This is a genomic window from Aliiroseovarius sp. PrR006 (assembly GCF_010500215.1).
Classification (GTDB): Bacteria; Pseudomonadota; Alphaproteobacteria; order Rhodobacterales; family Rhodobacteraceae; genus Aliiroseovarius.
This window is the reverse complement of record NZ_JAAGOY010000011.1, coordinates 1-42,925: the sequence shown is the minus strand read 5'-3', so window position 1 is coordinate 42,925 and position 42,925 is coordinate 1. Positions and strand designations below refer to the sequence as shown.

The 42,925-nt window shown below is 56.8% G+C and carries 53 protein-coding genes and 1 tRNA gene; 6 read left to right on the top strand and 48 right to left on the bottom strand.

Annotated features, from left to right (window positions below; all coding sequences use genetic code 11):
- Positions 1–568: 568 nt before the first annotated feature.
- From G0Q00_RS15540 to G0Q00_RS15475, 14 genes are all read right to left on the bottom strand, one after another.
- The gene (locus tag G0Q00_RS15540; protein WP_163040986.1) at positions 569–715 is read right to left on the bottom strand and encodes a hypothetical protein; all 147 of its coding nucleotides are present in this window, start codon (positions 713–715) and stop codon (positions 569–571) included.
- Between the two features lie 116 nt (positions 716–831).
- Positions 832–1,143, bottom strand: a complete 312-nt coding sequence (locus tag G0Q00_RS15535) for a hypothetical protein (RefSeq protein WP_163040984.1) — start codon at positions 1,141–1,143, stop codon at positions 832–834.
- 126 nt (positions 1,144–1,269) lie between these two features.
- The gene (gene rpmD / locus G0Q00_RS15530) at positions 1,270–1,458 is read right to left on the bottom strand and encodes a 50S ribosomal protein L30 (RefSeq protein ID WP_108857538.1); all 189 of its coding nucleotides are present in this window, start codon (positions 1,456–1,458) and stop codon (positions 1,270–1,272) included.
- 13 nt (positions 1,459–1,471) lie between these two features.
- Positions 1,472–2,035 carry a 30S ribosomal protein S5 gene (gene rpsE / locus G0Q00_RS15525; protein WP_133484939.1) on the bottom strand — a complete coding sequence of 188 codons (564 nt, stop codon included), beginning with the start codon at positions 2,033–2,035 and terminating at the stop codon, positions 1,472–1,474.
- A gap of 129 nt (positions 2,036–2,164) precedes the next feature.
- Complete coding sequence (rplR, locus tag G0Q00_RS15520; protein ID WP_163040982.1) at positions 2,165–2,524, bottom strand: 50S ribosomal protein L18; 360 nt, start codon at positions 2,522–2,524, stop codon at positions 2,165–2,167.
- Positions 2,525–2,536: 12 nt separating this feature from the next.
- Positions 2,537–3,070: a 50S ribosomal protein L6 gene (gene rplF, locus G0Q00_RS15515; RefSeq protein WP_163040980.1), complete on the bottom strand. Its 534-nt coding sequence runs from the start codon at positions 3,068–3,070 to the stop codon at positions 2,537–2,539.
- Between the two features lie 10 nt (positions 3,071–3,080).
- Entirely contained in the window at positions 3,081–3,473 is a 393-nt protein-coding gene (rpsH, locus tag G0Q00_RS15510; RefSeq protein ID WP_163040978.1) for a 30S ribosomal protein S8, read from the bottom strand.
- A 12-nt stretch (positions 3,474–3,485) separates the two neighbouring features.
- Positions 3,486–3,791 carry a 30S ribosomal protein S14 gene (rpsN, locus tag G0Q00_RS15505; protein ID WP_142854829.1) on the bottom strand — a complete coding sequence of 102 codons (306 nt, stop codon included), beginning with the start codon at positions 3,789–3,791 and terminating at the stop codon, positions 3,486–3,488.
- A gap of 19 nt (positions 3,792–3,810) precedes the next feature.
- Positions 3,811–4,374 carry a 50S ribosomal protein L5 gene (rplE, locus tag G0Q00_RS15500; RefSeq protein ID WP_163040976.1) on the bottom strand — a complete coding sequence of 188 codons (564 nt, stop codon included), beginning with the start codon at positions 4,372–4,374 and terminating at the stop codon, positions 3,811–3,813.
- A complete protein-coding gene (gene rplX / locus G0Q00_RS15495; RefSeq protein WP_163040974.1) occupies positions 4,374–4,679 on the bottom strand; it encodes a 50S ribosomal protein L24 in 306 nt (101 codons plus the stop codon). Before rplX ends, rplE begins: the two co-directional genes overlap by 1 nt.
- A gap of 1 nt (position 4,680) precedes the next feature.
- Positions 4,681–5,049, bottom strand: a complete 369-nt coding sequence (rplN, locus tag G0Q00_RS15490) for a 50S ribosomal protein L14 (protein ID WP_007118848.1) — start codon at positions 5,047–5,049, stop codon at positions 4,681–4,683.
- Positions 5,050–5,137: 88 nt separating this feature from the next.
- A complete protein-coding gene (gene rpsQ, locus G0Q00_RS15485) occupies positions 5,138–5,368 on the bottom strand; it encodes a 30S ribosomal protein S17 (RefSeq protein ID WP_108857546.1) in 231 nt (76 codons plus the stop codon).
- Between the two features lie 14 nt (positions 5,369–5,382).
- Entirely contained in the window at positions 5,383–5,583 is a 201-nt protein-coding gene (gene rpmC / locus G0Q00_RS15480; protein WP_108857547.1) for a 50S ribosomal protein L29, read from the bottom strand.
- 182 nt (positions 5,584–5,765) lie between these two features.
- Positions 5,766–6,650, bottom strand: a complete 885-nt coding sequence (locus tag G0Q00_RS15475; RefSeq protein WP_163040972.1) for a cyclopropane-fatty-acyl-phospholipid synthase family protein — start codon at positions 6,648–6,650, stop codon at positions 5,766–5,768.
- 120 nt (positions 6,651–6,770) lie between these two features.
- Between G0Q00_RS15475 and G0Q00_RS15470 the strand changes: the two genes are divergently transcribed.
- The 3 genes from G0Q00_RS15470 to G0Q00_RS15460 all read left to right on the top strand — a co-directional run bounded on the left by G0Q00_RS15470 (position 6,771) and on the right by G0Q00_RS15460 (position 8,557).
- Positions 6,771–7,394 carry a TIGR02466 family protein gene (locus G0Q00_RS15470; protein ID WP_163040970.1) on the top strand — a complete coding sequence of 208 codons (624 nt, stop codon included), beginning with the start codon at positions 6,771–6,773 and terminating at the stop codon, positions 7,392–7,394.
- 176 nt (positions 7,395–7,570) lie between these two features.
- The gene (locus G0Q00_RS15465; protein ID WP_239058497.1) at positions 7,571–7,909 is read left to right on the top strand and encodes an excinuclease ABC subunit A; all 339 of its coding nucleotides are present in this window, start codon (positions 7,571–7,573) and stop codon (positions 7,907–7,909) included.
- A gap of 66 nt (positions 7,910–7,975) precedes the next feature.
- Entirely contained in the window at positions 7,976–8,557 is a 582-nt protein-coding gene (locus tag G0Q00_RS15460; RefSeq protein WP_163040968.1) for a hemerythrin domain-containing protein, read from the top strand.
- 103 nt (positions 8,558–8,660) lie between these two features.
- Here the strand turns inward: G0Q00_RS15460 and G0Q00_RS15455 are convergent, their stop codons facing one another.
- The 7 genes from G0Q00_RS15455 to rplB form a co-directional block, all read right to left on the bottom strand.
- A complete protein-coding gene (locus G0Q00_RS15455) occupies positions 8,661–9,005 on the bottom strand; it encodes a RidA family protein (protein WP_163040966.1) in 345 nt (114 codons plus the stop codon).
- Positions 9,006–9,173: 168 nt separating this feature from the next.
- Positions 9,174–9,602 carry a hypothetical protein gene (locus G0Q00_RS15450; RefSeq protein WP_163040964.1) on the bottom strand — a complete coding sequence of 143 codons (429 nt, stop codon included), beginning with the start codon at positions 9,600–9,602 and terminating at the stop codon, positions 9,174–9,176.
- 167 nt (positions 9,603–9,769) lie between these two features.
- Positions 9,770–10,183 (bottom strand): 50S ribosomal protein L16, encoded by a 414-nt coding sequence (rplP, locus tag G0Q00_RS15445; protein ID WP_133484951.1) that lies wholly within the window; start codon positions 10,181–10,183, stop codon positions 9,770–9,772.
- Between the two features lie 13 nt (positions 10,184–10,196).
- Entirely contained in the window at positions 10,197–10,904 is a 708-nt protein-coding gene (gene rpsC / locus G0Q00_RS15440) for a 30S ribosomal protein S3 (protein WP_142854817.1), read from the bottom strand.
- Positions 10,904–11,284 carry a 50S ribosomal protein L22 gene (rplV, locus tag G0Q00_RS15435; protein WP_108857555.1) on the bottom strand — a complete coding sequence of 127 codons (381 nt, stop codon included), beginning with the start codon at positions 11,282–11,284 and terminating at the stop codon, positions 10,904–10,906. The genes rpsC and rplV overlap by 1 nt, the downstream gene beginning before the upstream one ends.
- A gap of 3 nt (positions 11,285–11,287) precedes the next feature.
- Positions 11,288–11,566 carry a 30S ribosomal protein S19 gene (gene rpsS / locus G0Q00_RS15430; protein ID WP_108857556.1) on the bottom strand — a complete coding sequence of 93 codons (279 nt, stop codon included), beginning with the start codon at positions 11,564–11,566 and terminating at the stop codon, positions 11,288–11,290.
- A 3-nt stretch (positions 11,567–11,569) separates the two neighbouring features.
- Complete coding sequence (gene rplB, locus G0Q00_RS15425; RefSeq protein ID WP_163040962.1) at positions 11,570–12,412, bottom strand: 50S ribosomal protein L2; 843 nt, start codon at positions 12,410–12,412, stop codon at positions 11,570–11,572.
- Positions 12,413–12,760: 348 nt separating this feature from the next.
- Here rplB and G0Q00_RS15420 point away from each other — a divergent pair, with 348 nt between their 5' ends.
- Together G0Q00_RS15420 and G0Q00_RS15415 are read left to right on the top strand one after the other, a co-directional pair.
- On the top strand, positions 12,761–13,576 hold the full coding sequence (locus G0Q00_RS15420) for a DUF2189 domain-containing protein (protein WP_163040960.1): 816 nt from the start codon (positions 12,761–12,763) through the stop codon (positions 13,574–13,576).
- 100 nt (positions 13,577–13,676) lie between these two features.
- Entirely contained in the window at positions 13,677–13,955 is a 279-nt protein-coding gene (locus G0Q00_RS15415) for a hypothetical protein (RefSeq protein ID WP_163040958.1), read from the top strand.
- Positions 13,956–14,020: 65 nt separating this feature from the next.
- Here the strand turns inward: G0Q00_RS15415 and G0Q00_RS15410 are convergent, their stop codons facing one another.
- The 24 genes from G0Q00_RS15410 to G0Q00_RS15295 form a co-directional block, all read right to left on the bottom strand.
- Positions 14,021–14,731, bottom strand: coding sequence for a L,D-transpeptidase (locus tag G0Q00_RS15410; RefSeq protein ID WP_163040956.1), 711 nt, complete (start codon positions 14,729–14,731; stop codon positions 14,021–14,023).
- A gap of 315 nt (positions 14,732–15,046) precedes the next feature.
- Complete coding sequence (locus G0Q00_RS15405) at positions 15,047–15,703, bottom strand: glycosyltransferase family 2 protein (protein ID WP_163040954.1); 657 nt, start codon at positions 15,701–15,703, stop codon at positions 15,047–15,049.
- Positions 15,704–16,056: 353 nt separating this feature from the next.
- Positions 16,057–16,353 carry a 50S ribosomal protein L23 gene (locus G0Q00_RS15400; RefSeq protein ID WP_163040952.1) on the bottom strand — a complete coding sequence of 99 codons (297 nt, stop codon included), beginning with the start codon at positions 16,351–16,353 and terminating at the stop codon, positions 16,057–16,059.
- On the bottom strand, positions 16,350–16,967 hold the full coding sequence (rplD, locus tag G0Q00_RS15395; protein ID WP_163040950.1) for a 50S ribosomal protein L4: 618 nt from the start codon (positions 16,965–16,967) through the stop codon (positions 16,350–16,352). The genes G0Q00_RS15400 and rplD overlap by 4 nt, the downstream gene beginning before the upstream one ends.
- Entirely contained in the window at positions 16,964–17,689 is a 726-nt protein-coding gene (gene rplC / locus G0Q00_RS15390; protein WP_163040948.1) for a 50S ribosomal protein L3, read from the bottom strand. Before rplC ends, rplD begins: the two co-directional genes overlap by 4 nt.
- A gap of 14 nt (positions 17,690–17,703) precedes the next feature.
- The gene (gene rpsJ, locus G0Q00_RS15385) at positions 17,704–18,012 is read right to left on the bottom strand and encodes a 30S ribosomal protein S10 (protein WP_163040947.1); all 309 of its coding nucleotides are present in this window, start codon (positions 18,010–18,012) and stop codon (positions 17,704–17,706) included.
- A gap of 240 nt (positions 18,013–18,252) precedes the next feature.
- Entirely contained in the window at positions 18,253–18,459 is a 207-nt protein-coding gene (locus G0Q00_RS15380; protein WP_163040945.1) for a cold-shock protein, read from the bottom strand.
- A gap of 295 nt (positions 18,460–18,754) precedes the next feature.
- Positions 18,755–19,360: a hypothetical protein gene (locus G0Q00_RS15375; RefSeq protein ID WP_239058495.1), complete on the bottom strand. Its 606-nt coding sequence runs from the start codon at positions 19,358–19,360 to the stop codon at positions 18,755–18,757.
- A 183-nt stretch (positions 19,361–19,543) separates the two neighbouring features.
- A complete protein-coding gene (gene tuf / locus G0Q00_RS15370) occupies positions 19,544–20,719 on the bottom strand; it encodes an elongation factor Tu (RefSeq protein ID WP_163040919.1) in 1,176 nt (391 codons plus the stop codon).
- 60 nt (positions 20,720–20,779) lie between these two features.
- Entirely contained in the window at positions 20,780–22,897 is a 2,118-nt protein-coding gene (gene fusA / locus G0Q00_RS15365) for an elongation factor G (protein ID WP_163040943.1), read from the bottom strand.
- A gap of 21 nt (positions 22,898–22,918) precedes the next feature.
- The gene (gene rpsG, locus G0Q00_RS15360; protein ID WP_163040941.1) at positions 22,919–23,389 is read right to left on the bottom strand and encodes a 30S ribosomal protein S7; all 471 of its coding nucleotides are present in this window, start codon (positions 23,387–23,389) and stop codon (positions 22,919–22,921) included.
- 12 nt (positions 23,390–23,401) lie between these two features.
- Positions 23,402–23,773, bottom strand: coding sequence for a 30S ribosomal protein S12 (gene rpsL / locus G0Q00_RS15355; RefSeq protein ID WP_008182915.1), 372 nt, complete (start codon positions 23,771–23,773; stop codon positions 23,402–23,404).
- Between the two features lie 306 nt (positions 23,774–24,079).
- Positions 24,080–24,946 (bottom strand): DMT family transporter, encoded by an 867-nt coding sequence (locus G0Q00_RS15350; protein ID WP_163040939.1) that lies wholly within the window; start codon positions 24,944–24,946, stop codon positions 24,080–24,082.
- 118 nt (positions 24,947–25,064) lie between these two features.
- Positions 25,065–29,321 carry a DNA-directed RNA polymerase subunit beta' gene (gene rpoC, locus G0Q00_RS15345; protein WP_163040937.1) on the bottom strand — a complete coding sequence of 1,419 codons (4,257 nt, stop codon included), beginning with the start codon at positions 29,319–29,321 and terminating at the stop codon, positions 25,065–25,067.
- A gap of 50 nt (positions 29,322–29,371) precedes the next feature.
- A complete protein-coding gene (gene rpoB / locus G0Q00_RS15340) occupies positions 29,372–33,508 on the bottom strand; it encodes a DNA-directed RNA polymerase subunit beta (RefSeq protein WP_163040935.1) in 4,137 nt (1,378 codons plus the stop codon).
- A 244-nt stretch (positions 33,509–33,752) separates the two neighbouring features.
- The gene (rplL, locus tag G0Q00_RS15335) at positions 33,753–34,127 is read right to left on the bottom strand and encodes a 50S ribosomal protein L7/L12 (RefSeq protein ID WP_163040933.1); all 375 of its coding nucleotides are present in this window, start codon (positions 34,125–34,127) and stop codon (positions 33,753–33,755) included.
- Between the two features lie 69 nt (positions 34,128–34,196).
- The gene (gene rplJ / locus G0Q00_RS15330; RefSeq protein ID WP_108857578.1) at positions 34,197–34,709 is read right to left on the bottom strand and encodes a 50S ribosomal protein L10; all 513 of its coding nucleotides are present in this window, start codon (positions 34,707–34,709) and stop codon (positions 34,197–34,199) included.
- A 453-nt stretch (positions 34,710–35,162) separates the two neighbouring features.
- Positions 35,163–35,861, bottom strand: a complete 699-nt coding sequence (gene rplA, locus G0Q00_RS15325; protein ID WP_163040931.1) for a 50S ribosomal protein L1 — start codon at positions 35,859–35,861, stop codon at positions 35,163–35,165.
- A 1-nt stretch (position 35,862) separates the two neighbouring features.
- Positions 35,863–36,288 carry a 50S ribosomal protein L11 gene (gene rplK / locus G0Q00_RS15320; protein ID WP_108857580.1) on the bottom strand — a complete coding sequence of 142 codons (426 nt, stop codon included), beginning with the start codon at positions 36,286–36,288 and terminating at the stop codon, positions 35,863–35,865.
- Positions 36,289–36,393: 105 nt separating this feature from the next.
- Positions 36,394–36,927 carry a transcription termination/antitermination protein NusG gene (gene nusG, locus G0Q00_RS15315; RefSeq protein ID WP_133489712.1) on the bottom strand — a complete coding sequence of 178 codons (534 nt, stop codon included), beginning with the start codon at positions 36,925–36,927 and terminating at the stop codon, positions 36,394–36,396.
- A gap of 155 nt (positions 36,928–37,082) precedes the next feature.
- Complete coding sequence (secE, locus tag G0Q00_RS15310) at positions 37,083–37,274, bottom strand: preprotein translocase subunit SecE (protein ID WP_108857582.1); 192 nt, start codon at positions 37,272–37,274, stop codon at positions 37,083–37,085.
- Positions 37,275–37,343: 69 nt separating this feature from the next.
- Positions 37,344–38,258, bottom strand: coding sequence for a nickel/cobalt transporter (locus tag G0Q00_RS15305; protein ID WP_163040929.1), 915 nt, complete (start codon positions 38,256–38,258; stop codon positions 37,344–37,346).
- The gene (locus tag G0Q00_RS15300; RefSeq protein WP_163040927.1) at positions 38,246–38,905 is read right to left on the bottom strand and encodes a DUF1007 family protein; all 660 of its coding nucleotides are present in this window, start codon (positions 38,903–38,905) and stop codon (positions 38,246–38,248) included. Before G0Q00_RS15300 ends, G0Q00_RS15305 begins: the two co-directional genes overlap by 13 nt.
- Before the next feature lie 92 nt (positions 38,906–38,997).
- Positions 38,998–39,073: transfer RNA gene (locus G0Q00_RS15295), tRNA-Trp, on the bottom strand.
- Positions 39,074–39,175: 102 nt separating this feature from the next.
- Between G0Q00_RS15295 and G0Q00_RS15290 the strand changes: the two genes are divergently transcribed.
- Positions 39,176–40,015, top strand: a complete 840-nt coding sequence (locus tag G0Q00_RS15290) for a hypothetical protein (protein WP_163040925.1) — start codon at positions 39,176–39,178, stop codon at positions 40,013–40,015.
- A 14-nt stretch (positions 40,016–40,029) separates the two neighbouring features.
- Here G0Q00_RS15290 and G0Q00_RS15285 read toward each other — a convergent pair whose 3' ends face one another.
- The 3 genes from G0Q00_RS15285 to tuf (G0Q00_RS15275) form a co-directional block, all read right to left on the bottom strand.
- Complete coding sequence (locus G0Q00_RS15285) at positions 40,030–40,668, bottom strand: hypothetical protein (protein ID WP_163040923.1); 639 nt, start codon at positions 40,666–40,668, stop codon at positions 40,030–40,032.
- Positions 40,669–40,885: 217 nt separating this feature from the next.
- Positions 40,886–41,470: an outer membrane beta-barrel protein gene (locus tag G0Q00_RS15280; RefSeq protein WP_163040921.1), complete on the bottom strand. Its 585-nt coding sequence runs from the start codon at positions 41,468–41,470 to the stop codon at positions 40,886–40,888.
- Between the two features lie 277 nt (positions 41,471–41,747).
- On the bottom strand, positions 41,748–42,923 hold the full coding sequence (tuf, locus tag G0Q00_RS15275; protein WP_163040919.1) for an elongation factor Tu: 1,176 nt from the start codon (positions 42,921–42,923) through the stop codon (positions 41,748–41,750).
- Positions 42,924–42,925 lie beyond the last annotated feature (2 nt).

Sequence of the window (42,925 nt, the reverse complement as noted above, 5' to 3'; positions counted from 1 at the left end):
GTCCCGTTGTGCGCCTCAGCGCCGCCGGTGAAGTGGGTTCTAAGGTTACTGGACCGGACCCGCAAGCGCTTTTTTCAGAAAAATGTCATATTGAGCGATTTTTCTCGTATGACCCTTATAAATAAGGGGTTTACGAAGCTAACTTTCTTTTACTCATCTTCGATCTTGAGGGCTAAACCCGCGCTCAGAGCCGGAATCACAGGAGCAAACAGGGGCGAAGCAGGGTGTGGAACCGATTTTTGGCGAGACTCGGCCTGCAATTCCTCTGAATCGGGACGGAATCGCGCGACTCGTCTGGCGACTCGCCGAGTCGCCCGCCAAATGTAACCTGCCGCTCCCCTGCCGCGAGCCTGTTCTCAATCCACTCGGGCGCTACGATGAGGGCTGGCTTCACATCAGAAGAGTCGAAGTCGCGTGTCGAATTCTGCCACCTGCAGATCAGCAAGGATCAGGAGCCTCGCCAGTCACAAGCGAATGACGCGCATTATCGACCAGCTCCAATCCCAAAAAGAAAAACCCCCGGGGGCAGATGCCACCGAGGGTTTGTCCGGGAGAATGTCTAAAGCGCTTAGCTTTTGTTGCAGTCCTTCATGAACTCGGTCCAAGTCGGGGTGCAATCCGAGTTCATGAAACGACGAACAGCGGTCTGCACAGCAACGAAAAGGTCAGCAATGGCGGAAGCCAGCGGGGTCACGGGATTGATCAGAGCGTTCATCTTGGCGGTCCTTAACAGGGTAATGTAGAGTTGCCGCCGTGATAGAAGGGGGCAGGCCAAACAACCACCGCTGAATCGGAAAGCCTGAGTTGCAGGGGATGCATGGGTGGTGATGTTTAGGGCTGAATTGTCTCCAACCAACCAGCCCACCCATCTGGAATGGCAGTTGCCATGAGGTACGCTTGCCTATCTTCTTTAGGCAATGAGAGAAACCATTCCCGGAAATAGTCCAGATACGATTCACCTGCCCCCATGCGCCATCCCATACTCACGCGCGAATAGTTGGGAAACTCCTGCCATGGAGGTGCGAGCGGTCGTGGTAAAGCATCAAGCGCCTTTTGCATGGCCTGCGACTTCTCCTTGAGCATCGCCAACAGTTCCGGTGGAAGAGTTTCGCCCTCAATCTTCCAGTTTTTCTCACCACTCATAGCGCATCCCAAACATCTGATAGCCCAAAGGTAGCCCCATGGACGCCGGAACAGAAGATACAAAAACACCCCGGCCATTTCTGATCGGGGTGCTCGAATTCTTCAGAAGAAAGTCTAAGCCGAGGCTCAGCCTTTTTCCTCGATGATCTCAACCATGTGCGAGATCTTGGAGATCATGCCGCGCACTGCGGGGGTATCTTCAAGCTCACGGGTTTTGTGCATCTTGTTCAGGCCCAGACCGATCAGCGTAGCGCGCTGGTCTTGGGGGCGACGGATCGGCGAACCGACCTGCTTTACAACGATGGTTTTAGCCATTGGTCAGATCTCCTTACGCGTCTGCGGCTTCAGCCGGAGCGTCCGACTTAGCACCCAGAATGTCAGCAACCTTTTTGCCACGACGCTGAGCGACCTGGCGGGGGCTGGCTTCTTTTTTCAGACCGTCGATGGTGGCGCGGATCATGTTATAGGGGTTCTGCGAGCCGATCGACTTCGACACAACGTCCTTGATGCCCAGCATCTCGAATACGGCACGCATCGGACCACCGGCGATGATTCCGGTACCTTCAGGTGCAGTACGCATGATCACTTTACCAGCGCCGTGACGACCTTCGGCGTCGTGGTGCAGGGTGCGGCCCTCTTTCAGAGGTACGCGGATCATCTGGCGCTTGGCTTGTTCGGTGGCTTTGCGAATGGCCTCGGGCACTTCTTTCGCTTTACCTTTACCAAAGCCGACGCGGCCTTTTTGGTCGCCAACAACGACCAGAGCTGCGAAGCCGAAGTTTTTACCACCCTTGGTGGTTTTCGACACGCGGTTGATCGCTACCAGGCGATCTGCAAATTCCGGAGCTTCGTCGCGTTCGCGGCGGTTCCGGCGGTTTTCACGTTCTGCCATGAGAACATCCTTTCATAGGCGGCGTCTTGCGCCGTGTAACTCAATCCCAGTGAACGCGCCCCGAATATTCAACGCGTGTCCCCGGATCATCGGAAGGGCAGCGGATCACCACTGCCCCTCTCAAAGTTCTTAGAACTTCAGGCCACCTTCACGAGCAGCGTCGGCCAGAGCCTTCACTTTGCCGTGGAACAGGAAGCCGCCGCGGTCGAAGTAGCATTCTTCGACGCCAGCTTTTTTCGCACGTTCGGCAATCGCGGCGCCCACTTTGGAAGCGGCCTCCACGTTGTTCTTGCCAACAACACCAAGTGCTTTTTCCAGCGACGAAGCCGAAGCAAGGGTAGTCCCCTGAACGTCGTCGATGATCTGAACACTGATGTTTTTCGACGAGCGGTGCACCGAAAGGCGCAGCTTGCCGACATTGTGCTTGCGAAGTTTGTTCCGGACGCGCAGGCGGCGCTTGAGGAACAGGGTCCGTTTGCTGTTTGCCATCTGTCTGGTCCTTTACTTCTTCTTACCTTCCTTGCGGAAGATATACTCGTCTTTGTATTTGATACCTTTGCCCTTGTAGGGCTCGGGCTTACGCCATTCGCGGATGTTGGCCGCGGTCTGGCCGACGAGTTGTTGGTCGATGCCTTCTACGATGATGATCGTCGGCTTCGGAGCGGTGACAGTGACACCTTCCGGAGCAACGAAATCAACATCGTGCGAGTAGCCAAGGTTCAGCTTCAGGGTGTTGCCCTGCATCTGAGCACGATAACCAACACCGTTGATTTCCAGCTCTTTCTTGAAGCCTTCGCTTACGCCGGTCACCAAGTTGGCAACCATCGTGCGGCTCATGCCCCACTGCTGACGTGCACGCTTCGACTTGCCGCGCGGTTCAACCGACACGCTGTTGTCTTCAATCGCGATGGTCACATCATCTGTGGCGGTGAAAGTGAGGGTTCCCTTGGGGCCCTTCACTTCTACGGTCTGGCCCGACAAGCTGGCAGTTACGCCAGAGGGCAGCTCGACCGGTTTTTTACCAATACGAGACATAGAGACCTCCTTAGAAGACGGTGCAAAGCACTTCGCCACCAACATTCTGGTTGCGAGCGTTTGCATCGGACATGACGCCTTTCGGGGTCGAAACGATCGACACACCCAGACCCTGACGGACCTGCGGGATGTCTTTCGAACCCATATAGACGCGACGACCAGGCTTCGATACTCGCTTCAATTCGCGAATAACGGGCGTGCCGTCGTAGTATTTGAGGCTGATTTCAAGAGTGGGAAGCCCACGCTCGTCAGTGCCATTTTCGTAGCCGCGGATGTAGCCTTCGTCAGCCAGTACATCCAGAACCCAGCCGCGCAGTTTCGACGCTGGGGTCGAAACGGTGGACTTGCCACGCATGTGAGCGTTGCGGATACGGGTGAGCATATCGCCGATAGGATCGTTCATATCTTCTCTCCCTTACCAGCTCGATTTCACCATGCCGGGGATCTGGCCAGCAGAGCCAAGTTCCCGCAGCGCGATACGCGAAACTTTCAACTTACGATAGTAAGCGTGAGGACGACCGGTCAGCTGGCAGCGGTTGTGCAAGCGGGTGGCCGACGAGTTACGCGGCAGTTTTGCAAGTTTCAGGCGGGCGGTGAAACGCTCTTCCATCGACTTGCTTTCGTCGTTTGCGATCTCTTTCAGCGCAGCACGCTTAGCAGCATATTTTGCCACCAGCTTTTCGCGCTTCTTCTCGCGTTCGATCATTGCTTTTTTAGCCATGTCTTTTCCTTCCCGCGGATCAGCTGTTGAAGGGCATGTTGAAGTGCTTCAACAGGCTCTTTGCTTCCGCGTCGGTTGCAGCGGTGGTGGCAATCACGATGTCCATGCCCCAGGTCTCATCAACTTTATCAAAGTCGATTTCTGGGAACACGATGTGCTCTTTCAGGCCGGTGGCATAGTTGCCACGACCGTCAAACGAGGTTCCCGATACGCCGCGGAAGTCGCGGATACGGGGCATCGCGATGGTGATCAGGCGGTCCAGGAATTCATACATCCGTTCGCCGCGCAGGGTCACCTTTGCACCGATGATCATACCTTCACGCAGACGGAACGGAGCGTGCGACTTGCGCGCTTTCGTACCAACGGCCTGCTGGCCGGCGATTTTGGTCAGATCTTCGATTGCTGACTTGGCTTTTTTCGAGTCCTTAACGGCCTCAGCGCCACAACCAATATTCAGAACGATTTTGTCCAGACGCGGGATCTGCATGTCGTTCTTGTAGCCGAATTCCTCTTTCAGGGCGGCACGGATGCTGTCCTGATAAACGGTCTTCAGGCGGGGGGTGTAGTTTGCGGTATCCAGCATCAGACAGTCTCCCCAGTGGTTTTGGCGAAACGCACTTTCTTGCCGTCTTCCTCGCGGAAGCCAACGCGCGTTGCTTTGCCGTTCTTGTCCAGAAGGGCCAGGTTCGACAGCTGGATCGGCATCGCTTGCGGGATGCGGCCACCTTGTGCGTTCTGGCTCTGACGGGTGTGGCGGATTGCGATGTTCACACCATCAACGATGGCTTTGCCAGCTTTCGGGTCAACCGACGAAATCTCGCCCTGTTTACCTTTGTCTTTGCCGGCCAGAACGACAACCTTGTCGCCTTTTCTCAACTTAGCAGCCATCTTACAGCACCTCCGGAGCCAGCGAGATGATCTTCATGAAGTTCTTCGCGCGCAGTTCGCGAACAACCGGTCCGAAGATACGGGTGCCCACGGGCTCGTTGTTGTTGTTCAGGATGACAGCAGCGTTGCGGTCAAAACGGATTGCGGTACCGTCGTCACGACGGACCTCTTTGGCGGTGCGAACGACGACGGCCTTACGGACGTCACCTTTCTTTACGCGACCGCGCGGGATGGCTTCCTTAACCGAGACAACAATGATGTCGCCAACGGATGCGTATTTACGCTTGGAACCACCCAGAACCTTGATGCACTGAACACGGCGAGCGCCGCTGTTGTCAGCTACATCCAGATTGGTTTGCATCTGGATCATGTGGTTTCTCCCGACCTTTGGGGCGCCGATGCATGGCGGAACCCCCAGGGTTTCGACTTGTTAAGTCGTCCGGGAAGGTAAGTTAAACTTAGCCTTCCAGAACTTCCCAACGCTTGGTTTTCGACTTCGGTGCACATTCGATGATGCGAACCTTATCGCCTGCCTTATAGGCATTCTGTTCGTCGTGAGCGCGATATTTCTTCGACTTACGAACGGTTTTCTGAAGCAGCGGGTGCTTGAAGCGGCGTTCAACCGAAACAGTCACGGTTTGCTCGTTTGCGGCGCTGGTTACAACACCATTCAGGATACGTTTGGGCATACTCTCAGCTCCTCTTACTCAGCCGCAGCTTTGGCTTGTTCGCTCAGGATGGTTTTCACGCGCGCAGCGTCGCGGCGTACTTTACGCATCTGAGAAGTGTTTTCGAGGGCGCCGGTGGCCTGCTGAAAACGCAGGTTGAAGCTTTCCTTTTTCAGCTCTGCCAGCTTTTCGCGCAGCTGGTCAGGAGACTGATCACGCAGTTCCTTGGCGTTCATTCGCCTTTTCCTTTCCTTGCACCAGAGAGCTCTTCCCGTCTTAGCGGAAGGTCACCCTATGTCTGGTGGGTTATATGCAATACACACGAATCCCGTTACCGGGAATCCGCGCGATGTGCGTCTATAGGGTGGTTAGGCCTTGGGGGCAAGGGAAAGTTTGCATTTCCCGCAAGATGAAATTCCTACCTGATCCTTCGCCCCGGATGCAAAGAGATGGGCATTCCAGGCGCCACATCCAACTCCAGCTTGAACCCGTATTCCAAGAGAAGTTCACCAATCTCTTCTTCGTCCCAAACCCGGCCACCGGATATGCAGGTCTGGAGACCGTTAAGCGCGCGCATCAAAGGGTCATCGGAAAGACGATAATTGCCGACGATAAGGAACCCACCTGGGCGAAGGGCGCGACACAGGCGAGGCATTGCTGCACGCAGGGCGCTCTCGGGAATGAACATCATCGGGACAAATATGACGTCATAACGCTCCTCTTCATCAAGCTCAGTGACATTCTTGTCGAGAAACCTGACCCGGTCGGAGACCTCGCTATTGGCCAGATTGATCTGAGCGCGCTCCAGAGCAGGAGGTAAGATCTCGAGGCCATCGACATGAATATGCGGCCAACTTTCAGCCAGCGTGATTGAAATCCAGCCAACCCCGCTGCCGACGTCCAAAATCCTGGCTCCACCTTCAAGTAGGGCCCGGAATTCAGTATCTTCCTGTGCGTGAGCATTGAGGAAGCGCGTTACGGCTCTGGATGACTTTCCTTGGGCCTCAAGAACCGTCGGATCGGAATAGTCCCAATTGCCAGGCTTGTCCGGGTGCGCAACAAGGTCAAAAACCCGACTGAGATTGCCGTAAGCCGTCGCCCAAAGGAACGACAACTCTTCCGCTGAAAGGTCATCGAAAAAAGCAGGATCAACAGCATCGACGACTTGTTCCAAAGCGGTATGCGTATTGGGATCAGCGACAATCGCTCCGGACTTGATCTTGGCCAATGCTCCAAGTGCGGCCAGTGTTTCCGTCGATCGGATCAATGCCTGAATTTCTTTCAGCGCGTCAGCGTATGCCATCGGCTCCCCCCTACCTTATTTATACCAAGGTTGCGCGAGCAGATTGGCTGCGTCAATATCGCTGCCCCTTTCACCAAACTCAAGCTCGCGCTTCAGTCCCGAATCCGCTATCCCTGCCTCATGGCCAATATCTCTTCCCTCTTCGTGACCCGCCTTTACCATGCTCAACTGTCCGAGTTTGACCCCAAGGTCAGCCAAGACGAGCTTTATGACAGCTGCTATTCCATCGCCGAGGATGACGAGGCGGGGCAGGAATGGTGCGAGGCCGAGGGTTATCCCGGTTACACCTCTTACGCCTCCCTGACCGACCTGCCCTGGCGCTTCCCGATCTTCAAGGATCTGGTCGACAGCCTGGACAAGCACGTCGCCGCCTTTGCCGAGGATCTGGAATTCAATCTGGATGGGCGTGAATTGGTGCTCGAGGATATCTGGATCAACATCCTGCCGCCCGGCGGCTATCACTCGGCGCATATCCATCCGCATTCGGTCATTTCCGGCACCACTTATCTGGCCCTGCCCGAAGGTGCCGGTGCCCTGCGGTACGAAGACCCGCGCCACGCCCGCATGATGGCCGCCCCGCCCCGCCACAAAAACGCGCGCGAAGAGCTGCAGAGCTTCATCACCAAGCGTCCGTCCGAGGGTGACGTGCTGCTGTGGGAAAGCTGGCTGCGCCACGAGGTGATGCAGAACACCGGCGAGGAAGAGCGCCTGTCGGTGAGCTTTAATTACAAGTGGGGCGAGTAACGGCCCGCGCCTCTCCCATCGAACGACACCAAACCGCGCCCACCCGGCGCGGTTTTGCTTTTGACCTGCCAAGATCGGCAAATCCCCGCGCCAGATCCCACTGATATTGGATAACACTGGCGGTGCGGATAGCATCATGCTCAACACGCGACACACTCTGCAACACGGGAATGACCATGAAAACACCCCTTAAAGCCGCCCTGATCCTCGCCCTATTGCCCATGATGGCGGGCGCCTCTTTCGCAGGGAATGGAAAAGGCAACGGCGTCGGAAACGGTGGCTGCCCTCCGGGGCTCGCCAAGAAGAACCCGCCCTGCGTCCCGCCCGGATTGGCGAAACCGAAAGAGGGGGATTACGTTCATGATTATGACTATCGTCCCATCACGGATTATGACCGCTACCGCCTTGATCCCGAGTACAGCTACTATCGCGTGGGCGAGATGATCTATCGCGCGGATCCCACCACGTTCCAAATTCTCGAGATCATCGGCCTGATGGACGAGCTGCTGCGCTAACCCGCGAAGTTGCAATCCTCGGCGCGGCACCTATCTGCTCTGCATTGCGCCGCGACCGAGGACATCATGAGCACACTCAGCACCACACCCCTTGCCGACCTGACGGTCGACTACGGCACCCGCCCGACCATGCCCGCCCTGCCCGACGCGACGGACACGGATCGGCACATGGGGCGGCGGTTGGCGGCCATCCATAGGATGCATCTGAATGATGTAGGCCGGATCGGCATCGTGCTGGATCGGATCGAGGCGGGTGAGGCCTCGGGGCGCGACCTATCAGACGCGGTGACATCGGCCGAGTTCGCACAAAACGTCCGGCAGTTCGGCTCGCTCTGTGGGCGGGAATGCAAAGTGCTGAACTTTCACCACGACGCCGAGGAATACAGCCTGTTCCCGCAACTGGCCGGGCAAGGCAACGATGCCCTACGTGCGGTCGTCGACCGGCTGAAGGAAGAGCACAAGGTCGTGCATGAACTTCTGGTCCGACTGGAACGCGCCGCCATGGCGCTGATGTTCGAGGTGGACACCGAGAAGTTCGACGAAGCCCGCGCGGTGTTTCGGCAATTGGAAACCGTGGTGCACTCGCATTTCGGTTATGAAGAGACCCAGCTGGAAGAGGCCATTGGGGTGTTCAGGGTCGGCGTTTAGCCTACCCACTCGGCGCAATTTCATCAGGGCGTAGACGGCTTCGAAAGAAAAGGGCAAACGGCGGATACCGGCTGCCCTTCTTTAAGATCGCGCAGACACGAGATTACTCTTCGTACGCCGCGTCTACGATGATTTCGACCTTCAACTCGGGCCGGGCCAACTTGGCTTCACCGCAGGCGCGCGCAGGCGCGTGCCCCTCGGGAACCCACGCGTTCCAGACCTCGTTCAGTCCTGCAAAGTCGCTCATATCTGCCAGCCAAATGGTGGCGCGCAGCATGTGTTCGCGCGACGATCCGGCTTTTTCCAGCAGGGCATCCAGACGACGCAAGCATTCTGCGGTCTGCTCTTGAATGGTTTCGCCCTCGCCCACCTGACCGGTGATATAGGCGATGCCCTTGTACTTCACGATTTTCGAGGAGCGCACCCCGGTTTCAATACGTTCAATCATGCCCTGTCCTTCCATTCGCATGCATGTCCTTCCCCCCTGAGATCAGTGGTTTTGGGGCAAAGTGCAATCAGGAAATAGGAGGCAGGCAGAAAGCCCCGATGTGGCGGGTAGTAGGGCAGGCGTTCTCAAAGAAAGGGTCCGGCACGACAGCGCCGGGCCAAAGAACTATCACTTCTCTTTCCCAAACACCTCATGACAACGGCTTAGATCCCAATCACCGATCGTATCTTTGTGTGCGATAATCTCTTTAATCACCCCACGACGGTCGGCGATAACTTTCAGCTGACACTGCACATTGATTGATCCACCTCCGTAGAAATTGGTGGTCGCATAAGAAGTCGTCCCATAGGTGTTTATAGAAGTGCTGGCAGTTGGTGGAATATAGTAGTTCTTCGCCTCTTCTGCCCAGATATAGATGCTTTCTCCGGACTTGGTTCTGAACGAGCGAACCGGTGGGCCGTATTGCAGAAAGAATGCGTCTACCTGCGTTCCCTGATATTTTTGTTCCAGAACAGCGTTCGCCTGCTCAGTCGTATTACATCCAGATAGCGCTACGGACATGCACGCGACTGCTAGGAAAAGAATACTGTGCTTCATGAGGAACCCATCCACTTCAAATGCTTGCCACCTCAAGTATCCTCGCGATGAAAAATTTACAACTCTGAATTGCTGGACTGGAAATCGCACTACCAAAACAAAAACCCCCGCCGATTTCTCGACGGGGGTTTTTATTCTTAACACTAGCAATTTCGCGTTAGCGAAACTTACCAGTCCTCACGAACCACGACGCGCGATTTGATCGGCAGTTTCATGGCAGCAAGGCGCAGAGCTTCGCGAGCAACGTCGTCATTGACGCCGTCGATCTCGAACATAACGCGGCCCGGCTTAACTTTGCAGGTCCAACGGTCCACGGAACCTTTACCTTTACCCATACGAACTTCGATGGGCTTGGCGGTTACCGGGGTGTCCGGGAAGATGCGGATCCATACACGACCCTGACGCTTCATGTGACGCGTCATGGCACGACGGGCAGCTTCGATCTGACGTGCGGTTACACGCTCAGGCTCGAGAGCTTTCAGACCATACGAACCGAAGTTCAGATCCGAACCACCCTTGGCCAGACCTTTGATCCGACCTTTGTGCATCTTGCGGAATTTTGTACGCTTAGGCTGAAGCATTGATCATATCTCCTTAGCGACGGCCGCCGGCGCCACGGGGCGCGGGACCTTCCTGGAGTTCAGCTTGACGACGATCACGAGCAGCAGGATCGTGCTCCATGATTTCGCCTTTGAAGATCCAGGTTTTGATACCGATGATGCCGTAAGGCGTCATAGCTTCTGCATGTGCATAGTCGATGTCAGCGCGCAGGGTGTGCAGCGGCACACGACCTTCGCGGTACCATTCGGTACGCGCGATTTCAGCACCGCCAAGACGGCCAGCAACGTTGATACGGATGCCCAGGGCGCCCATACGCATTGCGTTCTGCACACCGCGCTTCATGGCACGACGGAAGGACACACGACGTTCCAGCTGCTGAGCGATCGATTCTGCAACCAGGGCAGCGTCCAGTTCGGGCTTACGAACTTCGACGATGTTCAGGTGCAGTTCCGAGTCGGTGATGTTGGCGATTTTCTTGCGCAGACCTTCAATGTCCGCACCTTTCTTGCCAATGATCACACCGGGACGAGCAGTGTGGATCGTAACGCGGCACTTCTTGTGCGGGCGTTCGATGATCACACGGCTGATACCAGCCTGCTTGCATTCGGTCTTGATGAAGTCACGAATTTTCAGGTCTTCCAGAAGAAGATCACCGTAGTCTTTCGTGTCTGCGTACCAGCGGCTATCCCAGGTGCGGTTGACCTGAAGACGCATGCCGATCGGATTTACCTTATGACCCATTAGGCTTGCTCCTCAATTTGACGCACCTTGATGGTGAGCTCCGAGAACGGCTTCATGATCTTGCCGAAACGACCACGGGCGCGCGGACGACCGCGTTTCATGGTCAGGTTTTTGCCCACATAGGCCTCGGCAACGATCAGTTCGTCGATGTCCAGGTTGTGGTTGTTCTCGGCGTTCGCAATCGCGGACTGAAGGCATTTCTTCACGTCCTGAGCGATCCGCTTGTTCGAGAAAGTCAGATCGGTCAGAGCACGATCAACTTTCTTGCCACGGATCATTTGCGCGACCAGGTTCAGTTTCTGCGGGGACGTACGAAGCATGCGGGTTTTCGCCATTGCTTCGTTCTCGGCCACGCGGCGGGGATTCTTATCCTTACCCATGGCTTATTTCCTCTTCGCTTTTTTGTCGGCGGCGTGACCGTAGTAGGTACGGGTCGGCGAATATTCACCGAACTTCTGGCCGATCATGTCTTCGGTCACCAGCACGGGAACGTGCTTTTGGCCGTTATAGACGCCAAAGGTCAAACCCACGAACTGGGGCAAGATGGTCGAACGACGCGACCAGATCTTGATGACCTCGTTTTTGCCCGACTCGCGGGTCTTTTCGGCTTTTTTGAGGACGTAAGCGTCGACAAAAGGGCCTTTCCAGACAGAACGTGCCATATCTTAGCGGCCCTTCTTCTTGGCGTGACGCGAGCGGATGATCAGCTTCGACGACGCCTTGTTCTTGTTGCGGGTACGTGCACCTTTGGTCGGCTTACCCCAAGGAGTAACCGGGTGACGACCACCAGAGGTACGACCCTCACCACCACCGTGCGGGTGATCGACCGGGTTCATAACAACACCACGGACCGACGGACGGATGCCTTTGTGGCGCATACGACCGGCTTTACCGTAGTTCTGGTTCGAGTTGTCAGGGTTCGACACGGCACCAACGGTGGCCATGCATTCCTGACGTACCATGCGCAGTTCGCCCGACGACAGGCGGATCTGAGCGTAGCCACCGTCACGACCAACGAACTGAGCATAGGTACCAGCTGCACGAGCGATCTGGCCGCCCTTGCCCGGTTTCAGTTCGATGTTGTGGATGATGGTACCGATCGGCATGCCCGAGAACGGCATAGCGTTACCCGGCTTTACGTCGGCTTTAGCCGAAGCAACGATGGTGTCACCAACAGCCAGACGCTGCGGTGCCAGGATGTACGCCTGCTCGCCGTCTTCGTATTTCACGAGGGCGATGAAGGCGGTACGGTTGGGGTCATATTCGATCCGTTCAACCGTAGCTGCGACGTCAAGTTTGTTACGTTTGAAGTCAACGATACGATAGAGACGCTTCGCACCACCACCTCGGCGGCGCGACGTGATCCGTCCGGTGTTGTTCCGGCCGCCCGATTTTGTCAAACCCTCAGTCAAGGCTTTGACAGGACGTCCTTTCCACAGCTCCGAACGGTCGATCAGAACCAGCCCACGCTGGCCCGGCGTCGTCGGTTTGTACGACTTAAGTGCCATGTTTACTGTCTTCCGTTTGCATGTGCGGGCAAATGGTTTGCCCGGATGTTATAGGGCCCCGAAGGTCCCCAAGTTCAAAATGTCACGGGCCCCGGAACGAATCCGAGGCCACACGACTTGCGCGATCTATCAGGGTTGGGGGGACGTGGCAAGGGCCAACGCGGATTCATTTCGAACCGTTCGCCCTTTATCGTAAGGCTCTGCGCCGTGCCCTTTGCGCGACCTTCACCCTCTCTTGCCCCGAAACCGCGGGCTATGCAAACATGTATACAAACGAGGGGGTTCCGTTTCGCAGCCGGACCTACCAACAGGCGGTCAGCGCGGAACCCTTAAAGGGAGAACTTCGCTTTGACATCCAAGACCACAGACACCACACCGCCAAGCCCGCATCCACAAACCGAGATCGAGGTCAACATTGTGACCGCTGCGGATATCTCGGCGTCGCTTAGGGCTGGCTTCTCGGACTTTCTGGCCCGCCCGATCATGAGCGGCTTTTTCGGTCTGTTCTACGCGGTCTTCGGCATTCTGTTCGTCTGGTGCCTGGTCTGGCTGGGTTATATCTGGATGATCATCCCGGCCATGGTCGGCTTCCCTCTGGTCGCCCCCTTCGCCGCCGCCGGGCTTTATGAAATGTCGCGCCGGCGTCAGAAAGGCGAAAGCTTCGGCTGGTCCGAGATCCTGACCGTCATGGCCCGTCAAAGCAAACGCGAGATGGGCTGGATGGCCTTCGTCACCCTCTTCGTCTTCTGGGTGTGGATGTACCAAATCCGCCTCTGGCTAGCGATCATCCTGCAGGACGCCTCGTTTTCCAGCATGGATGGGTTCCTGACCGCCGTGTTCTTCACACCCGAGGGCTGGACCTTCCTTGCCATCGGCACAGGTGCGGGCGCGATCCTGTCAGCGGTCCTCTTCTCGGTCACCGTGGTCGCCATGCCCCTGCTTCTGGACCGCGAGGTCGATTTCGTGACCGCCATGCTGACATCCGTCCGCGTCGTCACCGAAAACCCGGTGACCATGCTGACATGGGCGGCGATCATCTCGGTCACCATCCTGCTGTCACTGGCGTCCGCGTTCTTTGGCCTGATCTTCACGCTACCCATCCTTGGCCACACGACATGGCACCTTTATCAGCGGGCCGTATCGCCAGTGGAGGCATCATCTTGACCGTTCGACCCTTCCCCAGCCCCATGACGCAAACGAGGCCCCTTCCCTTCGCCCCCAAAATCCCCCATCCTCTCGCCAACAGAACTTTTGGAAGAGCGTAATGAAGAACCTAGTTATTTTAGCGGGGGTTGCCGCGTTTGGGCTGTCGGGCTGTGTGACGCCCTCGGGCGTGGTGAACATGGATCCGAACCTGAAGAAACGTGTGACGCTGCCAGCCGATGTGGCCGAGACCGTGGCACCGGGGCAGGACACCAGTGACCTTCGCGTAGATGCTCGTGATGGCTGTCTGATGTACCGGCACGTTGGCCCGGTCGAGACGACCTACATCCCGCTACGCACCAAGAAGGGACGCCCGATCTGCATTAAGCAGGACGCATAAGGCCTGCCTCAGAACAGAAACGGGCGGCCAGATGGGGCCGCCCGATTTCGTTTATGGGGTCTGGATCACGCCGGATACAGATGCGCGGTCACGCCGGTTTCGACCTGATCATACAGACCGATAATATGCGCCATCACCATCCGCACGCAGCCCGAGCTGGCGCGCGAACCAATCGAGCGCGGCTGCGGCGAGCCGTGGATGCGCAGATAGGTATCACGGCGGCCTTCGTACAGGTAAAGCGCGCGCGATCCGAGCGGGTTCGACGGGCCTCCGTCCATGCCATCTTCGTATTTCTTATACTTGTGCGGCTCGCGCTCGATCATGTCCTTGGTCGGGATCCAAGTCGGCCATTTGGTCTTGCGGCCGACGGTAAAGACGCCGGGTTCGTACAGACCGCTGCGACCAATCGCGACGCCATAGCGCATCGCGGTGCCGTCGTCGCGGATGTGATAGAGGTATCGCGCCACCGCATCCACATGGATATCGCCGGGCGTCAACCCATCATTGGCTTGCACGATCTGCGGCAGCAACCGCGGCTTCAGCCCCCACGGGTTCGAGGTCATGGGATCGTAATTGGCAGGCGTCACACGCGCATCATAGCTGTTCCACATGGCCGAGTTGGACACCGGACGGCGCTTGACCTCGACCGGGGCCGCTGGTGCAGCGGGCTCGGGCGCAACCTCGGGCGTCGCTGTCTCTTGCGCCAGCAGGGGCGACGCGATGGGGCCGGAAAACATCGTGGCCGTCGTAATGACAAAGTGGCGGCGGGTTAACATTAGCAGTCCTCGTATCAGAATGAATCACTCGTCGAACTCTTCCACACTACCTAGGGTTTCGGGCAAAACGAGTCAAAAGCGCGTGTGTGCGGGATTAAAGCGTTTTCAGGAATTCCTGAATCGTATGGGGACGCAATCGCGTTCGAACCGGAGGCAAGAGACGGAGAATGCAGCCTGATTCGAATCTGGAAACGCTCTAGCTCCAAATGCGTGTCAAAAGCCCCAGCCGCGTCAGGATAAACTGCTGCCATCGGTTCAGAGAGTTAAAACGCCTGAATAGCTGCTCTCCTCTGTCTGCTTCAAATGCATCCGCTATCATCGCCCATTGCCTGAGACGCGCAGGCACTCCAGAGCTTGGAATTGCGCGGCCAGAAATGCGGCCTTCCCACTTCGCACGCCAGCGGTCATAGCCAATGGCGTCGAAATGCACGATCCTGATATTCGCATTCCCGGCTGGAAGGAGGTCGTCCAGACGATCCACCTTGCGGCCCCCAACGATCGAGACGTGGCATCTAAGCGCGTCCGGAACCACGCCCCCCCCCAAACGGCCTCGCTATTCCTGATGACAACCCCGGGGCAGTCATTGGGTAGACGCGACAGAACAGTGCCCAGCATTTCGTCGCCCACAACGAACTCACCCGCGTCACAAAACAACAGCCAATCCGATTGGTTCAAACCGATCGCAATCTTCCGAACCGCGATCTGCTTCGGCACCAGTTTGGGAACGCTTTCTTTTGGATAGGTCTTTTGCCAAAATTCCGCATCGCACACCGCGATGGTCACAGCTTCCACATCTGCAAAGGCCGCGATATGCTCGCTCGCCTCTGCCTGCGAGCCATCAAAATTGATGTAGATATGCTCGGCACCGGCGCGCAGATAGTGCGTAACAAAGCGACACATATCTGGCAGCGTTTCGCGCACCAAACTACACACCGCAAAGCTGCCACGTGGTGTTCTGGCGTTATGAGGCATTGAACGAGGGGCCTGCATGCAGTGCGTACTCTAAAATGGAATTCAGGAACCTGAAGCGCTCAAACTGTAGTACCGGCGAAACAGGCGCTGAGATGTCCTTTTTAAAAGGCGCGCCGCCTCGCTTGCAACTGCGCAACACGCGACGCCCCAAGCGTGACCGAGAAACTGTCGATCCCGTCGCCCTTGGCAATCTCGTCCCAGAAATCAGCGGCAGACATACTGGCACATCCGCTCAGCGTACTTTCAAAATTTCTTTCTCTGGTGGATACATCTACCCAAATCTGACCAGACCTAGAAACGAAAAAAGCCCCCACCTTGCGGCAGGGGCTTTCTTTATCGGATCAAGCCGACGATCACAGTCCGGTGGACACGTCGATCGTGTTGCCCTCTTCCAGGGTAACATAGGCTTTTTTGACGTCTTTACGCTTACCGATCTGACCACGGAAGCGTTTGACTTTACCCTTGGTGATGGTGGTGTTGACGGCTTTCACCTTCACACCAAACAGGGCTTCAACAGCTTCTTTGATCTGCGGCTTGTTCGAGTCGATAGCGACTTCGAAAACCACGGCGCCGTTCTCCGAAGCCATAGTGGCTTTTTCGGTGATGATCGGCTTGCGGATCACGTCATAGAGTGCAGCTTTATCGGTCATTTCAGGCGAGCCTCCAGAGCTTCGACACCTGCTTTGGTGAGCACCAGAGTGTCACGCTTCAGGATGTCATAGACGTTGGCGCCCATGGTCGGCAGGATGTCCAGGCCTTCGATGTTCTTTGCAGCGCGTGCAAAGTTCTCGTTTACCTCGGCACCGTCGATAACCAGAGCACGTTTCCAGCCCAGGTCTTTGACCTGTTTGGCCAGGGCGGCGGTTTTACCTTCCGAGGCAGCGTCCTCGATCACAACCAGTTCGCCAGCTTGCGCTTTGGCGGACAGGGCGTGCTTCAGACCCAGCTTACGGAATTTCTTGGTCAGGTCGTGGCCGTGCGAACGCGGGGTCGGACCTTTGTAGATACCACCTTTACGGAAGATCGGTGCGTTACGGTCACCGTGACGTGCGCCGCCGGTGCCCTTCTGGCGATAGATCTTCTTGGTCGAGTAGGAAGTTTCCGAACGCGTCTTCACCTTGTGGGTGCCGGCTTGTGCGTTGTTACGCTGCCAACGAACCACACGGTGCAGAATGTCTGCGCGCGGCTCAAGGCCGAACAGGGCCTCGTCCAGATCAACCGAACCGGCTTTGCCGCCGTCAAGTTTGATTACATCAAGTTTCATGCTTCACCACCTTCCGCAGGGGCTTCTTCAGCCGGTGCTTCGGTTGCAGCCGATTTCAGAGCAGCCGGGAACGGTACGTTCTCGGGCAGCTTCTTTTTCACGGCATCCTTAACGGTGACCCATCCACCTTTCGAGCCGGGGACAGCGCCCTTGATGAACACCAGGCCACGATCGGCATCGGTCTTCACGACTTCCAGGTTTTGAGTGGTCACACGAACCGAACCCATGTGGCCGGCCATTTTCTTGCCTTTGAAAACCTTACCGGGATCCTGACACTGACCAGTCGAACCGTGCGAACGGTGGCTGATCGAAACACCGTGTGTCGCGCGCAGACCGCCGAAGTTGTGACGCTTCATGGCACCGGCAAAGCCTTTACCAATCGAAGTGCCTGCAACGTCGACCTTCTGACCTTCAACATAGTGCTCGGCCGAGATCTCTTCGCCAACGGCGATCAGGTTTTCAGCCGGAACGCGGAACTCGACCAGTTTGCGCTTGGGGGCAACGCCAGCTTTGGCGAAGTAGCCGCGCATCGGCTTCGAGGTGCGTTTGGCTTTTGCTTCACCAGCACCCAGCTGAACGGCGGTGTAACCGTCGGTCTCGTCGGTGCGGTTGGCAACAACCTGCAGGTTTTCCAGTTGAAGAACGGTCACAGGGATCTGCTTGCCGTCTTCCATGAACAAGCGGGTCATGCCCACTTTTTTCGCGATAATACCAGAGCGCATCTGTGATACCCTCCTTAGACCGAGATCTGGACGTCAACGCCGGCAGCCAGGTCGAGCTTCATCAGCGCGTCCACAGTCTGCGGGGTCGGGTCAACGATGTCGAGCAGACGCTTGTGCGTGCGGATCTCGAACTGGTCGCGGGATTTCTTGTCGATGTGAGGACCACGAAGAACCGTGAACTTCTCAATCTTGTTCGGCAGCGGAATGGGACCGCGCACCTGTGCACCCGTGCGTTTGGCGGTGTTGACGATTTCTTGTGTGGACGCATCCAGCACACGATAGTCAAACGCCTTCAGACGGATACGAATGTTTTGACTTGTCATAGCATTCGCCCTTTCAGGCAGAGAGTTGATAGGACGACAGCTGGCTCATTCCAACTGCCCTCGTCGAACCCAAGGAAAACGAAAAGCGGGACCGAATCCCGCCACAGCCGCTTTCCCCAGCGAACTCGCGCGTAATAGAGGGGATTTGGGGGTGTGGCAAGGGGTAAACCCACATTCACCCTGAAACGCAAAACGCGGCCCTCGGGTGAGAGCCGCGTTTCAAAACTGTATTCGAAAAGCTTATGCCAGTTCGATGTTCACAGCCGACTCGCGACCGTCACGGCCTGCTTCAACGTCGAATGTTACTTTCTGGTCATCAGCCAGGCCGGTCAGGCCCGAACGCTCAACAGCCGAGATGTGTACAAACACGTCTTTGCCGCCGGTTTCCGGTGCGATGAAGCCGAAGCCTTTAGTTGCGTTGAACCATTTTACGGTGCCATTGGCCATATCCGTAGTCTCCTATTTGAGTTGCCGCTCGCGGAAGTGCAGCGGCCTGGCGAGGTCGGTCTGGATCGAAAGACTGAGCGCCAAGGTAGGAGACAGTTGGTCGAAAAAGAAAAACGTTAGCACTGTGCAAATGGGGGGCTGGAGGGGAAATTGCAATACGTTTCTTTGAAAATGGGGATCTTAAGCGTGTGTTTGCGGATGTTCGGCCAAAGTTCGATGCAAACCAGCAAGAGACATGCTCTGATTTCGTGACGTGACCAGCCCCCATCGACTGAAACACGCCCGATCAGGCGGCTTAGTCTGGCTTCTGCGCCGCATCAATCTTGCCATCCAGCCACAGTTTTCCAGATTTGTATCCGCCCCGAATGAGGAAACCCGGTTCGTGAAGTTCTGAAAAATCTTCAGCCCAGTCGCGATATCGATCGTTGGTTACAATGATGGCCTTCATATCCCGCGCGGCCTCAAGAATGATCGGATCCGCCGAACTTCCCTTCGATACCACAACAACCGAATCTTCGGGCAGCTTCAACCGCTGTGCCAGCTTGTCATCATCCTGATACTTGCCCACCAGCAAGTATCCCGCGTTGGCGTCAAATATAACGCCCGGAGCAAACCCACGCTTCTTAAGCTCACCCACGACATCGTGCAGCGGTTCGAAACATGGCTCTCCATTTTGCCAGTGCATGACATTCGAGCCGTCTACAACCGCCCGCCTTTTCGCACGCGTTACACGCCGTTCTTTTGGCTTCAGAAGCCTGAGCAGCGAGATCAAACTTGTGGCAAATACCAAAATCGAAGGCATCAAGTACACAGACCAATCCGCGTGAAGAAACGCAGCGCCAGTGAAGAGGCCTGAAAAAACCGTCGCGCTATAGAAAAGTGCTACCAAAAGTTTGCGCATATTTGTGTCCGTTCAAAATTCCCTCGACACGCCTAAATTGAAAATCTCCGAGTTTCAACATCTCATAATATGCCCCCCCAACGCAAAAAGGGCCGCCTGGTGGCAGCCCTTTTCTTATCTTCTCAGGCTCTTGGTGAACTGGCTGGGCCAATTCACCGGTCGCCCTAAGAACGCTGGGCGTTCTTAGTCGATGATCTTCGAGACAACGCCCGAACCAACGGTGCGGCCGCCTTCACGGATCGCGAAGCGCAGCTTCTCTTCCATGGCGATCGGAGCGATCAGCTCGACGTTGAACTTCAGGTTGTCGCCCGGCATAACCATTTCGGTACCAGCAGGCAGCTCAACAGTACCGGTCACGTCGGTGGTACGGAAGTAGAACTGCGGACGGTAGTTCGCGAAGAACGGCGTGTGACGGCCGCCTTCTTCCTTGGTCAGGATGTAGACCTCGGCTTCGAACTTGGTGTGCGGGTTAACCGAACCCGGCTTACACAGAACCTGGCCACGCTCAACAGCTTCACGGTCGATACCGCGCAGCAGAACACCAACGTTGTCGCCTGCTTCACCGCGATCCAGCAGCTTGCGGAACATTTCAACACCGGTACAGGTGGTTTTCTGAGTGTCTTTGATGCCAACGATTTCGATTTCGTCGCCAACGTTAACAACGCCACGCTCAACACGACCGGTTACAACAGTACCACGGCCCGAGATCGAGAACACGTCTTCGATCGGCAGCAGGAAGTCGCCGTCAACCGGACGATCCGGGGTCGGGATGTACTCGTCCACAGCAGCCATCAGCTCGCGGATTTTCTCTTCACCGATTTCCGGGTTCTTGCCTTCCATAGCGGCCAGAGCCGAACCAGCAATGATCGGCATGTCGTCGCCCGGGAAGTCGTATTCGTTCATCAGTTCACGAACTTCCATCTCAACCAGCTCGAGCAGCTCTTCGTCGTCTACCTGGTCAACTTTGTTCATGAAGACTACCAGCGCAGGTACACCAACCTGACGCGCCAGCAGGATGTGCTCGCGGGTCTGCGGCATGGGGCCGTCAGCTGCGTTCACAACCAGAATGCCGCCGTCCATCTGGGCCGCACCGGTGATCATGTTTTTGACGTAGTCGGCGTGGCCGGGGCAGTCAACGTGCGCATAGTGGCGGTTCTCGGTCTCGTACTCAACGTGAGCAGTCGAGATGGTGATGCCGCGGGCTTTTTCTTCCGGTGCACCGTCGATCTCGTCGTATGCTTTGAAGTCACCAAAGAATTTGGTGATAGCTGCCGTCAGCGTCGTCTTGCCGTGGTCAACGTGACCAATCGTGCCGATGTTAACGTGCGGTTTACCGCGTTCAAACTTTTCCTTAGCCATGATGGCCTCCTGTTAATCTGAGGGGCCGGGCAGTAATGGGTCACTGCCCGGCTATTTCGATTAGGCGTATTTCGCCTGAATTTCGTCCGAGATGTTCTGCGGAACCGGGTCGTAATGCGAGAACTGCATCGTGAACTGCGCACGGCCCGAAGACATCGAGCGCAGCGTGTTGATGTAGCCGAACATGTTTGCCAGCGGAACGTTGGCGTCGATCGCTACGGCGTTGCCGCGCGGCTCTTGGCCAGACACTTGACCACGACGCGAGGTCAGGTCACCGATGATACCACCGGTGTATTCCTCGGGCGTGATCACTTCCACTTTCATGATCGGTTCCAGCAGCTTGGCGCCAGCCAAACGCATACCTTCGCGCATACACATACGTGCAGCGATTTCGAAGGCCAGAACCGACGAGTCAACGTCGTGGAACTTACCGTCGTTCAAGGCAACCTTGAAGTCGATTACGGGGAAGCCAGCCAGGGGGCCGCTATCCATAACCGAGTTGATGCCTTTTTCAACACCGGGGATGTATTCCTTCGGAACTGCACCACCAACGATGCGGCTTTCGAACGAATAGCCTTCGCCCGCTTCAGTCGGCATGATTTCCATTTTGACTTCAGCGTACTGACCCGAACCACCCGACTGTTTCTTGTGGGTGTAGGTGTGCTCGATCGCTTTCGAGATGGTCTCGCGGTAAGCAACCTGCGGGGCACCAATGTTGGCTTCCACTTTGAACTCGCGCTTCAGACGGTCCACCAGGATGTCCAGGTGAAGTTCGCCCATGCCCTTCATGATGGTCTGACCGCTTTCGATGTCAGTTTCCACACGGAACGAGGGGTCTTCAGCAGCCAGACGGCCCAGACCTTGCGACATCTTCTCTTGGTCAGCCTTGGTTTTAGGCTCAACCGCGATCTCGATAACGGGGTCGGGGAAGGTCATGGTTTCCAGAACCACCGGATCGTTGACGGCGCAAAGCGTGTCACCTGTGGTGGTGTCTTTCAGACCGGCCAGTGCGATAATGTCACCTGCGAACGCTTCCGTGATTTCTTCACGATCGTTCGAGTGCATCATCATCATACGACCAACGCGCTCTTTCTTACCTTTGGTCGAGTTCAAAAGCGTGTCGCCTTTGTTCAGGACACCCGAGTAGATGCGGGTAAAGGTCAGCGAGCCAACGAAGGGGTCGTTCATGATTTTGAACGCCAGCGCCGAGAAAGCCATGTCGTCGTCCGCACGGCGGGCGATGTCACGGGTTTCAGTTTCGTCACCGGGTTTAAAGCCCATGTAATCAACAACGTCCAGCGGGCTGGGCAGATAGTCGATTACAGCGTTCAGCAGCGGCTGGACACCTTTGTTTTTGAAAGCCGAACCACCCAGAACCGGAACGAAGTCCAGTGCCAGAGTACCTTTGCGCAGCAGAGCGCGCAGGGTCGGTACGTCAGGTTCGTTGCCTTCCAGATAGGCTTCCATCGCGTCGTCGTCTTGCTCGACGGCGGCTTCGATCATCTTCTCGCGCCACTCGTTGGCCATGTCCGACAGCTCGTCGCGGATCGGAACACGAACCCACGATGCGCCAAGGTCTTCACCCTGCCACAGCCATTCTTCCATGTTTACCAGGTCGATCAGACCTTCCAGCTCGGTTTCTGCACCGATCGGAATGCCAACCGGTACGGCGCGGGCGCCGGTGCGGTCTTCGATCATCTCAACACAGTTGAAGAAGTCAGCGCCGATCTTGTCCATCTTGTTGACGAACACCATACGCGGAACCTTGTAGCGGTCAGCCTGACGCCACACGGTTTCGGTCTGGGGCTCAACACCAGCGTTGGCGTCCAGAACACAGACAGCGCCATCGAGAACCGCCAGCGAACGCTCAACTTCAATGGTGAAGTCAACGTGGCCGGGGGTGTCGATGATGTTCATGCGGTGCTTGGGCGTCTGAGCAGTTTCACCGTCTTCGGTGCGTTCCCAGAAAGTGGTCGTCGCAGCCGAGGTGATGGTGATCCCGCGTTCCTGCTCCTGCTCCATCCAGTCCATGGTGGCTGCACCATCGTGCACCTCACCGATGTTGTGGGATTTGCCGGTGTAGTACAGGATACGCTCGGAGCAGGTGGTTTTACCTGCATCGATGTGAGCCATAATACCGAAGTTGCGGTACAGCTCGAGCGGATATTCGCGTGCCATGGTGTTCGTCCTTCCTTGGCGTTACCAGCGGTAATGGCTGAACGCTTTGTTCGCGTCGGCCATTTTGTGAGTGTCTTCGCGCTTCTTAACGGCGGTACCGCGCGAGTTCACAGCGTCCAGAAGTTCGCCAGCAAGACGCTCTTCCATGGTGTTCTCGTTGCGGTTACGAGCGGCGGTGATCAGCCAACGGATGGCCAGAGCTTCGCGGCGCTCGGGGCGAACTTCAACCGGAACCTGGTAGGTGGCACCACCTACGCGGCGCGAGCGAACTTCGACCGACGGTTTTACGTTGTCCAGCGCTTCGTGGAACACTTCCACGGGGGCACGCTTGACTTTGTCTTCAACGCGATCCAGCGCGTTATAGACGATTTTTTCTGCAACCGATTTTTTACCATCGATCATCAGGTTGTTCATGAACTTGGTCAGAACCACATCACCAAATTTGGCATCGGGCAGGACCTGGCGCTTCTCAGCGGCGTGACGACGAGACATATCTGACTCTCCTTACTTCGGACGCTTGGCGCCGTATTTCGAACGACGTTGCTTACGGTCTTTGACGCCCTGGGTATCCAGAACACCACGCAGGATGTGGTAGCGGACACCCGGAAGGTCTTTCACACGACCACCACGGATCAGAACCACCGAGTGCTCCTGAAGGTTGTGGCTTTCACCGGGGATGTAGGAGATAACCTCGAAACCGTTGGTCAGGCGAACCTTCGCAACTTTACGCATAGCCGAGTTCGGCTTTTTCGGGGTCGTGGTGTAAACGCGGGTACATACACCGCGCTTCTGGGGGCAAGATTCCAGGTGCTGCGACTTGGAACGCTTGACTTTGGGCTGACGCGGCTTGCGGATCAGCTGTTGGATCGTTGGCATAGGGCTCTTTTCCCGTTTCTCAACTCAGTCTACGCAGGGACGCCCCCACGCGGTTAAATCTGTTTCGCGTTTCAGGATTATGACAACCCACAAAACGAAAACCCGCGAGCGTTTCCATTCCGAGGCAAACGTCGCGGTTGGTTCACAGAGGATCGGCGCTTCAAAGTAGCCCGAACTTGATCCCTCAATACTTGGATAGCCGGGTTACACCCAGCTGGATGCTCGCGCGTATAAGGGGTTGCGATGGTACTGTCAACAGCACGCCCTGAATTACAAGGCTTTCCCAAGCCAGCAACCCCTGCCCGGTCAGCGTTGCGCAGCCTTGCGTTCACGGAACAAGGTGAACAGACCGGTGCCGACAACAATCGCAGCACCGATCAGGGTCAGCTGGTTCGGCCACTCGTTGAACAGAACCAAGCCAAGGATCAGCGCCCAGATCAGACCAGTATAGCGGAAGGGCGCTGCGAAAGCGATGTCGCCCACCCGCATCACCATGACCGAGAAAAGGTAACCCAGGAAAATGAAGAAGGCCGCCAAACCCAACATCGACGCGCCCAATCCGTCAAGCGGCGCCCACTCGACCCCGATTGATGCGACGCCAAACCCAATGGTAATCGAGATCGCCGCCATGATCGCCACGGTCATCGACGGTGTCTCGGGCGACAGTTTGCGCACCACCAAATCGCGGAAAGTGATGAAGCCGACCGCGGCCAGCGCATAGAGCGACCAGACCGAGAACCCCGCGCCGGGTTGGATAATCAGAAGCACGCCGACGAACCCCACGCCAATGGCCGCAAGTCTCCGCCACCCTAGGGGCTCGGACAGAAATGCCCACGCGGCCAAAGCGATCACCAAAGGCAACACCTGCAGGATCGCCGTGACATTGGCGATTGGCATATGAAACAGCGCGGTCAGAAAGCAATAGGTTGCCCCCATTTCCCCGACACAGCGCAGACCGATCAACTTCCATTCCCGCGCCGATAAGTTGAACCGCATCGTGCCCAGATATCGTCCCAGTATGTATAGCAGCACACAGGTCACCACACCGCGCAAGAACACTGCCTGTTCCAGCGGCATCGTCACCGACAACACCTTCATGCAGGCGTCGTTAAACGTGTAGCCGGCCATGGAACCGGTCATCAGCGCGGCGGCTTTGAAATTGTCCGAGGGCATGGTGGAGTAATTTCCTTGAATGCGTTCGGCCACCTAATCAGCGTTTCCCGAACACGCCAAGCCCAAAAAGAAAAGCCCCGCAAAATGCGGGGCCTTCCAAATCTTATGTCAGCACTAATCAGGGCTGCTCGTCGCCACCCATTTCCGGGGTATCGACCAGACCCAGATCGTCTTCTGGCGCATCGCCGAACACATCCTCGACCGGAGCAGCAAGTGCAGCTGCGGCTTCTGCCTCGGCGCGGGCTTCTTCGATCACCTTCTGGTCGCGCTTCTGAGCGATGGCGCGAACCTGCTGAGTTGCCCCACCAGTACCAGCCGGGATCAGACGACCCACGATCACGTTCTCTTTCAGGCCAACCAGCTTGTCGCGTTTGCCCTGAACCGAAGCTTCGGTCAGAACGCGGGTGGTTTCCTGGAACGACGCAGCCGAGATGAACGAACGGGTCTGCAGCGAAGCCTTGGTGATCCCCAGAAGGATCGGCTCGGCCGAGGCCAGACGACGCCCTTCGGCGGCGGCTTTTTCGTTCGCAGCCATGTATTCGGCCTTATCGACGTGCTCGCCTTTCAGCAGCGTGGTTTCACCCGAGTCCAGGATCTCCCATTTCTGCAGCATCTGGCGCACGATCACTTCGATGTGCTTGTCGTTGATCTTCACGCCTTGCAGACGATACACGTCTTGAACTTCGTCGATCATGTAGTCGGCCAAAGCCTCGACACCCATAATGGACAGGATGTCGTGCGGCGCCGGGTTGCCGTCCATCAGGTATTCACCCTTCTGGATGAAGTCCCCTTCGGCAACCGGGATGTGTTTGCCTTTGGGCACCATGTATTCAACGGTTTCCATCGACTCATCCGCGGGCTCGATCGAGATGCGACGCTTGTTCTTGTAGTCGCGGCCAAAGCGCACGTAGCCATCGATTTCGGCGATGATTGCGTGATCTTTCGGACGACGGGCTTCGAACAGTTCAGCAACACGCGGCAGACCACCGGTGATGTCCTTGGTCTTGGCGCCTTCACGCGGGATACGCGCAACAACGTCACCAGCTTTGATCTTGGTGCCATCTTCAACCGACAGAATGGCGTCAACCGACATGGTGTAGGTCACCGGATTGCCCGCATCGTTGCGGACCGGCTCGCCATCCTCGGCCACCAAGATCACTTCCGGCTTCAGCTCGTTGCCTTTCGGCGCCGAACGCCAGTCCGACACGATCTTCTGTGTCATACCGGTTGCGTCATCGGTAACGTCACGAACCGAAATACCGCTGATCAGGTCGACGAACTTAACCGTACCGTCCTTTTCAGCAATCATCGGCAGAGTGAACGGGTCCCATTCGAACAGCTTGTCGCCGCGGGCCACATCGGCACCGTCTTTGACAAACAGTTTCGAACCGTAGCCGATCTTGAACGAGGCACGCTCTTCACCGTTGTCGCCCATGATGGCCATAACCATGTTGCGGCCCATAACGACGATTTCGCCGTCACGGTTTTCCAGTACCGACGCATTGCGATACTCGATCTTGCCTTCCTGGTTGGCTTCCTGGAACGACTGCTGGCCACCTTGCGCAACACCACCAATGTGGAACGTACGCATGGTCAGCTGCGTGCCGGGTTCACCGATCGACTGAGCAGCGATAATGCCGACGGCTTCACCGATGTTCACCTTGGTACCGCGGGCCAGATCACGACCGTAGCAGTTGGCGCAGACGCCTTCTTCGCTTTCACAGGTCAGCGGGCTGCGGATGCGGATGGCGGTCAGGCCAGCCTCTTCCACGGCGTCGGCTTTGCGTTCGTCGATGATCTCGTTCTTGGCAACCAGAACTTCTTCGGTGCCCGGAACCAGAACGTCCTCGGCCGCAACACGACCCAGAATGCGTTCCGCCAACGACGCCACAACTTCACCGTCGTTCACAGCAGCTTCTGCGGTGATCGAGTTCTCGGTGCCGCAGTCCTGCTCGCGCACGATGCAGTCCTGTGCCACGTCAACCAGACGACGGGTCAGGTAACCCGAGTTCGCGGTTTTCAGAGCGGTATCCGACAGACCCTTACGGGCACCGTGGGTCGAGTTGAAGTACTCAAGCACGGTCAGACCTTCTTTAAAGTTCGAGATAATCGGCGTTTCGATAATCTCGCCCGAAGGCTTGGCCATCAGGCCGCGCATGCCGCCCAGCTGCTTCATCTGCGTAACCGAGCCACGCGCACCCGAGTGGGCCATCATGTAAACCGAGTTCGGTTCCATTTCCGAGCCATCTTCAGCGCGCTTGTTGGCCGAGATGGTGTCCATCATAGCGTCGGTGACTTTGTCGTTACACTTCGACCAGGCGTCGACAACTTTGTTGTACTTCTCGCCCAGCGTGATCAGACCGTCCATGTACTGCTGTTCGAACCCTTTAACCTGATCGCGGGTTTCATCCACGATCGGCCATTTGGTGTCCGGGATAACCATGTCGTCCTTACCGAACGAGATGCCAGCCTTGAACGCTTCTTTGAAGCCCATCGACATGATCTGGTCACAGAAGATAACCGACTCTTTCTGACCGCAGTAACGGTAGACGGTGTCGATGACCTGCTGCACTTCTTTCTTACGCAGAAGGCGGTTCACCAGTTCGAACGGCGCCTTGTTGTTCTGCGGCAGAAGTGCGCCCAGACGGATACGGCCCGGCGTGGTTTCAAAGCGAACCATGACGGTGTTACCCTCTTCGTCTACCTGCGGCAGACGCGCCTGAACTTTGGCGTGCAGATGCACTTCACCAGCGTCCAAGGCGTGGATCACTTCGTCCACGTCGGAGAAGACCATGCCTTCACCCTTCATGCCTTCGCGTTCCATCGAGATGTAGTAGAGACCCAAGATCATATCCTGCGACGGAACGATGATCGGTGCGCCGTTGGCCGGCGACAGAACGTTGTTCGTCGACATCATCAGGACACGGGCTTCCAGCTGGGCTTCCAGCGACAGCGGTACGTGTACAGCCATCTGGTCACCGTCGAAGTCAGCGTTGAACGCCGAACAGACCAGCGGGTGCAGCTGGATGGCTTTACCTTCGATCAGAACCGGTTCGAACGCCTGAATACCAAGACGGTGCAGCGTAGGTGCACGGTTCAGCATAACGGGGTGTTCGCGGATCACTTCGTCCAAGATATCCCAAACTTCGGGACGCTCTTTTTCCACCAGTTTCTTGGCTTGCTTCACGGTGGAAGACAGGCCTTTGGCTTCAAGGCGCGAATAGATGAACGGCTTGAACAGCTCGAGTGCCATCTTCTTCGGCAGACCACATTGGTGCAGCTTCAATTCCGGGCCGGTCACAATGACCGAACGGCCCGAGAAGTCGACGCGCTTACCCAAAAGGTTTTGACGGAAGCGACCCTGCTTACCTTTCAGCATGTCCGACAGCGATTTCAGCGGGCGCTTGTTGGCGCCAGTGATCACGCGGCCACGACGGCCGTTGTCGAACAGAGCGTCGACGGATTCCTGCAGCATCCGCTTTTCGTTGCGGACGATGATGTCAGGGGCGCGCAGCTCGATCAGACGCTTCAGACGGTTGTTCCGGTTGATCACGCGGCGATACAGATCGTTCAGATCCGAGGTCGCGAAACGGCCACCATCCAGCGGCACCAGCGGGCGCAGCTCTGGCGGGATGACCGGGATCACGGTCAGGATCATCCACTCGGGGCGGTTGCCCGACTCGATGAACGACTCAACGATCTTCAGACGTTTGATGATCTTCTTGGGCTTCAGTTCGCCAGTGGCTTCGGCCAGATCAGCGCGCAGCTGCTCGGCTTCGGCTTCCAGATCGATCGCCGACAGCATTTCGCGGATGGCTTCAGCACCGATATTGGCGGTGAAGGCGTCCATGCCATAGGTGTCCTGGGCGTCCATGAACTCTTCTTCGGTCATCAGCTGACCATACTGAAGGTCCGTCAGACCCGGCTCGATCACAACGTAGTTTTCGAAGTACAGGATGCGTTCCAGATCACGCAGGGTCATGTCCAGCATGAGGCCGATGCGCGACGGCAGCGACTTCAGGAACCAGATGTGAGCGACAGGGGCTGCCAGCTCGATATGGCCCATACGCTCGCGGCGTACTTTCTGAAGGGTAACTTCGACACCACATTTCTCGCAGACAACGCCGCGATACTTCATGCGCTTATATTTACCGCACAGACATTCGTAGTCTTTGACCGGGCCAAAGATACGGGCACAGAACAGACCGTCACGCTCGGGCTTGAAGGTACGATAGTTGATGGTCTCGGGCTTTTTGATCTCGCCATACGACCACGAAAGGATCCGTTCCGGGCTGGCAAGCGAGACTTTGATCTCGTCGAACACCTTGGGGGCGGCCAGCGGGTTGAACGGGTTGGTTGTCAGTTCCTGGTTCATTTTGCGTTTCCTTTAATCAGGGGAAGGGTGGGAGGGGTAAGGCGGGCGCCTTACTCCTCGCCCTCCGCATCCAGGAGTTCCATGTTGAGGCCGAGGCCGCGGACTTCTTTGACAAGAACGTTGAACGATTCCGGTACACCGGCTTCGAAGTTGTCCTCGCCTTTGACGATGCTCTCGTACACTTTGGTACGGCCAGCAACGTCATCCGACTTGACGGTAAGCATCTCTTGCAGCGTGTAAGCCGCGCCATATGCTTCCAGAGCCCAGACTTCCATCTCACCGAAGCGCTGACCACCGAACTGCGCCTTACCACCCAGCGGCTGCTGGGTAACAAGCGAGTACGGACCTGTCGAACGCGCGTGGATTTTGTCGTCCACAAGGTGGTGCAGTTTCAGCAGGTACTTCACGCCAACGGTAACTTCGCGCGAGAACTGTTCACCGGTACGACCGTCGAACAGAACCGACTGACCCGAGGTGTCGAAACCGGCACGCGTCAGCGCGTCGTTCACGTCAGCCTCTTTGGCGCCGTCAAAGACCGGGGTCGCGATCGGAACACCGCGGGTCACATTGCCCGCTGCATCCACCAGTTCGTCCTCGTCCATGCCCGAGATGCCCTCTTCGTAGACATCGTCGCCATAGGCGATGCGCATGGCTTCGCGAACCGGGGTCAGATCGCCGGAACGGCGGTATTCACCCAGTGCTTCGTCGATGTTCAGACCCAGACCGCGTGCGGCCCAACCCATGTGGGTTTCAAGGATCTGACCAACGTTCATACGCGACGGCACGCCCAGCGGGTTCAGACAGAAGTCAACCGGCGTACCATCGGCCAGGAACGGCATGTCTTCCATCGGTACAACCTTGGAAATAACACCTTTGTTCCCGTGACGACCGGCCATCTTATCGCCCGGCTGAAGCTTACGCTTCACAGCAACGAAGACTTTAACCATCTTCATCACACCCGGCGGCAGGTCGTCGCCACGACGGACTTTTTCGACCTTGTCTTCAAAGCGCGCATCCAAGGCACGTTTCTGAGCTTCGAACTGTTCGTTCAGGGCTTCAACGATTTTTGCATCGTCTTCGTCCTCAAGCGCCAGTTGCCACCACTGACCGCGCGACAGACCTTCCAGCAGCTCTTCCGAGATGGTCGAACCGGCTTTCACGCCTTTCGGGCCTTTTACAGCAGCTTTGCCCAGGATCATGTCCTTCAGACGGGCATAGGTGTTGCGCTCCAGAATGTGCAGCTCGTCGTCACGGTCGCGGGCAAGGCTTTCGACCTCTTCGCGCTCGATCTGAAGGGCACGTTCGTCTTTCTCAACGCCGTGGCGGTTGAATACGCGAACCTCAACAACGGTACCGAAATCACCCGGCTTCACACGCAGCGAGGTATCGCGCACGTCCGAAGCTTTTTCACCGAAGATGGCGCGCAGAAGCTTTTCTTCCGGCGTCATCGGGCTTTCGCCTTTCGGAGTGATCTTACCGACCAGAATATCGCCCGGTTCTACATCCGCACCGATGTACACAACGCCAGCCTCATCGAGGTTGCGCAGCGCTTCTTCACCGACGTTCGGGATGTCGCGAGTGATTTCTTCCGGCCCAAGCTTGGTGTCACGGGCAGCGACTTCAAACTCTTCAATGTGAACCGAAGTGAAGACGTCATCACGTGCGATACGTTCCGAAATCAGGATCGAGTCTTCGTAGTTGTAGCCGTTCCAAGGCATGAACGCGACGACCACGTTCTTACCCAGAGCCAGTTCGCCCATATCGGTGGACGGACCATCGGCAACAACTTCGCCTTTCGAGACCTTCTGACCAACTTTCACCAGCGGACGCTGGTTGATGCAGGTGTTCTGGTTCGAACGCTGGAACTTGCGCAGACGGTAGATGTCTACGCCCGCATCACCCAGACCAAGGTCTTCGGTGGCACGTACAACGATACGTGTTGCGTCCACTTGGTCGATCACACCGCCGCGTTTGGCCTGAATGGCCGCACCCGAGTCGATGGCAACCTTACCTTCGATGCCGGTGCCTACGAACGGAGCTTCGGCACGCAGAAGCGGCACAGCCTGACGTTGCATGTTCGAGCCCATCAGAGCGCGGTTAGCATCGTCGTTTTCAAGGAACGGGATCAGCGAAGCAGCAACCGAAACCAGCTGCTTCGGCGATACGTCGATCAGGTCAACGTTGTCGCGCGGCGCCATGGTGTATTCGCCCGACTGACGGGTGTTCACCAGATCGTTCTCGAAGCGACCATCCGCATCCAGATGCGCGTTGGCCTGAGCCACCGTGTGACGCATCTCTTCGGTGGCGGACATATAGTTCACCTCGTCGGTGACCTTGCCATCCACAACCTTACGATAAGGCGTTTCGATGAAGCCGTACTTGTTCACGCGGGCAAAGGTGGCCAGCGAGTTGATCAGACCAATGTTCGGCCCTTCCGGCGTTTCAATCGGACACATACGGCCATAGTGAGTTGCGTGAACGTCACGCACCTCGAAGCCAGCACGTTCGCGGGTCAGACCACCCGGCCCAAGCGCCGACAGGCGGCGTTTGTGGGTGACTTCCGACAGCGGGTTCGTTTGGTCCATGAACTGCGACAGCTGCGACGAGCCGAAGAATTCGCGAACAGCGGCAGCAGCCGGTTTCGCGTTGATCAGGTCTTGCGGCATCACGGTGTCGATCTCGACCGAGGACATACGTTCCTTGATCGCGCGCTCCATGCGCAGCAGGCCAACGCGATACTGGTTTTCCATCAGCTCGCCGACCGAGCGCACACGACGGTTACCCAGGTGGTCGATGTCGTCGACGTCGCCACGGCCATCGCGCAGATCAACCAGCGCCTTGATACAGGCGATGATGTCTTCGCGACGCAGGGTCCGCTGAGTATCCTCGGCGTCCAGAGCCAGACGCATGTTCATCTTCACGCGACCAACAGCCGACAGGTCATAACGCTCGCTGTCGAAGAACAGCGTGTCGAACAGAGCCGACGCAGCTTCAACCGTGGGCGGCTCGCCCGGACGCATGACGCGATAGATGTCCATAAGCGCGGTGTCACGGCCCATGTTCTTGTCAGCCGCCATCGTGTTGCGGATGTAGGGACCGTAGTTGACGTTGTCGATGTCCAGAACCGGAATGTCGGTGATGCCCGCATCCATCAGCTCTTTCAGCGAACCGCCGATCAGCTCGCCATCTTTGTCGTGCTCAAGCGTCAGCTCGTCACCGGCTTCGACGTAAATCGCACCAGTGTCTTCGTTGATGATGTCCTTCGAGACAAAGCGACCAACGATGCTGTCAAACGGCACCAGCAGATCGGTGACTTCGCCCGTTTCCATCAGCTTCTTGACGGCGCGCGGAGTGACCTTCTTGCCAGCTTCGGCAATCACTTCACCGGTTTTGGCGTCGATCAGATCCTGCACCGGACGGGTGCCGGCAACACGCTCGGGGAAGAACTTGGTGACCCAACCTTTGTTCTTCTTCAGCTTGAACTGAACGGTGTCGTAATACGCGTCACAGATGCCTTCCTGGTCCAGACCCAGCGCATACAGCAGGGTGGTCACAGGCAGCTTACGGCGACGGTCGATACGGGCAAAGACGATGTCTTTAGCGTCGAATTCAAAGTCCAGCCATGAGCCACGGTAGGGAATGATGCGGCAGGCGAACAGCAGTTTGCCCGACGAGTGCGTCTTGCCCTTGTCGTGGTCAAAGAATACGCCCGGCGAACGGTGCATCTGGGATACGATTACGCGCTCGGTGCCGTTCACGACGAAGGTGCCGTTCGGCGTCATCAGGGGCATGTCGCCCATGAACACGTCTTGTTCCTTGATGTCTTTTACCGACTTCGCGCCAGTATCTTCGTCCACATCAAACACGATCAGACGCAAGGTGACTTTCAGCGGCGCCGAATAGGTCAGGTCGCGCTGTTGGCATTCCTCAACGTCGAACTTCGGCTCTTCCAGCTCGTACTTTACGAACTCAAGGATCGAGGTCTCGTTAAAATCTTTAATCGGGAAAACCGACTGGAAAACAGCATTGATGCCTTCTCCGTCCATCGGCTCCAGCTGATCGCCAGAGTTCAGGAAAAGATCATACGAGCTTTTCTGAACCTCGATCAGGTTCGGCATTTCCAGAACTTCACGGATTTTGCCGTAATACTTACGCAAGCGTTTCTGGCCAAGATAGGTCTGCGCCATAAGGTATTTACCTTTCATTTCTCAACTGAGGCGCCAACCGTTGGGTCGCCGGCGACACCTCGTCCGAGACGGGGGTTCGAACCAATTCATGGAAACCCGCCCAAGGGTTCCCTCCCGATCCATTGAACCTTTCCCAGAACAACGCCTGCATTCAGGCCCTCTTCAAGACAGGTTCGGCTGGACCCGGATTTCTCCGGGCCCAGCCTTGATTTTGCAGGCCACCGAGGGCCCAAAAGCGTAAAGCTTAAGCCAGTTCGACTTCTGCGCCAGCTGCTTCCAGCTTGGCTTTCACGTCTTCTGCTTCTGCTTTGTCAACGCCTTCTTTGATCTTGCCGCCGGCTTCAACCAGTTCCTTGGCTTCTTTCAGGCCAAGACCGGTGATGCCGCGAACTTCTTTGATCACGTTGATTTTCGAAGCGCCGGCGTTCTTCAGAACGACGTCGAATTCGGTTTTTTCTTCTTCAGCTGCGCCACCGGCGTCGCCGCCGCCAGCCATAACAACTGCGCCGCCAGCTGCGGGCTCGATGCCATACTCGTCTTTGAGGATGGTTTTCAGTTCTTGTGCTTCGAGAAGGGTCAGACCCACGATCTCTTCTGCAAGTTTCTTCAGATCAGCCATTTGACTTCTTTCCGTATTTAGATGTGTTCCAACGTGAGGCGATTATCCGCTCCGCTGGTCTCAGATTGCTTAAGCAGCCTTGTCTTCAACAGTAGACAAGATCGATGCGATGTTCGAAGCAGGCGCGCCAATGGCTCCAGCGATGTTCGAAGCAGGTGCGCCAATACAGCCAGCGATCGAAGCAATAAGCTCTTCACGCGACGGCATAGCGGCAACGGCTTTAACACCAGCCTTGTCCAGAGCATCCTCGCCCATTGCACCACCAAGAATGTCCAACTTGTCGTTGGTCTTGGCATATGCATCCATCACCTTGGCAGCAGCCACAGGATCTTCGGAATAGGCAAGAACGGTCATACCCGTCAGATAGTCGGCGATCGAAGCGGCCGGCTTACCTTCAAGGGCGATTTTGGCGAGCTTGTTCTTGGCAACGCGTACAGACCCACCAGCTTCGCGCATTTGCGAACGCAGGTCCTGCATTTCAGCAACCGTGAGACCGGCGTAGTGGGCAACCACAACGACGCCAGAGCTTTCAAAGATCTGGCCGAGTTCCTCGACCACTTTTTCTTTTTGTGCTCTATCCACAGTTTCACTCCAAGTATGGAGGGTTTGACCCCTCCGGCTCATATTTTACCGAGTTTTCAGGGAAAACCCGGCAATCGGGTCCGCGATAAGGGTCCTTCGCAAAATCGCCCCAAGGCCAAGCGGCCGAGAGAATTCTTTTGTTCATTTCCCATCTCAGGCAGGAATTATGACACTTGTGCGCGGTCGCTTCTCAGCTTGGCCCACCGGCGTCACCCACCGTCTCGGACGAAACGCAAAACAGCGCACGACGAATCGCACGCTGGAATGCTCGGTCTGTTTAGGACGTTTCGAGGGGTTTTCCAACCCCTAACAGGGCGCCCGATCAAGAAAGTCCGGCAGCCCTAACAAAGCGACCCTAGCACAGAATTCAGACTTCTCAAAATGTTCTCATGAGCTACACGCAAAAAGGGCGCCCAATCTGGACGCCCTTTTCTATATTCAAACTGAAGAAAATCAGTTGCCGGTGGCGTTGTCCACGTCCAGCGTCACGCCCGGGCCCATGGTCGAGCTCAGCGAGATTTTCTTCATGTAGGTGCCTTTGGCGCCCGAGGGCTTGGCTTTCTGAACGGCTTCCACGAAGGCGCGCACGTTTTCAACCAGCTTGGCGTCGTCGAACGAGGCTTTGCCCAGGCCAGCGTGAACCACGCCACCTTTTTCAGCCTTGAACTGAACTTCGCCGCCCTTGGCAGCTTCAACAGCCGCTTTGACGTCCATCGTCACGGTGCCAACTTTCGGGTTCGGCATCAGGTTGCGCGGACCCAGAACTTTACCCAGACGACCAACGATGGGCATCATGTCAGGAGTGGCAATGCAGCGATCGAATTCGATGGTGCCGCCCTGAATGGTTTCCATCAGGTCCTCTGCGCCAACGATGTCTGCGCCAGCAGCCTGAGCTTCTTCAGCTTTCGGGCCGCGAGCGAAAACAGCAACGCGCATGGTTTTACCGGTGCCGTTCGGCAGGCCGATAACGCCGCGGACCATCTGGTCAGCGTGACGGGTGTCAACACCCAGAGCCATTGCGATTTCGATGGTTTCGTCGAACTTGGCGTTTGCGTTGCCCTTAACCAGTGCAACAGCTTCTTCAACGCTCAGGTTTTCTTTGCCGGCGAAGGCTTCGCGAGCGGCAGCGGTACGTTTACCCAGTTTTGCCATCTTACTTTACCTCAATGCCCATGGAGCGGGCCGAGCCCAGGATGATCTGCATCGCAGCGTCGATGTCGTTTGCGTTCAGATCTTTCATTTTTGCTTCGGCGATCTCTTTCACCTGAGCAGCAGTAACCGAACCAACGGTTTCACGGCCGGGGTTGTTTGCACCCGACTTCAGGCCTGCAGCTTTGATCAGGAAGTACGACGCGGGGGGCGTCTTGATGTCCATCGAGAAGGACTTATCCTGGTAGTAGGTGATCACGGTCGGGCACGGCGCGCCGGGCTCCAGATCCTGCGTCTTGGCGTTGAACGCCTTGCAGAATTCCATGATGTTGATGCCGCGCTGACCCAGTGCGGGGCCGACGGGCGGGCTGGGGTTGGCTTGACCTGCAGGAACCTGCAGTTTCATCGTGCCAGCGAGTTTCTTAGCCATTTGGCTTCTCCTTTAACAACAGCTCGGGGACGCGTCCCTTTGCCTCTCATTGCCGCGGTCTGGATTGGTGATCGCGATCACCGCCCCTCCCACGTCTTCAACACGTCAGCCCTGCTTCGAGACCTGCGTGTAATCCAGTTCGACCGGGGTTTCCCGGCCAAAGATCGACACAGCAACCTTCAGGCGCTGGCCTTCTTCGTCCACTTCTTCGACCAGACCGTCGAAGCCTTCGAACGCGCCATCGGTCACGGCGACTTTCTCGCCGATTTCGAAGCTGATCATCAGCTTCGGCGCTTCCGCACCCTCTTCGACGCGACCCAGGATGCCCTGCACTTCGGCATCGCGCATCGGCATCGGACGGCCCTGCGGACCCAGGAAGCCGGTGACGCGGTTGATCGACATGATCAGGTGATAGCCCTCGTCCGACATTTCCATGTGGACCAGAACGTAACCCGGCATGAAGCGACGCTCGGTCGTGACCTTCTTACCGCGGCGCACCTCGATGACCTCTTCGGTCGGCACCAGCACTTCGTCGATTTGGTCCTCAAGACCTTTTTCTTCGACCGAAGCACGGATTGCCTCTGCGATCTTCTTTTCGAAGTTCGACAGCACGCTTACCGAATACCACCGTTTCGCCATGTCAGCCTCTGCATTCCTGCGCCCCGAAGGGACATTTTCAATTTCGTTTTCGGGAACAAAAAATCGGCGTGCAACTTGATTCGCCACACGCCCTTCCCGAAGTGATGCCCGAACTACCCCCGAAACACGCTCATTTCAAGGGCAAAGACGGTGTGTTAGCCGAAGTAGCCCAGCACGGCGGACAGACCGCTGCGGATGCCAAGATCCACAAGCGAAAAGAACAATGCCGTAAGAGCAGCCAGCACGAACACCATGCCGGTGGTCAAAAGAACCTCACGGCGGGTCGGCCAGGTGACTTTGGACACCTCGGCGCGCACTTGCTGGATGAATTGCAACGGATTGGTCATCTGTTTTCGGCCTTTCATATGATAGGCGGTCAATTACGCAATGCGCACGGGGTTTTCAAGCCTTCACCGTCAAACCACACCTAAAAGGCCCAAAGCGACGACCAAAACCAGAGCGCCAGCGGCGATTTCCAGCAAAGGGACGGCGCGTGCGGCCATGCTGCCTCCGCCCTGAAGAAGCCCCGCCAACACCCCGCCACGCAGACCGACCGCGACCAAGGCCGTCACAATGGTCACACTGGCAGTTCCCAGCGCCATCGCGACGACACCCAAAATGCCCTGCCAGACTAGACCCATCTGCCATGTCAGCACCAAAAGGAACAGCGCACCTGTACAGGGACGAATGGCGACACCCGCGATCAGGACGGCAAGCTCGCGCCAGCTTCCTGCGGTCTCCACATCATGCAGGCCCAGCGCATGGGCATGGCCGCAGTCGTGGCAATGGGTGTGCCCGTCGTGGTGATCGTGGTCGTGCGCATGCGCCTTTCTGCGCGCCACCCGCAACAGCTTTCGCGCCCCCCGCACCAACAGATAGAGACCGATCAACGCAATGGCGGCATAGCTCGCATCCGCGAACCACTCCTCAGCCAACCCGACCATCTGCTGCCGCGTCAGGTTCAAAAGCAGCACCCCGGCGAACACCAGCACGATGGCGCTCAGCCCCTGCGCAAGGGACGACAGCAGCGCCACCGACGACATCCGCCACATGGTCGAGCGCGAGGCCAGAGAATAGCCCCCGATCAACACCTTACCGTGCCCCGGCCCGACCGCGTGAAAAAACCCGTAGGAAAAGCAGATCGACAGCAGCGCGAACAACGCGCCCGGCTCCCCTGCCCTGAGTGCTCGCAATCCCCGCGCCATCGAGGTCTGCACCTGCCGCTGCCAATCTGCCGCCCAAACCGACACACCCTCCAGCGCGCCCGTCGCCCACAGAGCGACACCGGTCACCAAAACGGCAAGTGACAGAATCGAAATTACTCGGAGCATGTCAGCAACAACTGATCAGCAAACAGGTCGCCCACTTCGGGATAGCTATCTTCGGAATACTCGACACTGTCGGGACCATACAGCAAGCTCTCAACCTTGTCGTAAGCGGCATTCAGATCTGCAGGCACCTGCTCGACCGCGCAATCGTCTCGGCCTTGGACGGTGACCGGCAGGCGCACATCGTAGGCGACGAAAAAGGTGGGATCGTAGATCTGTACCAGAAGCGGCTCGGCCCCAACCGTCAGACGCGTTTCCAGCGGGCGGATGTGCCAACTGATCACGCGCCCGTCCTCAAACCGCATGCCGTGTTCGACCGGCCCGGACAGCGGCACATCGGCACCTGCATTCTTCAGATACAGGTCGCCGGGAAAGCCCGCCGCCCAGTCCACGTCCTTACCTGCATAAGCGTCCAGCGCGGCCTGTTCCGGCACGCCATCCCCGTCCGCATCCAGACCGTTATCTTCGACCAGCAGAAGGGAATAGAACTCGTCATAGGCCCAGAACACCCGCACCCCAGCCAGTTGTCCCGCATCGTCGAACAACAGATTCGCACCAGCATCAATAAAGACGTGCGGATGGCTGGCCAAAGGCAAAGCCGAGGCCGCAATCACCGGAAGGGACAGAATGGTCGAACGCAAGAAACTCATGCTCTAGGATGTAGCGTGGACCATGCAGCACGACAACAGTCACAGGACCGCTAAGCGAGGCATCGCTTGATCTTTGATGTTGGTGAAGGTGGTGGCAGGGGCACCAGGGCTCGAACCCGGGACCTACGGTTTTGGAGACCGTCGCTCTACCAACTGAGCTATACCCCTATGACCGAGACAGCGATTATGCCAGCACGCCGGGATTATCAAGAGCTTTCATTGACATTTTTGGTGCTATCTTTCACCTACCCCTAAAAACAGGCATTCTTAATGACCGATCCCGCCATATTCAAAGACCACCCATGGGACGCGCTAGATCCAACCCTGCTGGCGCAAGCGGCAAAGGTGCCGACCATGTTGGCCCCGGCAGAGCAGCGTTTCTATTTCTGGGCCACGTCAGAATGGATGCAGGACGAAGGGGCCGTGGTTGATCTGGGCTGTTATGTCGGCGGGTCCACCGCCCGGCTGGCCGCTGGCCACCAATATGCGGGCCACACTGGGCTGATCCATGCATTTGACCGTTTCGGCATCAATGAAGCCGCAAAAGAACACTTCTTGTACCCGCGGGGCATTGCGCCGTTTGAGGGTACCGAAACACTGGACCTGGCAATCGACCTTCTGACCCCCTGGACCGAGCGCATCTCGCTCCACCCGGGCCAGATCGAGGATCAGATCTGGGAAGACGGCCCGATTGAGATCCTGGTCATGGATGCCTCGAAATCCACGCGGACGATGGACGCGATGATGCGCACCTTCTTTCTGTCGCTGATCCCCGGCCGTGCGCTGGTCGTGCAGCAGGACTATCTGTTCTGGCGCCTTCCCTGGATCGCGATCCAGATGGAGCTTCTGGCCGACTATTTCACCCCGGTGGCCTTCGTACCAGAGCACACGATTGTCTTTCTGAACACCAAGCCGATCGACGCCGACGCGCTGAAAGTCGGTATGGTCACGCCGCTTTCCCACGAGCAGCGTCTGGACCTGCTTGAACGCGCCAAACAGCGCCTGATCGCCGCGGGCTTTGATGTCGAACAGCCCATGAACGAGTTGATCGAAACGCAGGTAAAACACCCCCACGCAGAACGCGCGCGGCACATCCCATTGAAGACCTGAAACCGCGTTCGCCGCTACTGTCGCGACTGCGTCTTCTGTGCCATCTTGACTTTCCCATCCAGCCATAGCTTTCCAGATTTGTATCCACCACGAATGAGAAAGCCACGTTTATGGATCTCAGGATAATCCTCGCCCCAGTCTCGGAAGCGATCATTCGTCACGACAATGGCGTTTAGATTCCTTGCGGCATCAAGAATAATCTGATCTGCAGGGGTTCCTTTTGCAACCACGACAACCGCGTTCTCGGGCAGTTTCAAGCGCTTGGCTAGCTTGTCATCGTCCTGATATTTTCCAACCAGCAGGTATCCTGCATTTGCGTCGAAGATGACACCCGGCATAAACCCAAGTCGCTTAAGCTCTCCCACCACATCGTGCAAAGGCGCGAAGCTTGGCTCTCCGTTTTGCCAGTGCATGACATTTGAACCGTCGACAACAATCCGCGCTTGCGATAGTGATCCTCGCCGTTTTTTCGTAGGCGTTTCACGCCGCTCATTCGGCTTTAGCAGCATAATTAGCAAAAGCAGACTGGCCACAAACACCGAAGCCAAAGGAATCCGATATTCAGACCAATCCGGGAAATAGAACGCCGCTATAGTGAATAGGCCCGAGAAAACCGTCAGGCTATAAAAAAGGAGCAATAATAATATGCGCATACCTGTGTCCGCTCAAAACTTACAACACGCTTAAATTGAAGACCTCTGACTTTCAACATCTTTGCATCAGTCAATTCTACGCCACATTCTGCCCCCATTCGATGCGTTTGGACAAAGCAAAAAGGGCCACCAAACAGCAGCCCCTTGCATTGATAATCAACTAAGAAGGTCACGCGGTGCAGATTAAGCTCTGCCCCTGCCGACGCTGCCTGAAGGATCAGAACGAGCGCATCACGCCCAGACGCAGGTTCACGTTGGTGTATTCGCTGCTATATCCACCCGGCTGGCCGCTACTGTTGTGATAGGCATCATACAGGACTTCGCCAAACAGCTTGGTTGTGTCGTTCAACTGGCGGCTTGCGCCCACACCGACCGAAAGACCTTTGACGTGCCCACTGGCGACGCTAAACGGCGAATCCGCGAAATCTCCAAACACAGCGCCGTAGCCCAACTTACCATAAAGATCATAGTCGCCCACTTGCTGGCCAACGACACCCATCAGGCGCAGATTGGCGGTCTGTTTACACAATACCGGTGCCGGGTTGAAACCGTCACATTCTTCAAAGGCTCCATTAAGCGTAAGTGATGCACTAGCTTCATAGCCGTAGAAGAAATTACCGTTGTTGATACGGTTCCCCAAAACGACCGCGACGCCAGGCATGAACTTATCATGCGAATAGCCGGTCGAAGACGTGGCCTTGCCTCCGTCCAACGCCACACCAAAATAGCCTTCAGCCTGAGCTGCGCTTGACGCACAAGCAACGCCAATTGCGGCGGCGATAGCCTTTGACTTAAATCCCATCATTAATCCCCCTTTTTTTCAATTAGCAGACTTAGCTGCCGCACTCCCTACACTTTTAAAGTTATAGCCAGCCCAGGAGGCAACCAACAAACTATATCTATCCCCACTTTTCTTCTAAGGTTGGTGCTGGTGCCGAAAAAGCACCCACCTCAGGCGGCATCGCCCTTCACCCCAACGCAAAAAGGGCCGCCTGGTGGCAGCCCTTTTCTTATCTTCTCAGGCTCTTGGTGAACTGGCTACGCCAATTCACCTGTCGCCCTAAGAACGCTGGGCGTTCTTAGTCGATGATCTTCGAGACAACGCCCGAACCAACGGTGCGGCCGCCTTCACGGATCGCGAAGCGCAGCTTCTCTTCCATGGCGATCGGAGCGATCAGCTCGACGTTGAACTTCAGGTTGTCGCCCGGCATAACCATTTCGGTGCCAGCAGGCAGCTCAACAGTACCGGTCACGTCGGTGGTACGGAAGTAGAACTGCGGACGGTAGTTCGCGAAGAACGGGGTGTGACGGCCGCCTTCTTCCTTGGTCAGGATGTAGACCTCGGCTTCGAACTTGGTGTGCGGGTTAACCGAACCCGGCTTACACAGAACCTGGCCACGCTCAACAGCTTCACGGTCGATGCCGCGCAGCAGAACGCCAACGTTGTCGCCTGCTTCACCGCGATCCAGCAGCTTGCGGAACATTTCAACACCGGTACAGGTGGTTTTCTGAGTGTCTTTGATGCCAACGATTTCGATCTCGTCGCCAACATTCACAACACCACGCTCAACACGACCGGTTACAACAGTACCACGGCCCGAGATCGAGAACACGTCTTCGATCGGCAGCAGGAAGTCGCCGTCAACCGGACGATCCGGGGTCGGGATGTACTCGTCCACAGCAGCCATCAGCTCGCGGATTTTCTCTTCACCGATTTCCGGGTTCTTGCCTTCCATAGCGGCCAGAGCCGAACCAGCAATGATCGGCATGTCGTCGCCCGGGAAGTCGTATTCGTTCATCAGTTCACGAACTTCCATCTCAACCAGCTCGAGCAGCTCTTCGTCGTCTACCTGGTCAACTTTGTTCATGAAGACTACCAGCGCAGGTACACCAACCTGACGCGCCAGCAGGATGTGCTCGCGGGTCTGCGGCATGGGGCCGTCAGCTGCGTTCACAACCAGAATGCCGCCGTCCATCTGGGCCGCACCGGTGATCATGTTTTTGACGTAGTCGGCGTGGCCGGGGCAGTCAACGTGCGCATAGTGGCGGTTCTCGGTCTCGTACTCAACGTGAGCAGTCGAGATGGTGATGCCGCGGGCTTTTTCTTCCGGTGCACCGTCGATCTCGTCGTATGCTTTGAAGTCACCAAAGAATTTGGTGATAGCTGCCGTCAGCGTCGTCTTGCCGTGGTCAACGTGACCAATCGTGCCGATGTTAACGTGCGGTTTACCGCGTTCAAACTTTTCCTTAGCCATGA

Bases quoted from the DNA above. Each gene is read 5' to 3' on its own strand.
- rpsC (WP_142854817.1), bottom strand. From the start codon at position 10,904: ATGGGTCATAAGGTAAATCCGATCGGCATGCGTCTTCAGGTCAACCGC.
- G0Q00_RS15460 (WP_163040968.1), top strand. From the start codon at position 7,976: ATGAGCACACTCAGCACCACACCCCTTGCCGACCTGACGGTCGACTAC.
- G0Q00_RS15380 (WP_163040945.1), bottom strand. From the start codon at position 18,459: ATGGCCAATGGCACCGTAAAATGGTTCAACGCAACTAAAGGCTTCGGC.
- rpmC (WP_108857547.1), bottom strand. From the start codon at position 5,583: ATGAACGCCAAGGAACTGCGTGATCAGTCTCCTGACCAGCTGCGCGAA.
- rpsJ (WP_163040947.1), bottom strand. From the start codon at position 18,012: ATGACAAGTCAAAACATTCGTATCCGTCTGAAGGCGTTTGACTATCGT.
- fusA (WP_163040943.1), bottom strand. From the start codon at position 22,897: ATGGCACGCGAATATCCGCTCGAGCTGTACCGCAACTTCGGTATTATG.
- G0Q00_RS15375 (WP_239058495.1), bottom strand. From the start codon at position 19,360: ATGCGCAAACTTTTGGTAGCACTTTTCTATAGCGCGACGGTTTTTTCA.
- rpsH (WP_163040978.1), bottom strand. From the start codon at position 3,473: ATGAACGATCCTATCGGCGATATGCTCACCCGTATCCGCAACGCTCAC.
- tuf (WP_163040919.1), bottom strand. From the start codon at position 42,923: ATGGCTAAGGAAAAGTTTGAACGCGGTAAACCGCACGTTAACATCGGC.
- secE (WP_108857582.1), bottom strand. From the start codon at position 37,274: ATGACCAATCCGTTGCAATTCATCCAGCAAGTGCGCGCCGAGGTGTCC.
- rplK (WP_108857580.1), bottom strand. From the start codon at position 36,288: ATGGCTAAGAAACTCGCTGGCACGATGAAACTGCAGGTTCCTGCAGGT.
- G0Q00_RS15450 (WP_163040964.1), bottom strand. From the start codon at position 9,602: ATGAAGCACAGTATTCTTTTCCTAGCAGTCGCGTGCATGTCCGTAGCG.
- nusG (WP_133489712.1), bottom strand. From the start codon at position 36,927: ATGGCGAAACGGTGGTATTCGGTAAGCGTGCTGTCGAACTTCGAAAAG.
- rplF (WP_163040980.1), bottom strand. From the start codon at position 3,070: ATGTCTCGTATTGGTAAAAAACCGGTCGAGCTGCCCTCTGGCGTAACT.
- rpsS (WP_108857556.1), bottom strand. From the start codon at position 11,566: ATGGCACGTTCTGTCTGGAAAGGCCCTTTTGTCGACGCTTACGTCCTC.
- rpsE (WP_133484939.1), bottom strand. From the start codon at position 2,035: ATGGCAGAACGTGAAAACCGCCGGAACCGCCGCGAACGCGACGAAGCT.
- rplX (WP_163040974.1), bottom strand. From the start codon at position 4,679: ATGGCTGCTAAGTTGAGAAAAGGCGACAAGGTTGTCGTTCTGGCCGGC.
- rpsG (WP_163040941.1), bottom strand. From the start codon at position 23,389: ATGTCTCGTCGTCACGCCGCTGAGAAGCGCCAGGTCCTGCCCGATGCC.
- rplE (WP_163040976.1), bottom strand. From the start codon at position 4,374: ATGCTGGATACCGCAAACTACACCCCCCGCCTGAAGACCGTTTATCAG.
- G0Q00_RS15280 (WP_163040921.1), bottom strand. From the start codon at position 41,470: ATGGGATTTAAGTCAAAGGCTATCGCCGCCGCAATTGGCGTTGCTTGT.
- rpmD (WP_108857538.1), bottom strand. From the start codon at position 1,458: ATGGCTAAAACCATCGTTGTAAAGCAGGTCGGTTCGCCGATCCGTCGC.
- rpsL (WP_008182915.1), bottom strand. From the start codon at position 23,773: ATGCCAACGATCCAACAGCTGATCCGCAAGCCGCGTCAGCCCAAAGTC.
- G0Q00_RS15300 (WP_163040927.1), bottom strand. From the start codon at position 38,905: ATGAGTTTCTTGCGTTCGACCATTCTGTCCCTTCCGGTGATTGCGGCC.
- rplC (WP_163040948.1), bottom strand. From the start codon at position 17,689: ATGCGCTCTGGTATTATCGCGAAAAAAGTGGGCATGACCCGCTTGTTC.
- rplP (WP_133484951.1), bottom strand. From the start codon at position 10,183: ATGCTTCAGCCTAAGCGTACAAAATTCCGCAAGATGCACAAAGGTCGG.
- rpsN (WP_142854829.1), bottom strand. From the start codon at position 3,791: ATGGCTAAAAAAGCAATGATCGAACGCGAGAAGAAGCGCGAAAAGCTG.
- rplD (WP_163040950.1), bottom strand. From the start codon at position 16,967: ATGAAACTTGATGTAATCAAACTTGACGGCGGCAAAGCCGGTTCGGTT.
- G0Q00_RS15455 (WP_163040966.1), bottom strand. From the start codon at position 9,005: ATGATTGAACGTATTGAAACCGGGGTGCGCTCCTCGAAAATCGTGAAG.
- rplB (WP_163040962.1), bottom strand. From the start codon at position 12,412: ATGGCACTTAAGTCGTACAAACCGACGACGCCGGGCCAGCGTGGGCTG.
- G0Q00_RS15470 (WP_163040970.1), top strand. From the start codon at position 6,771: ATGGCCAATATCTCTTCCCTCTTCGTGACCCGCCTTTACCATGCTCAA.
- G0Q00_RS15415 (WP_163040958.1), top strand. From the start codon at position 13,677: ATGAAGAACCTAGTTATTTTAGCGGGGGTTGCCGCGTTTGGGCTGTCG.
- G0Q00_RS15350 (WP_163040939.1), bottom strand. From the start codon at position 24,946: ATGCCCTCGGACAATTTCAAAGCCGCCGCGCTGATGACCGGTTCCATG.
- rpsQ (WP_108857546.1), bottom strand. From the start codon at position 5,368: ATGCCCAAACGTATCCTGAATGGTGTTGTAACCAGCGCCGCAAACGAG.
- rplV (WP_108857555.1), bottom strand. From the start codon at position 11,284: ATGGGTAAGGATAAGAATCCCCGCCGCGTGGCCGAGAACGAAGCAATG.
- rplN (WP_007118848.1), bottom strand. From the start codon at position 5,049: ATGATCCAGATGCAAACCAATCTGGATGTAGCTGACAACAGCGGCGCT.
- rpoC (WP_163040937.1), bottom strand. From the start codon at position 29,321: ATGAACCAGGAACTGACAACCAACCCGTTCAACCCGCTGGCCGCCCCC.
- G0Q00_RS15290 (WP_163040925.1), top strand. From the start codon at position 39,176: ATGACCGATCCCGCCATATTCAAAGACCACCCATGGGACGCGCTAGAT.
- G0Q00_RS15400 (WP_163040952.1), bottom strand. From the start codon at position 16,353: ATGACCGATAAAGCTGCACTCTATGACGTGATCCGCAAGCCGATCATC.
- tuf (WP_163040919.1), bottom strand. From the start codon at position 20,719: ATGGCTAAGGAAAAGTTTGAACGCGGTAAACCGCACGTTAACATCGGC.
- rplA (WP_163040931.1), bottom strand. From the start codon at position 35,861: ATGGCAAAACTGGGTAAACGTACCGCTGCCGCTCGCGAAGCCTTCGCC.
- G0Q00_RS15535 (WP_163040984.1), bottom strand. From the start codon at position 1,143: ATGAGTGGTGAGAAAAACTGGAAGATTGAGGGCGAAACTCTTCCACCG.
- G0Q00_RS15465 (WP_239058497.1), top strand. From the start codon at position 7,571: ATGAAAACACCCCTTAAAGCCGCCCTGATCCTCGCCCTATTGCCCATG.
- G0Q00_RS15405 (WP_163040954.1), bottom strand. From the start codon at position 15,703: ATGCCTCATAACGCCAGAACACCACGTGGCAGCTTTGCGGTGTGTAGT.
- rplL (WP_163040933.1), bottom strand. From the start codon at position 34,127: ATGGCTGATCTGAAGAAACTTGCAGAAGAGATCGTGGGTCTGACCCTT.
- rpoB (WP_163040935.1), bottom strand. From the start codon at position 33,508: ATGGCGCAGACCTATCTTGGCCAGAAACGCTTGCGTAAGTATTACGGC.
- rplR (WP_163040982.1), bottom strand. From the start codon at position 2,524: ATGGCAAACAGCAAACGGACCCTGTTCCTCAAGCGCCGCCTGCGCGTC.
- G0Q00_RS15285 (WP_163040923.1), bottom strand. From the start codon at position 40,668: ATGCGCATATTATTATTGCTCCTTTTTTATAGCCTGACGGTTTTCTCG.
- G0Q00_RS15305 (WP_163040929.1), bottom strand. From the start codon at position 38,258: ATGCTCCGAGTAATTTCGATTCTGTCACTTGCCGTTTTGGTGACCGGT.
- G0Q00_RS15475 (WP_163040972.1), bottom strand. From the start codon at position 6,650: ATGGCATACGCTGACGCGCTGAAAGAAATTCAGGCATTGATCCGATCG.
- G0Q00_RS15540 (WP_163040986.1), bottom strand. From the start codon at position 715: ATGAACGCTCTGATCAATCCCGTGACCCCGCTGGCTTCCGCCATTGCT.
- G0Q00_RS15410 (WP_163040956.1), bottom strand. From the start codon at position 14,731: ATGTTAACCCGCCGCCACTTTGTCATTACGACGGCCACGATGTTTTCC.